Below are 57,671 nucleotides of genomic sequence, written 5' to 3' on the forward strand. Positions count from 1 at the left end.
TTTAAGCTTGTACACTTAAAACTACCTTACACTTGTAATCAAAATCTTGTTCAGTTTTCAAAGATCTACTCTTACTGATCGCCGTTTTGTTTTACCTCAACACCGCACATATTAATATACCATGTGGTTAATTTATTGTCAATAGAAAAGTCTGACTAATTTTAACCAAATTGTTTTGGCGGACTTAACGACAAGAACTACTATACCAAGTAAATAAAATTCCGTCAAGACTTTTTTATAAAAAAAGCATTTAGATTTTCATCTAAATGCTTAAATTGCCTACTTAAGCTCTGGCGCATCAGTATGATACATAGGAACAGTCGATTTTCCTCCATGCTGATCAATCAGATCTGTCTTATGTTCTTTATCGGCTTTATCCAATTGTTCCATCGCATTCTTAGGTTTATAGTTATAATCTTTTCGATTTACTGGCTTGAATCCCTTTGGATGATAAAAACGAAGCAAATCGCCATAAATAACTCGGTCCGACAATGATAGGTCACTCGTTACATAATTTTGAATATCATCAACCTGTTGCTGTTGTTCTTTATTCAGTTTGAGATCTTGCCCAGTCTTAGAATCATAAACTGTTCCACCAATCTTAGTGTATTGTGGTGTAACAAAATCTCCATCCCGAAATGGAACAATTTGGTTAGGATTATTCCCTAACAAATCATGTCCAAACTGAATCATATTATTATTCTTAATGCCTAATAGATGGAGTAAGGTTGGCAAAACATCTATTTCCCCACCATAAGTATGATCAACATGCCCATCCAAATTATCAGCATGAATCATAAATGGCACTTTCTGGAAGTTAGCTAAATCATAATTATTAACTGACTTTTTATTTAATAGTTTGGCAATTGCTGGTCGATGATTATTAGAAATACCATAGTGATCACCATATAACACAATTACACTATTTTTCATTAAGCCACTCTTATTCAAATAGTCCTCAAATTCACCAAAAGACTGGTCCAAATAGTGAGCCGTCTGAACATACGGATCGACAGTGCTATCCCCTGTTTTAAGTGCAGGGAATGATACATTCTGCTTATCTAGTTCATATGGATAATGGTTAGTAAGAGTAATCATTTTAGCATAAAATGGTTGCGGTAATTTTTCCAAGTATGGAATAGAATCTCTAAACAAGATCTTATCTTTCATACCATATCCAACGTTGTATGAAGCCTTCTTCTTATAATAATTACTGTCGAAGAAGTACTGGTATCCCCATGACTTATAGGTATTGTCCCGATTCCAAAAGCTAGGAACATCTCCGTGAAAGACAGCCGTTGAATAACCCTTCTGGTCTAATATTGCAGGAGCCGCCTGGAAAGTGTTCTGTGAGCCATATGTAACCATGGCAGATCCCTGTGGCAAACCATACAACGAATTTTCCAGCATCATTTCAGCGTCTGAAGTTTTACCTTGAGCCACTTGATGATAGAAATTATCAAACGAAATCGTGTGTTGATCACTGTAAAACTTATTAATATTAGGAGTTACTTCTTGTCCATTAACCTTATAATTAATCAAAAATTGTTGAAAACTCTCCAAATGAATAATGAAGACGTTCTTTCCCTTTTCCTTTCCAAAGTATTTAACACTTGGATAGGTTTGATGTTGGTTAATAAACTTCTTCACACTATTTAGATCAGAAGCCTTAGCTTTTGCTCTAGTAGAACTTTCTTGATGGGTCTGATAGGCATTAAAGGCCGCATATTCATTTAACCCTAAATACTTAACAATATAGTTATTATCAAAAGTCCTCGTCAAAAGGCCACTTCGATCTGAATTAGCAAGTGAATATTCTCCACCCATTAACAAAATGGACAATAAAGTTATCCCAATCGCATAACGATACTTAAACGGACGATAATCAATCTTAATGATTTTAAAAACCAGTAATAAAATCAAGACCAAAACATCTAGATAAATCAAAAAGTCAGCTGGATGCAAAATCTCCATCATACTTTTTCCTAGGTTATTCTGGACATCACCAGTTCCTTTAATAATTCCAATTGATAAAAAATCGGAGAATTCCCTATAATACAAAACGTTGGCAAAGAGCCAAGTTGATTGAAGAAAATCAATTATTAACATTAACCAATAAGAAAGTTTCCCACGAAAGTACAGGGCAATCCCAAATAACAATAGTCCTGAAGGAATCGGATTAACGATGAGCAAAAACGTTTGCATGCCACCTTTGACACCCAAACTAAAATCAACGTTATAAACAACCAATGTGGTTATCCAGTACAGAATGATTACCAGCACAAAAAAACCAATAGTGGTATTAAAAAAATTACGAATGCTTTTTAATATTCGAGACATTCTAGCTTCCTCCAAAACTCTTATGACTTTTGCCCTTTAATATCCTTCTACTCTTTTGTGCCTTCTCACTTGGTTTCATTACAAGCGCAAATACTCCAAGAATTAAGCCAAGGTAATACGTAAGAATTCTCCACAAAATCATCGCTAGTACAAGTTTACTCCCATTAGTGATGTAACTTCGAAAGATCATCTCAAAACTATATTCTGCTCCCCCGGCTCCACCGGGAATTGGGAAAATCGAAATAATCATCACAATTAAAATATGAAGACTAGTAACCATTACTACATTAGCATTAGTATAACCCAACGCAAGCATAATGAAGTAAGGAATTAAGTAATAAAAAAGGAGCTGAAAGAAAGTGATGACAAATACTTTTACCATCAATTTACCTTGATGAGCAATTTTCACACTTTCCTTATAAAAGTTATCAATTTTTTGATTTAAGGTATTTACTAACTTATAAAATGTATCATCTTTAACAAACCATTTCACCGGTTTAATACAAATATTAACAAATTTTTTAGTAAATGAGTGCCAGTACATAATCATCAATAATGACACAATTACAAACATATGAATTGCAAATCCAAAGACAACAAACCACGCCAAAGCGTGCATTTTATCAATTACATAGTTAAATCCAATAATTAAAGCAATAAAGAAATTGATTACAATCATTGCTTGATAAACCACAAATTTCATCAGTAAAGCCGAGCTTGCTCGTCCCCCATCAACACCAGATTGAATCAAGACAAACAATTGAGCTGGCTGACCACCAGATGAAAATGGCGTTATTCCATTGAATAACTGTTCAACTAAGGGAACCCGAATCGCATCCCGAAACGTAAAGTTCGGATCACTGTTACGCACTAACATATAAGTAATTACTGATTCAAGGCCAAAGTAAAGCAAGATGCAGCCAAGTGCGATTAAAAGCCACAATGGATTAATATCAACAATGTCTCTTATAAGCACACTAAACTTGATGTCTCTTGCCGCATACCACGAAATTAAGAGCCCAAGGGCAATCATGATAAGTAGTGAAATTTTATTTCTTCTGGACATTCAATTACCCCTTCTTCGCCTGGTCAAAATAAAAATCATGCCAAATCTTGGCTAGATGATCCTCGGAATAATAATCTGATGCTTTAAGTGACTTTTCCGCATACTGTTTTAATAAGTTAGGGTCATTTAATAGCACCTTAAGCTTTTTATCCATTTCAACTTCATTATTTGCTGAAATATAATATCCGTCAATAATCTTTTTATATAAAGATAAATTTCTTAACATAACTGGAATTCCACACGAAAATGCCTCTAAAACTGACATTGGGAATAATTCATTATACGACGGTAAAAGAAATAAATCAGCCATATTATAATAATTAACTAATTCTTTACGATCAACAATCCCAGGGAAACTAAGATTTTGGGGTGGATTATCAACTAATTTTTTCAGTTCAGAATATCCATCCGTCATTTTGCCAAACGAAAAACCACCAGCCCAAATAAACTGAATATCAGGATTTTGCTTAGCCAACTTGCCGAAATCAATTACACCCTTCCGAGTTTGAACTTGGCCAGTTCCAAGAACGGTAAAACGATTCTCGTCATAACCGTATTGATCTCGTAGTTGCTTCTTTTGAGGTTTTGAGATCGGATAAAATTCCTTTTTACTAACAAAATTAGGAATATATGTAATTTTTTGCTTGTCAATCCCATATTTCTCCAGTTTAGGAATAAACATAGGATTTACAACTACAATGTGATCCATCCGCTTATAAAATGCCACTACATACTTATAAAAAATTTGTCGAAAAGGTGTTGGAATTTTTAAGCTTCCCTCGAGCGTTTCCGGCAAAAAATGAACATATCCAATCTTTCTTCCTCGCTTTTTTGAAAAGGTCGATAAATAAAAAGATGGATTAATGGTGTGGTAATGACTAATATCGGAACGATTAAATTTGTTAATTTCAATGTCAAAATCATTGGGAAAATGTTTTTTTAACATTGCAATCAATTCAACATAGGCACTCCCAACACCTTGGCCCTTTACTTTATCGGCCGTTGAAAACATGTCAATCTTTAACATCAACAAAACTCCTCAGTCAGATGTGTTAGTTTGTTTAGCTTTCGTTCGATCAAACTCTCGAATGGTATCCTCATAAAAGCTCAGCATTTGATCTACAAAATATTCTGCAGAGATCTCATGCAATTTTTGTTCTCGTACATTCTGATAATCTGGATATCGACCACGATTTTGCAAATAATCGACCGTCTCTTCCACAAACTTATCTTCAGATTCGAATGTCATCCCAATGGATTTATCATCAATTAAGTCATCTGTATATGGGCTTCGCGCCACAACTACTTTCGTACCAGCAGCCACCGCTTCAATATAGGTTAATCCCTGAGATTCAGAATTCGAGGTAGAAACAAAAACATCAGCCATTCGATAATAATCATTAACGTTATTGTTGTTAATCTCTCCCGTAAAAATAACGTGATCATTAAGTTTCATGTCACTCACTTGCTTCATTAAATCGTCTTCAGCAGGTCCCTCACCAACAATGACCAACATGGCATTAGGAACTTGTTTCAAGATTTTGGGCAAAGCATCGATCATTTCTGAAATGTTTTTCTCATATGCAACTCGACTGACAGATACCATTACCGGAGTATTGGAATTAAGGCCCAGCTTTTTTCTTATATCAACATGATCATTTTTTTCATAATGCTTCACATCAATCCCAGTTGGAATAATCCGAATGGGACTTTTCACTCCATAGTCCGTTAACTTATCCAAAACTCGCTTACTTGGCGCCACTACACCATCCATGTGATGACAAAAAGCCAACATCATTTCCTTTACATGGATGGGTTTCAATAGTTTACCGTTGGCAACGTAATGCAAATAATCTTCATACATAGTGTGATAAGTATGAATACACGGGATGTTTAAATTTTTAGCAACAAATTTACCGATGATTCCAAGCGAAAATTCAGTCTGAGTGTGAACAATATCTAATTTAAGTTGCTTAGCGATTTGATAAGCTTGAAAAATCCCTCTAACTGCAATTCTTCGCTCGGTAAAAGAAATAAAAGGAACACTTGAAAAACGATAAATATCTTTTTCACTATCATCGTTTTTTTCTACATTAGGATCAGTTGTTGTAAAAATGTATACGTGATTACCACGTCTTTCGAGCTCATCCTTTAATGTTTTGATTGATGTAGCAACTCCACTGACTTGCGGGAAGTAAGTATCTGTAAACAAACCAATATTCACGTAGTTTCCCCTTCTCTCTTTGACGTTAAACAAATGTAATTATATGGGTTTAAAACGTGGTTTGCAACTTTGTGTTCATCTGTTCAAGTCTCAATGATACGTTTATTCTGGCATTTTAGAAGTGAAGTCATGAATCATATTATTAACTTCACTAGTAGTGCCAGCGTTTAAAATAATATTATCTGCCAATTGACCTGCAGTTTGCGAATTGATTCTACTAATATAAGCTCTGGTTTTTAAAATTTGAGTGGGCGTCGTCGATAATTCATCCATTCCTAGTCCAATTAAAAACGGAATTACCTGAGGATCAGCAGCTACTTCTCCACAAATTCCCACGGTTTTTCCCGCCTTATGAACCGTCCTCACGATGTGACCAATTAGTCGTAGTACCGCAGGATCACAAGCTTGGTATAGATACGAAACTCGTTCATTCCCACGGTCAACGGCTACCGTATACTGGACTAAATCATTGGTCCCAATGCTGACAAAATCCACCTTAGAGATAATTTTATCAATCATAATTGCTGCAGCTGGTACCTCAATCATAGTTCCTAACTGAACTGAACCAACCGGAACACCCTCATTAATTAAATTTTGTCGTTCCTCATTATAAATTGAAAGTGCTTGGTCTAGTTCTGAAATTGTCGATATCATTGGAAACATAATTCGGATTGGTCCATAAGCAGAGGATCTGAGAAGCGCTCTGATCTGGGTACGAAAAATAGAGCTTTCCCCCAAACTATAACGAATGGCTCGATACCCCAGAAAGGGATTGGACTCTTTGTGCGCAATATTAGGTAAATAACTAACTAATTTATCGCCACCAATGTCCATCGTTCTAAAAGTTAGTTGCTTCCCATTAACTTTCGAGACGATGTTTTGGTAAATCGAAGCTTGCTCATCTTCACTCGGGAGATGATCAGAATTCATATAAATATACTCAGTCCGAAACAATCCCATTGAATCGGCGCCGAAATTTAGAGCGTTTTCAACCTCACTTTCACTACTAACGTTTGCCCCTAGTAAAAGCTTTTGACCATCAAGCGTCTTGGTAGGCTGGTTTATAAATTTAGTCCAAACTTTTCTTTGTTGTTTAAATCTTTCTGATCTTCTTTGGTAATTCTCAATTTCATGGTGATCAGGAGCAGTAACTACCTCGCCACTACTTCCGTCAACGATTAATTGTTCCCCATTTTTTATGTCACTTAGACGGGTTTGTAATCCTAACACAGCTGGAATATCCATGCTGCGAGAAATAATTGCAGCGTGGGAAGTCTTGGTTCCCACCGCTGTGACGATCCCAAGAATATTTTTCTTTTGAACTTGTGCGATTTGAGTTGGAGAAATGGAATTCGCAACGATTACTACGGGTTGGTCAATAAGCGAAAGATCAGGAGTATCAATATCAAGTAAACGCCCTAGAAGTTGGTCACGCATATCATTAATATCATGAACACGTTCCCTTAGATATTCGTCGTTCATTTTTAAAAAAATAGCTGCATATTGATTGAACACACGATTCAATGCAACTGCAGCATTCTTATTTTCTTCTGTTATGACCCGTTTAACTTCATTGATTAACTCTGGATCAGATAAAACTTCTAAATAAAAATCTAAAATATCAAGATACTTTTTAGCCATCTCGGCACTATTATGCTGTTTAATGTTCATAATAGTTGTTTTAGTATCTCGAAATGCTTTTTTAAGGCGTGCTTCTTCTTGTTCTATACCTAAAAAGGTATCTTTATCAAAAGTCAAATCTGGTTTAGCTAAACAATAAGCTTTACCGAATGCGATTCCATCACTAACACCGACACCTTTTAGGGTAGTCATATTAGTCGATCAATCCTTCATCCTTCATAGTCTTGGCAATTGCATCAAGAGCTTCCTTAGCATCGTCGCCATCTGCTGAAATTGTAATTTCAGCACCTTCGCCGACACCTAATGACATAACACCCATGATTGACTTTAAGTTAACAGATTTGTCTCCGTATTCAAGACTAATGTTTGAATCAAATTTACTTGCAGTTTGAACTAACAACGTTGCTGGACGAGCGTGAATGCCAGTTTCTGCAGTAATTTTGAATTGACGTTTCTCCATAATGAACGCACTCCTTTAATCGTTTATTTAACTCTATTTACAGTTTAAGAATATCAATTTATCATCTAAAAAACAAGTAATTATCATTAATCGCTTACATAATTGTCATAGCGCTAATTTTCAGATGAATAGTGATAGGTTAAAATACCCTTTTCACTGGCTTTGCCCACGATCCTTTTCCGGGTTGGAAAATTCATAAAAGCTTGTTGAAATTCGGGAAAATCTTTTGGATTAATTGTCAAATCTTTAATTTCACCATCTTTTAATTGATTTAATAATTTAGTAAAATCATCTTTATTTTTACTCATAACAACCTCCTAATTAACTTTAATCTTAACACATTTAAAACCATTCTTAGATCAGTCAAAATACTTGATTGAATATCATTAGTGCGTATAATATTCATGAATGGTCAATAAAGGTCAGACTTTTGTCTGACGATTTAGTTTAGCAAAAGGAGGCTTAAACTATGGAAGGACAAGGTTCATATGGATTTGGTAGTCTTGATGACTTTCTTCGCGCAATGCAAAATGGTCAAGTAAACGACTACCAAGTTCCACCACAAAGTGGACAAGGTAATGGTAGAAATGGTTCAAAATCAATTCTTTCTACCTATGGAACTGACTTAACTAAGAAAGCCAAAGCTGGAAAACTCGATCCAGTCATTGGACGTGATAAAGAAACCGCACGTGCCATTGAAGTCTTAAACCGTCGAGGTAAGAATAATCCCGTCTTAATTGGTGAAGCTGGAGTTGGAAAAACAGCGATTGTTGAGGGCTTAGCCCAAAAGATTGCTGATGGAACCGTTCCCCAAAAGCTACAAAACAAGCAAGTTATCCAATTAGACATGGTATCCATGGTTCAAGGTACTGGAGTTCGTGGTCAATTTGAAAAAAGAATGCAACAATTAATTAAGGAAGTTCAATCTAACCGAAACGTCATTTTATTCATTGATGAAATCCATGAAATCATGGGCGCTGGAAATGCTGAAGGTGGCATGGACGCTGGTAATGTTCTAAAGCCAGCCCTTGCACGTGGTGATTTTCAGTTAATTGGTGCAACCACCATGAAAGAGTATCGTGATATTGAAAAAGATTCAGCTCTTTCACGTCGATTACAACCCATCATGGTTAAAGAACCAACGGTCGATCAATCAATTAAAATTTTAAAGGGTTTGCAAAACCGGTATGAAAACTATCATTTAGTTAAATATACCGATAAAGCCGTCAAAGCGGCTGCTACCCTCTCCGATCGTTACATCAGTGATCGTTATCTTCCCGATAAGGCCATTGATTTATTGGACGAAACCGGATCAAGGAAGAACTTAACTTTAAACATTATCGATCCTAAAACAATTGATAAAGAAATTGATAGTGCCGAGCATGAAAAAGAAGTTGCTTTAGATAAGGAAGATTACGAACAAGCTGCTTACTATCGCGACAAGATCAAACGACTACACCAAAGTAAAGATAAAGGTGCTACAAGTGAAAAGCACAACACCGTTACCGAAAAAGATATGCAACAAGTTGTTGAAGAAATGACTAATATCCCAGTTGGTGAACTACAAACCAAGGAACAACAACAGTTAAAGGATTTGGCTCCAAACTTAAAGCAACATGTTATTGGACAAGACAAGGCTGTTGATTCGGTTGCTAAGGCAATCAAACGAAACCGAATTGGTTTTAATGGTAGTGGTCGTCCAATTGGTTCATTCTTATTCGTTGGATCAACTGGAATTGGTAAGACTGAAATGGCTAAACAACTTGCTAGAGAATTATTTGGATCTGAAGATTCAATGATCCGATTTGACATGTCAGAATATCGTGAACCACAATCAGTCGCAAAGTTGATTGGTTCACCACCTGGCTATGTTGGATACGATGAAGCTGGTCAGTTAACTGAAAAAGTTCGTCGTAATCCTTACAGCTTAATCTTATTGGATGAAGTTGAAAAAGCTCACCCTGATGTTCTGCACACATTCCTTCAAATCTTGGATGATGGTCGTTTAACTGATTCACAAGGTCGAACCGTTTCCTTCAAGGATACTGTCATTATCATGACTAGTAACGCTGGAAGTGACGCAGAAGCAAGCGTTGGATTTACCCCAGAATCAACTGGTAAGACTCATTCAGTAATGGATAAGCTTGGACTTTACTTCAAACCTGAATTCTTGAATCGTTTCGATGATATTGTTGAGTTCAATCAACTCACTAAGAACGATTTGAATCAAATCGTTGATTTAATGATTAAAGACATGAACAACATGCTTTCATCACGGAACGTTCATATTGCGGTTACTGATTCAGCTAAACAAAAAATTGTTGAATTAGGATACAATCCTTCAATGGGAGCTCGTCCACTTAGAAGAGTAATTCAAGAACAATTAGAAGATCAAACTGCTGATTACTTCTTGAATCACCCAGAAACTAACAATTTAGTTGCCGATACCGATAAAGACAACAATATTATTATTAACGCTAAGTAACTAAGTTAGACCCCGATTAGAATTCTAATCGGGGTCTTTTTTTGGTTCCAAAAATGGTAAAATCAATATAAATCATCAGTGGAGGAAAATTATGTTTAATTGGATGAAAAAAATTCTTTTGAGAACCGGTCATCATTATAAACACACCAAACATCGGGCCCATCAACCAAGCAAACAAACTAGCAACCCCACTCGAACCCCTTCGGTTCCTGATAACTCATTTAACCAGCCCATACATAAAAGTTCTACATCAGAGACTAAACGTCCCTCTTCTAAACAATCCGAAGCAAAAAAGCCAAGCACCGTCTTAATGGAGTTTGTTGATCAAGCCGGTAATCAACTCAAACCAACTGAAATCATTAGTGGTTCCATCGGTGACCCCATTAATTTCATCGTTCCGCAAATTAAAAACTACATTCTTGTCAATATCGATGGATTAACTAGAAAAATGAGAACGTCCAACCAGTTAATTAAATTCCATTACATGCCTAAACTTGGTCAGCCAGTTAGTGTTTATTGCTTCGATTTTGATACTTTCAGGCTTCTCCAGACCCCAATTATTGTGAACGGTTCCTTTCATCATCATTTCTCACTTCAGGCACCAGTCATATCAAATTACGACCTCCATCTTTCAATTGGAGATTTAAACGGTCAGTTTACTGAAAAGCCCCAGAACATCATCTTGTATTATCGCCGTTCTAATTGGAAAGTGGTTCAGTCAGTTAACTATCTCGTTAAAATGAAAATTCCAACGTCGGTGTATGATTCACCCCAGCAAAATCGCAAATACGATCAAATCTTACCAGCTGGATCGACATGGAAAGTTTTCACGGAGATTAAAACTAATCAGGGTGATTGGCTAAATCTTGGTGGTTCCCAATGGGTCAAAAAACATCAAACAATTCGAGTTAATAACTTTGACAAACGTTTAAACTAAAAAAGCCTACTCAAATGAGTAGGCTTTTTATTATAGATTTTTATCCATATTATAAGTTAATTTAGAAAGTGTAAGTCCCTTTTCCATCAGTTCATGCATAAACTGATAGGTTCGAGCTCGCATCTCTTTAACAAGCCGTTGGTTTTGATCCTTTAAAAACTCTGAGGCATCTGATTCACTCATATTCGATGCTTGATTAATAGTATCCGAAAGATGGCCTAAAAACAGTTCATTAGCAGACTTTTTAAAATCACGATCTTGTTGAATAAAATTACTGTAATGTGATTCAACAATCATTGATAACTTTCGGTACATCCAGTACGCACTCTTATCATCCATAGTTAATGGAGTATTTTCGTAACTAGGATCTGTCTCATTAACGTTCGCAAAGAAGGGAACATATGGACTAAAAGCAGGAACCCCAAAATTCAACCACATAATGGCAGAACATTTTTCACTGACATCGTTTCGAATCTGAAGAACATGTGAATTTTGAGTTCGGTTCATTGAAATCGGTCGAAATTGAGTGTTAGATTCCTGTGGATCCTTAGCTAAGGGATCATACTTAGTTTCGTTATAATGTGAACTCAAAATAAATTCAACATCACTAACTTCAATCTTACGATCGGCTTTTCTAATAAATGGTAAGTCATTGGAAGTAGGACTTTGTTCAATCTCAGGATTCAAGACTTTTTGTCCATACCAAACTCGTGGGGTATTGTAATGATGATCAAACTCATTGTGGGTACCAAAAATATGTCTGAAATTAAAACCAGCTTGATCAGGATTTAAGTGGTACTTTTCCACAAATTCTTGCAATCCATCAGAATACATAAAGTTTTCAGGATCATCAAAATCAACCTGTTGGATTGCTACTTCATTTGCCACTACGGCATAACTATCATCTGGGATCCGCTGGGCAACCCAATGGTGACCGGTAACAATTTCCATATACCAAACTTCATTTTTATCACTAAAGAGGACCCCATTACCCTCTGGAGAACCATAGTTTTTAATTAAGTTTCCTAGGTACTTAACCCCATCACGTGCAGAATTAATGTAAGGTAACACCATTGATTGTAATGAGTCTTCAGCTAATCCATGTTCAACTAATGGGTCATGAGCTAAAGCATGTTCATTTCCATAAACGCTCTCAGTAGCACTCATAGCAACATTTTTCTCGTTAAAACCACTTTCAGCGTAAACCCCTTCTTTTTTAACATCAGCGTTAGGAGTCATTAAAATCCGATAACCTGATTTTGGCATCTGAGCCGTAAAACCATTTTGATTGGATTTCCAAACTTTATCCTCATTTTGATATGCGGGCTGAACGTAGAAACGTTGCGGCGTCAATGGCAAAAAAGTATCATCATTACGCGAAATCATCGTTGAACCATCAACACTAGCATCTTTTCCAACCATTACACTCGTACAAGCACTTAGTTTTTTCATAATTCACATCTACCTCTCATAAATGCCAGTTTAAAACTAATATTGTGTTAATTCAATCCTAAAGCTTGGCAGTTAACTTAACGTCAGGATACTTATCTTTAAACCATCGTTCAGCAAATTCGTTTTCAAATAGGAACAATGGATCTCCCTTCTGATCACGCACCAAAATGTTTCGGGATGAAGACATTTTCTCATCCAGTTGATCAGGATCAATCCAACGAGCAATCTTATGACCCATCGGCTCCATCACAACGTCAGAATTGTATTCATTTTTCATTCTAAACTGAAATACTTCAAACTGAAGTTGCCCAACTGCCCCTAAAATGTACTGACCAGTACTGTAATTAGTGTAAAGCTGAATGGCACCTTCTTGAACGAGTTGTTTAATTCCCTTGTGAAATGACTTTTGTTTCATAACATTTTTAGCTGAAACTCGCATAAATAGTTCCGGGGTAAACTGTGGTAGCTTTTCGAACGCAATTGGTTTCTTTCCCGTATAAATCGTATCACCAATCTGGAAATTACCCGTATCATAAAGGCCAATGATGTCGCCAGCAACGGCCGTCTGCACGTTTTCTCGAGTATTAGCCATAAACTCAGTTACGTTAGATAAACGAATGGATTTTTGGGTCCGATCAAGCGTAACATCCATCCCCTTCTGAAATTCACCGGAACAAATTCGTACAAACGCAATTCGATCACGATGACGCGGATTCATATTAGCCTGAATCTTAAACACAAAACCCGAAAATTCTGGCGAAGTGGGCTCAACTTCATTTCCTTGCAACGTTTTGTGATGACCAGGAGCCGGGGAAAGCTTCAAGTAAGCATCCAAAAATGTTTTTACCCCAAAATTAACCAAGGCAGATCCAAAGAAGACGGGCGTCTGATCACCATTAGCAATCTTTGTTTTGCTAAATTGGTTCCCCGCTTCAGAAATTAGATCCATCTCGCTTCTTGCGTCTTGGTAAATACTGTCATCTTTTAACGGACTATCGCCAACAATATTGCCGTCATCATCTAACTTAATAAAACTTTCACCCTTGGCTTCCGTCTTATATAATTCAATTCGTCGATTATAACGGTCGTATAAGCCCTTTAAAATTCTTCCTGATCCAATCGGCCAATTCATCGGATAAGCTTCAATACCAAGTACATTTTCAAGTTGATCAATTAATTCCATTGGATCTTTACTGTCACGGTCCAACTTATTCATAAAAGTAAAAATTGGAATTCCCCGCATTTTACAGATCTTAAACAGTTTCTTAGTTTGTGGTTCAATCCCCTTGGCAGCGTCAATAACCATGACGGCAGAATCAACCGCCATGAGAGTTCGATAAGTGTCTTCTGAAAAATCCTCATGACCAGGAGTATCCAAAATATTAATTCGTTTCCCTTGGTAATCAAATTGCATCACGGAACTAGTGACGGAAATTCCACGTTTCTGCTCAATCTCCATCCAATCTGATTTAGCAAAATTGCCACTTTTCTTAGCTTTTACGGTTCCGGCTTCTCGAACAATTCCACCAAAAAGTAACAACTGCTCGGTAATCGTTGTTTTCCCGGCATCCGGATGAGAAATAATGGCAAAAGTTCTCCGTTTATCAACTTCTTTTTCTAGGTCTGCTTTTTTCATCTTTACTTCCTTTCTTTATAGACTGATTGTATACCATAAAACAAAAAATCCGGAAATTCCGGATTACTTTTAACGAATTTGCTGCATTACATAATCAATTACTTTAATTGAACTTAATCCATCATTAATTCTACAGAACCGATTATAAAAATCCATAAATTTAGGATCGTGTTCAACGTCACCATTCTTTAAGGCACTTTCAATCCCATTCATTAGTTGCTCAGGATCATAAACAATTTCCCCAGGCAAATCACGTTCATAGTTAAGATAAAATCCACGTAGTTCATCCTTATAAGTATGGTAATCATAAGGATAAAACAAGATGGGACGCTTAAGATAAGCATAATCAAAAAAGACTGAGGAATAATCCGTAATTAATAAGTCAGAAATCAGATACAAGTCAGAAATATTTGAATAATTTGATAGGTCATAAACGTACCCATGATAGTCAGAAACGTCTAGCACGTTTGAAATCAAATAATGCATCCGTAAAATCAAGACGGTATCTTCCCCAAAACGTTGTTTAAACTCATCTAAACTAAACGGTAGCTTAAAGGTATACTTCCCCTTACTTTCAAACTGATTATCACGATAAGTGGGTGCATACAGCACCACTTTCTTATTCCGTGGGATGCCAAGTTTATCCTTAATCTTATTAATTTCGGTTGGGTAATTGTCGTTGATCAGTTCATCATTTCGTGGGTAACCAACTTTTAAAATTTGATTTTCATAACCAAACGCACTTCTAAAGACCTTTGTCGAAAACTCATTGGGGGAAATCAAAGCATCCCACCGATTGGCCTCTTTTACAAAGTTATCATGATACTTATTGGTCGTGGTCCCAGGCATTGAAACGCGTTCAATATCCAATCCTAATTTCTTAAGTGGGGTGCCATGCCACGTTTGAACGTAGGTTACGTAATCAGGTTTAATGACCCAGGCTGGAAAACGAGCGTTACTGATCCATACCTTAGCTTTCCCCATGATTCGAACCCAACGCCCAGTATTTTTGATCACGTAATTTATATTATGATCCTTACAAAACTGCTTTTGTGATTTTTGAATTGACCACACAAAATTAAGTTTAGGATATAATTTCTTAAAAACTTGATAAATGGCATACGGACTGTCACTAACCTGGCGTCCCCCAAAGCTTTCAAAAACAATTGTCGTAGTAGCAAACGGTGTATGACCGCGCTTAAATAATTTTCTCAGTCGTAAACGATTAACTTTACCAGCTAGAATCTTAAACGATTTCCACAAGTGGGTTAACTTGTGCCGAAATTTAGCAATTCGCTTTGATGCATCCGGCTGTTTTCTTGCAACGACCCGTAATTGACCCTTATGGCCCTCTTTTAAGACCAATTCGTGATGATTAGCCAGTTTGGCAATGGTTCTAAATGAACTCAACGAGGTATCCATTACTAATCTTTGGCGCAAATGTTTTTCCTGATAATCATATTCAATGTAAAGACGATATGTATCCTCGTCATCAAGTTGTTCTAAGGGAATGGTGATTTCAAAAATCCCTTTGAAGGGACGCTTATGCACTGGGTAGGTTTGTTCACTTTGATCGCTCGCCCTTCTAAGAATAATGGCCATTTTATTAAGTTTTTGGTCATTAATTTGATCAAAACCAGTTAAACGCAACTTACCATTTCCAAATAAATTAGCTGAGTTCATTACAAATTGTTTGACAGTCCGATTAGTTCGGACATAAAAAACTGCCATTCCTGATGGATCAATATCGTACTGATAATAAGCTTTAAAGCCAATTCGATGAATGGCACTGACGTACTCACCCTCAACTTGGATAAGTGTGCGATGCTCTGTATTTCCGCAAGAGTAATAAAGCTGCCACTGAAATTCATCCTGTCCAATCAAATCAAATTGAAATTTAGTTGGATCAATTGTAATAGTCGCCGTATTACCATTAACATTTTGAGCAGGCACGGGAACGGTAATCGAAGCTAAACTTTCTTTCTCAATCAGGGTAACAGTTGCATCCTCATTTGCATAACTAGGATTAACCAACTCAAATTCAATTTTCAGCTTTGATTGTTCTTCAGTAACGTTAGAAAGTATTACTCGCATTGTTTCTCCTTAGTAGTTGAAAATTACGTTTCTATTGAGATATTTCGAAAAATTGATCATGTCATCCAGATCAATAAAAACAGTGGTCTCACTGTTACCGCCGTACTGATTGATCAAAGAAACATTAAAAGCAGCCAAGTCACTGTATCGACTCGCATTACCATAATCTGAAATCACGTAGGAAGAAACCGCCGAATCCTTCATCACGTATTTTACGTTCCCAGTATTTTCATCATCAACTAGATTACTAACTGGCTTAGAAAGCTTTACACTCTTTTCAGGCGATTGGATAATGGAAGTCTTGCTTAAATAGTACTGTTGCATGGGTCCTCCGAATAATTGATCAACACAACATGAAATGGCCTCATTTTGATTTAAAAATTTAGTTGTCCAATGATTACTATTGACTTGACTAGTTACAGCAACGGGTTTTTTTTGTTCATTATAATAAATCACTTTAGAAACGTTCGATCCCTTATAGCAATTTAATTTGTACAAACCAGATTGGGGTAGAACTTCATAGAGCTCAGCCCGAACTAATCCATTATCATCACTATAAACTTTGATATGATGATTTTTAACCACTTTTTTTTGCACATTTAATGAAGCAAGATCAACATCTGTTTCATTATCTGGATCTTTCATTCCCTGTTGTTTATAGAAGATATCAAATAATTGCAGAATTTCAACTTGCTTATGATTTCGAAATGAACTTGCTAGCTCATTAATAAGAGCGGCCACGTATTGTGATTCGTCGTAGTTAAAAATAGAAATTATAACTTTAATTTCATTCCCATCATCAACCATTCTTCTAAGTCTATCTTTAAAATTAGCTTTTTGAGCTCCGTGAACTGAAGTTACCAAAAAAAGTGCCTGTGCCATTTTTCTCCCTTTAGACGCCAAAATATCCTAGCAATTAAACTAGGGTATCCGTGTACAAAATCTATTCTTCCCAATCACTTTTACTTGTAACACCTAAATCAGACTTGATTTTAGAGGTTGAAATCCCCTGAGTTCGTGGAAGATAAATTACCTTGCAGTAATCTTTAAGAAAGTCAAACTTCCCCTTCCAATCATCACCCATTACAAAAATATCAATATTGTGATTTTTAATATCAGAGATTTTCTGATTCCAGCCTTTTTCAGGAATTACTTCATCAACATATCGAATGGCATCCAAGATATACTTTCGATCTTCGTAAGAATTGTAAGCTCGTTTTCCTTTTACGGCGTTAAACTCGTCTGTCGAAAGACCAACCGTCAACGAGTCACCTAATTCACGAGCACGTTTTAATAAACGTACATGACCCTTATGAAGTAGATCAAAAGTGCCATATGTAATTACTTTTGTCATAATATCTCCTGTAGAGGTTAACTTATCTTTAATTCATAATTAAATGTTAGCATATCTTCCATTACCGTCAATCAAATTAATTATTCCATTAAAAAATTTTAACTTGGTGCATCGTCCTTAGGGGTAGTATTGGAATTATCATGTTGTACTAGCCAAATATTATAACAATACTCGATAATTACTTTAGCAATCGCATAAACCGGAATGGCTAAAATCATCCCAAATAATCCCGCAATGTGTCCCGCTGCCAGTAAAATAATAATAATGGTAAGAGGATGAATTTTGAGTGACTTACCGATTACATTTGGATAAACCAGATTGCCATCGATTTGTTGCACGATAATAACCACCACAATTACCCAAATAACTTGCATAATATTATCTGAAAAGGCAACGAAAAGCGATGGAATAATTCCAATGTAAGGACCAACGTAAGGAATGATGTTACATAACCCGGCAAATACCCCTAACAGAAGTGCATACTTTTGACCAATCAAAACGTAGCCTAACGAGGTAAACGTTCCAACAAACAGACACTCAATCACTTGACCTCCAATGTATCGTGAAAGCGTGTGATTCATCTTCTTTAGTAATGTAACGGTCTGTTTCTGATGATGTTTTGATAGAGCGGGCATTAGTTTCTCAATACTTGGTAATAACTTATTTCCATCTTTTAACATGTAAAATAAGATTACTGGAACCGTAATTGCTGTTACCACTACGTTAGTAGCCATTGAAATGATGGATCCGACACTACTAGTTAAGTTTGCCAGAACCGTCTTTAGATACGACGAATAGGAAGATTGTAGTTTATCAACAATGGGACGCCAGTCCACCTTTTTTAAAAATCCATAACGAGTAACCTTAGTTAATAATTCTTGACCTTGTTTAGCGAACTCGGGTGCGGCCCCCACCATATTTGCTACCTGTGTAATTAATCGGGGAACAAACGAAAAGACCATGTAAACAATGACGCCAATCACAATCAAGAACACAATGGCAGTTGCCCACGTTCGATTGATTTTCTTCGTTTTGGTAATTTTTATTTTCATCAGTAAATTAACGATCGGATTAAGCATATAGTACAAGAATCCCGCCAGTAGCAGAGGAACAAAGATGGTTGATACAAAAATGACAATTGGTGAAAAGATAAAACCAACTTTGGAACACAAATAAACAATTCCTACCGCAATTAGGATCTCAATCGTCCAAAAAAATAAAGCTGAATTCTTAAATCTGTTCATTTAATTCACTCCAATTAATTTTCTTTTGTGTCCAGAAATTGATCAATGTCATCCAGATCAAAACCCTTCCGATAAAGTGACTGTTTTGATTTCTGACGTTGTTTGGCGTCATCATAATTTCGATATTTGTGCCAGACTTTGTTACCCTCTTTATTTAGTAACTCATCTTGCTGTTCAGCGTCACCCTGAAAGTTCATCTCGCTAATAATGGTGTCAATATCATCAAATGAGTAGCCCTTCCGGTATAGGGAAGTTTTTGTCTTTTGAATCCGCTTGTTAAATGGAAAACGCTGGTTATGCGCAAAAACCTTTTTTGCTTGATTTTCCCCATTTCTTAGTACCGCTTCTTCTGGATAATTATTTTCAATCGCAATGTTAATGGATTCATCCGCAATTCCCTTCTGTTTTAAATAACGTGAAACAGCCATGGGACCCTTGTTTTGCTGTTCAACAACTCCCTTTAAATATGTATCAGCATAGTGCTCATCGTTAAGCAGATTGATCTGTTCCAGTTGTTCAACTGCCTTATCAATTGCTTCCAGATTATCTGAAAATGACTTTAATTTGTCCCTAACTTCCTTTTTTGAGCGTGTCTGATATGAAATAAAATTGATAGCCTTATTATATAACTTTGAAACATCATCTGCTGCTTTAATTTGATTGATCTGATTCTGATCTAGCTCTGAATCCTTAAAAATGCCAAATTGGATCATCACTTCTTCACTAACTGGGAAGGCATAGTGATCATTAATGTACACATTATATCTTCCGGGTCTTTTTTGAGTGACGATCTTAGTCACTTTTAATTTTTTTGCCGATTGTTTGTCCAACAACGTCAACTCCCATCAAATTAACAAGTTAAAACTATTCTGATATACTTATTTGCAAATACTATAAAGGAAGTGGATTCACTCATGCCAAAAGCACACGTGATTTATGCCACCATTACCGGAAATAACGAAGATGTTGCTGACATCGTGACCGAGGGGTTAGAAGACCTTGGTGTCGACGTTGAAGAAACCGAAATTTCTCAAACCGATGCTGATGAACTTAAAGATACCGATATTATTGTGATATGTCCTTATACGTACGATGAAGGGGCTCTCCCCGAAGAGGGAATGGACTTTTTCGAAGATCTTGATTCCCTTAATTTAGAGGGCAAAATCTTTGGAGTGGCAGGATCTGGAGACGTCTTTTACCAGGAATACTATAATGTTGCTGTTGATGAATTCACCAAGGCTCTTAAAGCAACCAACGCTACTCAAGGGGCTAAAAGTGTCAAAATCAACCTTGAACCAGATGAAAATGACATTAAAGATCTCGATGAATTTTCACGCCAATTAGTCGAAGCAAGTCGCAAGTAATCAAGCAATAAAACGCCACCACTTAATTTTTGGTGGTGTTTTTCTTTTCAGAACGAAATTTACGAGCATTGGTAATAATTGAGCGAACCGATCCCCTCGTCGATTCAATACTTCCAGTATAATATTCTTGAACGCTTGCATTAATGACAGCTCCAAACATCAAAACGAGTCCAATAAAATATAACCACAACATAATTACGATAAAGGTTCCTAATGTTTTGTAAGCAGTAATATTCCTAAAAAAGTACTCAATGATCAACGAAAATGCTTGAGACAAAATCATTAGTCCGATTACTGAGATACCTGAACCAAAAATAGTATAACGAATCTTGGTTTTAACGCTGGGAACAAAATAATAAAGAAGCATCACAATTATAAATGATACTGCGATGATAAAGGGAATTCGGATCACTGCCACAACTTTAGTTGCAACGGTGGAAAGATGCAAAATGGGTCTTAAATGCATAATAATCCCTTGACCAAATCCTTGGAGAATCATCAAAATGATCAATAAAAGTACCAATAAAAGCATCCATACAAACGAAATTAAGCGATTCATAATCGGATTTTGATCATCAGCCACGCCATACGTTCGATTAACCGTTCTTTGAAAGGCTGCCATTGCTTGACTAGCAGACCAAATTACCAGTAGCAGTCCAATCGATAAACTTCCCCCACTATTATTATTATCAAAGGCCGATTTAATCATGGGAAGGAGCATCGTATAGATTGACGGCGGAACCGCTGTTTTGATGTACGTTAAAATATCATTTGGATCTCCGTGTAGTAACTTAATGATACTACCAAGCATAATTAAAATGGGAAATAGAGATAGCAAAGCGTAGTATGCCAAGACAATGGCAGAATCAGACACATTCCCCATCTTAAAATGCTTCATTACCAATTTAATGAAAGAAACAAATTTTTGGTTTATTTTCAATTCCACAAGCTAGGACTCCTTTTTAAAAGTTGCCTCAATTGCAGATAAAATTTTCTGAGATGCTGTTCCATCTCCGTATGGATTATGTGCATCAGCCATTTTTTGGTATTCAACTGGATGATCTAAAAGATCTTCCATAGCTTTTCGAATTGTCTGAGGATCAGTCCCTACTAACTTTAAAGTACCAGCCTTAACTCCTTCAGGTCGCTCTGTTGACGTTCTAAGTACCAAAACTGGTTTACCAAGGGATGGCGCTTCTTCTTGAACTCCACCAGAATCAGTCATAATAAAGTAACTTCGAGCAGCCATATTATGAAAATCAACCACGTCTAATGGCTCAATTAAATGAATGCGAGGATCATCTTTGAAAATTTGACGAGCCATTTGTTGTACAACCGGATTCAAATGAACGGGATAAACCACATCAACATCCAAATGATGATCGACCACTTCTTTAATGGTTTCAAACGTTCGTTTCATCGGTTCGCCCAGATTTTCACGACGATGCATGGTAAGTAAAATAATCCGATGTTTAGGATTAATCTTATCCAAAATGGAATGATGATAATGATCACTAACCGTTTGATGAAGCGCATCGATGGCAGTATTACCGGTCACAAAAATGTGAGATTCCGGATGATTTTCTTTCAATAAGTTCTTTTTACTTAACTCCGTTGGCGCAAAATACAAATCAGCTAGAACATCGGTTAGTTGCCGATTCATTTCTTCCGGATAGGGAGAATATTTATCATGTGTTCGTAACCCTGCTTCAACGTGGCCAAGCATTTTTTTATGATAAAAAGTGGCCACTGATGCGGCAAATGTACTAGTGGTATCACCATGAACCAAAACAATATCAGGATTAGTCTTAGCAATAATCGGATTTAACTGGGCAATCACGGAAACTGTGATATCGCTAAGTGTTTGTGCTTTTTTCATAATATTCAAATTGTAGTCTGGGATGATCTTGAAAATATCTAGCACCTGTTGCAACATCTCGCGATGCTGTCCAGTGACAACGGTAATGGGAGTAAATTGATCACGATGACGGTTCATTTCTAAAATAATTGGAGCCATTTTAATGGCTTCTGGCCGAGTTCCAAAAACGGTCATAACTTTAATTGGTTTTCCCATCTTTAACACCTCCGCTGTCTAGTACCTTAATTATATCAAAAGATTTGTCTAATTCCGATGCCAAACTATCCTAATTAATGATAAAATGATAATAATCAATCTGTAAATAATTGGTAGCATTTCTTTGTAAAAGTTTTAATTGCCAAGTACTAAGGAGTAATTAATTTTGGAAAAAATTAGTCTAATTGTTCCTTGTTATAACGAACAAGAATCAATTGAACTTTTCTACAAAACGGTAGAAAAAGTTTTTGCACAAATGAATAAAAATGAAAAGAAGTATGAACCTGACTACCTTTTCGTAAATGACGGCTCGAGTGATGATACTTTTAAGATCATTAAGAACCTCCACGAGCAGCATCCCGATACGGTTCACTTCATCTCCTTTTCAAGAAACTTTGGAAAAGAAGCTGGGATGGCTGCTGGACTTAGAAATGCCAAGGGTGACTACGTTGCTCTTATGGATGTTGATCTTCAGGATCCGCCGGCCCTACTTCCCAAAATGCTCCATATTATCCAAACAGAGGATTATGACTGTGTTGGCTGTATCCAAACTAGTAGAAAACAAAACCCGGTAAGAGCGTTTTGTTCCTCAATGTTCTACAAAGTAATTGATAAAATGTCGGACGTTCAGATTAAGCCAAATGTTCGTGATTACCGTCTAATGTCACGTCGTTATGTAGACGCCGTTAACGAACTAACAGAATATAATCGTTTCTCAAAAGGCATTTTTGCTTGGGTTGGTTTTAACACCAAGTACTTAAAATACCAAGGTGTTCCTCGGGCAGCTGGAGAAACCCACTGGTCTTTTTCCCAGTTAGTAGAATACTCCATGGAAGGAATTATCGATTTTTCTGATGCTCCCCTCACGTTTGCGACCTATGTAGGTGTAATCTCATTTTTGATTTCATTAATCGGAATTGCCTTTGTAGTTATTAGGGCATTATTCTTCGGTGGTGCCGTTGCTGGGTGGCCTTCACTTGTTTCAATCATTCTTTTAATCGGTGGTATCCAACTTTTCTGTCTAGGAATTTTAGGAAAATACATCGGAAAGATTTACTTAGAAACCAAACACCGTCCGCAATACATTATTAAAGACGAAGCTTAACTAAAAATCTGAGACCGTTTATTGCGATCTCAGTTTTTTTGACTCAAAATATCAAAAAAGCACTTCACATTCAGTGAAGTGCTTTTAGTTATTTAATTATGATCAGAATAACCCTAGAATGGCATTCAAAATTAGAACCATTATCAGTCCCACAATCGAAATCAGTGTTTCTAGAACCGTCCATATTGAGAAAGTTTGTTTCATGGTTAAATCAAAGTACTCTTTGAACATCCAGAATCCAGCATCATTAACGTGTGATGCGGCAAGTGAACCGGCACCAATGGCTAATGCCATCATTACTGGATTAACGTTCAAAGAAGCCATTAGTGGCATAACTAGTCCAGCGGCAGTCATTCCGGCAACGGTAGCTGATCCTAGTGAAACTCGAAGGATAACAGCTACTAACCAACCAAGGATGATTGGAGATAATGAGGAGTGCATCATGATGTTCTTAACAGCATCACCAACGCCACCATCAATTAAGACTTGTTTGAAGGCTCCACCACCACCAATAACTAATAGAAGCATTGCAATGGATTTAACGGAAGCTTCAATACTCTTAGAAACATCACTCATTTTCTTACCACGATGGAAGCCCATTGACCAAATGGCAAATACTAAAGCAATTACCATGGCAATCATTGGGTTACCTAACATCGAGATCACAGCGTCAAATCCAGATGGCTTGGCAACGGCCTTTCCACCATGGAAAATCAACTGATAAATAGTGTTAACAGCCATGAAAATAGCTGGTAACAATGAAGTTAATACAGAAAGACCGAAACTAGGAGTTTCGTCTAATTTGTATTCCTTAACTTCACCAAATGCTGGCAAACTCTTCTTAACTACGAAAGCACTAGGAACGAACTTCTTGGCAAATTTCGTAAATAAAGGACCAGCAATTAAAACAGCTGGAATGGCAACAATGATACCAAAGAGCAATACCTCACCAATGTTAGCACCTAAGGCTGTTGCAACAGCAGTTGGAGCAGGTTGTGGTGGTAAGAATCCTTGAGTTGCTGATAAAGCAGCAGCCATTGGAATTCCTAAGTAAACAAATGGTACGTCGGCTTCAAGTGCAACCGCGAAGACGATTGGGGTTAATAGCACCAATCCAACTTCGAAGAACAATGACATTCCGATAATGAACGAAGCAATTACGATGGCAATCTGTAATCGCTTCTTACCGAACTTATCGATCAGTGTCTTAGCAATTCGATAAGAACCACCAGAGTCAGAAACCAAACGACCGATCATTGCACCAAATCCGAAGACAATGGCCAATTCACCTAACGTACTTCCGATACCAGTCTTAATGGCATCAGCAATTGATGCTGGGTTCATTCCTAATCCAAGCGCAACCAAAATAGCTGTGATGATCAAAGAAACAAAAGTGTTTAACTTGAGTTTGATGATCATGAAAAGGAGAAGTGCGATTCCTAGAATCAACACTATGAAGGGCATGTATGACATTTCTTTTCCTCTTTCCAATTATTAAATTAAAACAATGATATAAGTTAATTGTATACGTTTTCATAGCAGGTTTCAATACTTTCTTTTAAAAGTGAACATAAAAAAAGAGCTCCACGAGCCCTTTTATTTAATAAAACTAGTAATCACTCCACCAATAATGACACAAATCATTCCGATGGTAATGTAAACAAGTTCTTTTTTCGTCTTACGTTCATGAAGAAAGATAATGCCACCAAAGGTTGAAATTACCACACACATCTGTGAAATAGTAAATCCAGTTGCGACACCATTTAATTCAGTGGAAATCAAATAGGTTAAGGCACCAAAGCCAAATAAAAACCCACTTACAATGTTTTTGTAAGTTGCCGCTTGTTTAAAGGGATTCACTTTTGTCCTGAATGAGGTGAAGGCTACAAAGACGGTTCCCATAATAACCATCCCAATGGTTTGAGGTAAGAAAGCCGACCAACCGTTGGTGTTAGCTAACTTCGGAAATGATGAATAACCCATATAACCAAAAGTTCCAATTACTAACACCAAAATTCCCCTTCGAATACTTGCCCTTTGTTGCTCTGCTTGAGTCTGAGGTTCAGATGTCCCATCTTTTTTAGTGGTTAATAACACCCCAATGATAATCAAAAGAATGGAACCAAACCCAGCTATCTTCGGGATTAATCCAGCCCACTCACCAAAGACAATGACACCAACTATAGAATTACCAATCAGTTGCAAGCCCGTTGAGACCGGCATGGTTAGTGATACTCCCATCATTGCAAAAGCTGTATACTGAGTGAATTGTCCAAGTGCCCAAGCCATTCCTGACAGCAAACACAACCAAAACACTTTTGAAGTGATCGTCGGTTGCTTAATGAGATAAACAACAACCGCGATTATAATGGCTCCATATGTAGTTCCCATTAACTGGTTAATGGGTTTCCCACCCATTTTTCCAGTTGAAATTGGCAGAACTCCCCAAGCAATTGCAGGCAGCAATGCAATTAAAATATTCAAACCTGATTCCTCCATTTAATAAAGATTTTTATCACAAACTGCAATACATTCAGTGTACTATTTCATCAATTAATTGAATACCATCATTAGCAAAATAAAAAGAGACATTTAAAATGTCTCTTTTTATTTGTGATCTTTAATTTAAGCAAAACTAGTAATGATACCACCAAGAATGACACAAATCATTCCAAGGGTAACAAAGACCAATTCCTTCTTTGTCTTACGTTCATGGAGAATCACAATGCCACCAAAGGTTGAAATTACCACACACATCTGTGAAATGGTAAATCCAGTTGCGACTCCGTTTAATTCAGTTGAAATTAAGTAGAAGAAAGCACCAAATCCGAATAAGAAACCAGTAATGATGTTTTTGTAAGAAACGGCTTGCTTAAAGGGATTAACCTTTGTTTTGTATGCACTAATAATAACAAAGATGGTACCCATAATAACCATCCCAATGGTCTGGGGTAAAAATGCTGACCAACCGTTAGTATTGGCAACCCTTGGAAAGTCCGAGTAACCAATGTATCCAAACATCCCAATTACCAAAAGAATTAGTCCGTTACGGGTGTGCTGAGCGGCATTTTCTTCCGCTGTCTTCGGTTCATTATTGCCATTATCTTTTAAGGTTGTAAGTAAAACACCAACAATAATTAGAATAATGGATCCAAACCCAGCCAACTTTGGAATCAATCCGGCCCATTCACCAAAGAAGATTACTCCGGTAACTGAAGTACCAACCAACTGCAAACCAGTTGAGATCGGCATGGTTCTCGATACCCCAATTTGAGTAAAGGCCATGTACTGAGTCATTTGACCCACAGCCCAAGCCATTCCAGAAAGTAAACACCACCAAAAGTCTTGCATGGTAATAACCGGTTGCTTAAAAATAAACACAAGTATGGCAATAATTAATGCACCATATGTAGTTCCCATCAATTGATTGATTGGCTTTCCACCAATTAAGCCAGTCGCAATAGGAAGAAACCCCCAACCTAGCGCTGGGAGTAAAGCAATCAAAATATTCAACGTAAATTCCCCCTAAATGTAAGTTTCTTTAACACACATATTATAATCGTGTATGAATGCAAAAATCAATCAATTAATTGTCACAATAGGAATTATGCCAACAAAAAACACTTCATCATACAATGAAGTGTCAAATAAGTGACCCCACTCAGACTCGAACTGAGATCGACCGCTTAGGAGGCGGTTGCCCTATCCAGTTGTGCTATGGGGCCAAAACCATCTATTATTCTCTCACTAATAAAATATTTAGTAAAGAAGCAACTAATGATGGTTTTTATGATTACTTGGTTTTCCCTTATTTTTTTGTTTTCGTTTGCGATGCTTATTCTTTTTGGGCTTCAGTTGGCTTTTTGCACTAATCTGCTTTTTTTTGATTTCCGACTGCTGCTTAATTTCTTTTTGATGGGCTAACTGCGAATCATCAATGTGATCAACAATTTCCCCATTAAAATAATAAATGGGTTTTAAATCATACTCACTATCTTCCAAAACATGTTTCAAATCCCGCAGATCATGGTCATCCCCAAAATTAATTACTAAGCCAGGTTCACCCATCCGTCCGGTTCGTCCCACTCGATGAATATAAACGTTCTTTTCGCTAGGCAAATCGTAATTAATGACCGCTGGCAATTTAGCAATATCAAGACCACGAGCCGCCACATCAGTCGTTAACAAGAGCTTAATTCGACCTAATCGAAAATCATCTAAAGCCTTTTTTCGACTCTGTTTATTTTCACCAGAGGTTAACTTTTGAACCCTAGAATTGCCTTCATGCTTAAAAAAGTTATAAGCCCGATTAAGGGTTTCCGTCTGGTTAAAAAATACCAAAGCTTTAAAACCCTGCATTTTAGAAAGACGATTCAACATTTCATTTCGCTTGGCACGTGAGATCTGAAATAGTCCGTGGGTTACTTTTCCCCTCGTCTTATCAACATCTCGGACATCAATAATATCGGCATCCTTGCCCATTTTTTCCTTTAGATGATACAAAACATCGGTAGCTGTAGCGGAAAAGTATGCTACTTGAGCATCCCTTGGAACTGAGGCAACAATGTTTTTGACCTGCTCCAGTGAAGTATCATTTAACAAGTCGTCGGCTTCATCAATAACTACTGTGTCAACCTCACTTACCTTTAATTTTCGTTCGTTAATCAAACTGAGAATCCGTCCAGGTGTTCCAACCACAATCTCAGGATGCTTTTTCAGCTGTTCTTGCTGCCGTTTTACGTTTGCTCCACCAATTAGTGGCAATATTTTAACTTTAAAAGCGACTGCCCAGTCTCGAATTACGTTTGCAACTTGCATCGCTAATTCTTGGGTGGGCTCAATTACTATTACCTGAGTTCCACTACCAGGCATTGAATTGGCTAAGATTGGCATCGTAAAAGCTACGGTCTTTCCAGATCCAGTTGGAGAAAGAGCAACGATGTCATTTTCTCCCTCAATCATTGGTTGGTAAACTGCCTTCTGAATCGGAGTTTGTTCCTGATATCCTAATTTTTCAAAACGTTTTACAAATTGTTCCAGCACGTTACTCTCCTATTTTAAGTATTCAATTCCAGCACTATCAGCAAGTCGACCCATTAAAGCATTAACTTTTTGCATGACGTTCAATCCATCGACATACTGGTCCTCATAAACTGGATTCCCTGGATGATTAATTATCTCAGCGAAATCATTTGCTTCAGGAATCATGGGATTATCGGTATATGCTGGTGCAATTTGACTTTCTCTTCCCTCGTTCATCAATTTGGCCTCAGTAAAATCACCAGCACTATCAATTAAGATGGTTTGTCTTCCACAATAGATCTCTGATTGCTGATAGGAAGTCGTCACTTTACTAAAGTTAAGGGTGACGTTAAAGGTGCCATAGTTCAATACCGCAACTCCACCACCATCTGCTCCAGTGGAAATAAACTTAGGATAATACATTTGGGTGCGTGGCAAACCAAACAATGCCACCGTGTCATAAACAGGATACACACCCAAGTCTTCGAGTGCTCCACCACCAAATTTCAGGTTGAAAACATTTGGAATTTCACCATTTAGAACCTTATCATACCGTGATGAATACTTACTGTAAGTGAATTCTGCCCCGTCAATTTCAATATCATCAATTTGATCTTGAACGGCTTTAAAAGCTGGCATATGAACATTGCGAGCAGCTTCCATCAAACGTGCCTTGGGATGCTTCTTTAAAGTATCCATTGCAGATTGAAATTGATAAGGTCCAATAAAGGCTGGCTTCTCTACGATGACATTTTTATCATGTTTAAGTGCCGCGATTACCTGCTGATAATGAATGGCATTCGGTGAAGCAATATAAACCGTATCAAATTTATTTGATTCAAAAAAAACTTGAAGATCATCAAATAAGTTATCACAGTCATTCGGCTGAGCAAACTGACGTGCTGTATCTAATTTTCTTGAATAAACGGCATTTAACTTATATTTTCCCGTGCTAGCCGCAGCATCAATAAATTTTTGGGTGATCCAATTGGTTCCAATTACTCCTAAATTAATCATTAAAGTTCTCCCATTGCATTTCTTCGTTATTCATTATATTTACCTGACCAAGGTACTGATTCCATTGCTTTTGATTCCCATTAAAAGCCACTGAATCAAAACTGCCCCTTTGGCCATCAATCGTTAAATGATCAGATGAATCCATGTTAACAAACCGGACATGTGCATCCTTTGAATCGTCCTCACTATTTAACCAAAAAGCTGTATGGGGAATGGACTTAAATTCCTGGTACATCCCCTCATTAGTATTAATAATAACAGGTCGACTGTATCTTCGGTACAAAAATTGCACTAACTCATTAATTCGCTGTTTTTGTTGCTTGAAATTGACGTTCTTTTCACTGTACGGATAATAATACTGGACTTGAATCACGATGGGTAAAGTCCCCGTATTGTCCTTAACTTGGGTTACGAAGTTATTTTCTTGGTCTTTAATACTACTTTTAAATCCATAAGTATGATAGACACCGATTTTTAAACCCGATCCTTGACTCCGATTGTAGTTATTATCAAAGTTATCATCTGCAAAGCTAGCTCCCTGAGTTGAGCGAATGTATACGAACTTCTGGTCCTTTTGTTTCAGGGCAGTAAAATCAACGTAACCATCATCTTGATCAATCATGACACCTTGAACGGGATATCTCCTTAACAACATCTCACGGTTATGATTCTTATTGATGAAGTACATCCCAACGGAGAGAATGATAACTAACACCAAAGTGATCCCCAGTCCAATTAAACCCCATTTGGTTAACTTCTCTTTTCTTATTTTTTTTCGAAGGTCAGCCCGATTAATCTCAGCCATTTGTACTCCCAGATCAATTCTTATGATTAGTATAATTACAGTTTAATATTATCACTATTTACCGATATTCGCTTGAATTCAAACGTTGATTTCAATATAATGAAAGCGTTATAGGTAGTATAATTTTTTTACTCGATCACTTGATAAAGTTGGCACAGAATCCGCCACAAAGTGTATCAACTAGCATGGAAGGGAAAGATTATAATGGAAAACGTAATTGGTGTCGACATTGGAACTACAAGTGTCAAGACCGTCTTATACGATGAGAAAGGTAAAGTTAAGGGTTATTCAAACGACGGATATACTTTGTATCAAGATACTGCAGATATGGCCGAAGAAGATCCCGAGGAAATTTTTTCTGCGATGATTCAAGGTTTACAGAATGTCCTCAAAAAAGTTGATCCTAAAAAGGACACACTAAAAGGGATTTCGTACTCATGTGCAATGCATAGTTTAATTTTATTGGATGAAAATCACAAACCATTAACTCGTGCAATTACCTGGGCCGATAATCGTGCCGTTGATTATTCAGAGGAATTAAAAAAGAATGGCATTGGGATGGAATTATATAAAAAGACTGGTGTTCCCACTCATCCAATGAGTCCACTCGTTAAATCCATCTGGCTCAGAAATGAAAAGCCTGAATTATTCAAGAAAGCTCGTTATTTTGTTGGTGTTAAAGAATACATCAACTACAAGTTATTTGGTGTTTTAAAGGAAGACTATTCAATTGCTAACGCAACTGGATTATTTAATATTTTTGACATGGACTGGGACGATGAAGCTTTAAAGGTCGCAGGAATCAAACGTGACCAACTCCCAGAATTAGTTGATACCACCTACCAACTTAAGGGCCTCAACGAAAAATACGCTCAAATGATTGGGATCGATAAAGATACTCCATTTGTAATTGGAGCTTCCGATGGTCCATTAGCTAACTTAGGTGTTGATGCTATCAAACCTGGAGTTGTTGCCGTCACCATTGGTACATCTGGTGCCGTTCGGGTTGTCACTGATAAGCCAAGAATTGATCCTAAAGGAAGAGTCTTTTGTTACTACCTTGCTAAGAACATGTGGGTAGTTGGCGGACCCGTTAATAACGGTGGAATTGTCTTCCGTTGGGTTCGTGATCAGTTGTGCTTACCAGAAAAAGTTACTGCTGAACAAATGAACATTGACGCTTACGATCTTTTGACTGAAATTGCTTCTAAGATTCCAGCCGGATCAGAAGGATTAATCTTCTTACCATTCTTAGGTGGTGAAAGAGCCCCAATTTGGGATGCTGATGCACGTGGAACCTACTTTGGCTTGACCAGAAAACACACCCGCGCTCATATGATTAGAGCAGCTCTTGAAGGGATTGTTTACAACCTCTACACGGTTATGTTGGCCCTTGAAGAAGTGGTTGGTGAGCCAAAGAGTATTCAAGCAACTGGTGGATTTGCTCGTTCAGAGTTATGGCGTCAAATGTTAGCTGACATCTTTGAACAAGATGTTAACATTCCCGAAAGTTTTGAAGGGACTGCCCTTGGTGCCGCTACCCTTGGAATGTACAGTCTTGGCATGATTAACAGTCTTTATGATGTTAGCCAATTTGTTGGTGTTACTAACACTCACAAGCCAAATCCAAAGAATTACAAAGCTTACCGTGAATTAATTCCAATTTACATTCGATTAAGTCGTCACCTTCAACCAGAATACAAGAACATCGCTAACTATCAGCGTGAACATGAAAATGATTGGAAAACTGGTCCTAAAGACGAAGACTAATTAAAAATTATTGAAGCATCCTTTTTGGATGCTTTTTTATTTCTCTTTATGTACTGACTTCAATATAACTGCATGATATAATTAATCATTACGCAAAAAGGAGTGAAGCATATGCCTCAGAGCAACTTAAAGAAAAACATTGGAATTGGTGCAGCTCTCTCAACCGTCATGGGAACCGTAATTGGAGCAGGAGTCTTCTTCAAAACCGCTAGTGTAGTAGCGAATACTCATTCAGTCACTCTCACAATTCTAGCTTGGATCATTGGTGGACTATTAACCATTTGTGGTGGACTAACCGTTTCAGAGTTAGCCGCTGCCATTCCCAAAACTGGTGGAACCATTCAATACTTAAAGTACACTTATGGGCCTCTAACCGGTTTCTTACTAGGATGGGCCGAAATGCTAGTCTATTTTCCAGCCAACCTAGCTGCCCTCTCGATTGTCTTTTCCACCCAACTCATTAATCTGTTTCACCTATCAGCTTCTTTATCAATTACCATTGCAATCATTTGTGCTTTGAGCATTACGGTAATTAACCTCTTAGGTTCTAAAATAGCGGGAAGTGTTCAATCGCTAACTCTAATTGTTAAATTGATTCCGATTTTCATCATTGTAATTGCCGGTTTACTCCTACCTGGCCACGTTGATGTCTCATTCTGGCCGCCAATGCCAAGCAATGGATCTGGCAATTTACTAACCGCGTTTGGTGGTGGACTACTAGCTACCATGTTTGCTTATGATGGTTGGATCAACATCGGAAGTATCGCCGGAGAAATGAAAAATCCCCAAAAAGATCTACCTAAAGCAATCATTTTGGGACTAACGTTCATCATGATTATCTACGTTTTAGTTAACTGGGTCTTTTTGAAAAATATGCCTTTGAATCAAATTGCTGGTAACCAAAACACCGCTTATGAAGTTGCCATGAAATTATTTGGTGGAATTGGTGGAAAATTAGTTACAATTGGAATTTTAATTTCTGTTTATGGTGCCATGAACGGCTACATTCTAACGGGAATTCGAGTCCCATACGCAATGGCAAAAGACGATCAACTCCCATTTAGTAAGTACTTTGCTCGACTATCTAAGCACACGGCAGCACCATATGTCTCAGGATTATTCATGTTTGCTGTGGCGGTAGTCATGATTTTCATGGGCAGTTTCGACATGCTAACCGATATGTTAGTGTTCGTGATGTGGATCTTTAATTGCCTCTTGTTCGTCGCTTTGTTTATCCTCAGAAAACGAGAACCTGAATTAGTTCGTCCATACAAAGTTCCCTGGTATCCAGTGGTCCCAATTATCGCTCTTGTTGGTGGTGTATTTATCTTAATCTCAACGATTCTTACCCAAACCACTTTAGCCATTATTGGAATTATTGCTACTCTGATAGGTATTCCCATCTATTATGGACACAAGATGATGAAAAAAACTTCAACTGAAAAGTAAAAAAAATAATCTAGGAAAAATTTTCCTAGATTATTTTTTATTTACCTCGTTCTAATACAGTCACGCTTTCAACGTGAGGTGTCTGTGGAAACTGATCAACTGGTTGAACGGGTTGTTTAATCTCATAACCACCATCGATCAATGCCTGACAGTCTCTTACCAGAGTAGCAGGATTACACGATACGTAAACCAGTCGCTCTGGCTTCATTTCTAAGACGCTTTCGATAAAAGTAGGGTCAATTCCCTTGCGTGGAGGATCAACTACTACAACGTTTGGTCTAATCCCCTCGTCAGCCCACTTCTTCATTTGATCTTCTGCCTTAGCAATCACAAAGGTAGCATTATCAATCTGATTCAATTTAGCATTCTTTCTAGCATCCTCGATTGCCTCAGAAACAACGTCTACCCCATAAACATGCTTCACCTTAGGTGCCATGGCCAAGGAAATGGTTCCAATCCCACAATAAGCATCAACAACTACGTCATCTTTTGATAACTGGGCTTTGTCAATGGCTAATGAGTAGAGCTTTTCGGTTTGAATTGGATTAACTTGATAAAATGACATTGGTGAAATCAAGAATTTGGTATCTAATAATTCATCTTCAATGTAAGCTTTTCCTGCCAACAAAACATTCTTATCCCCCATCAAACGATTTCCGTGGGAATCATTAACGTTCTGGATTAGGCTATCCAAGTCTGGTAGTTTGCTTTGAATTGCTTTAATAATGTCTTCTTTATGAGGAAGGTTCTTACCATTAGTAACTAAAACGACCATCATTTCATGAGTAGCTCGTCCATAGCGAACCATGATATTTCGAATGCAGCCCTTATGAGTAACTTCATTGTACGCACTGACATGATAATCTCTTAAAATATCACGAACTTTAATAATGGCCTCATCGATATGCGGATCCTGAATGTAAAAGTCCTCAATTGGAATTAAATCATGACTATGGCGGCGATAGAAACCAGTTTCCAACTTACCATTAATTTTTCGAACCGGGATCTGAGCCTTATTACGATACTTCGATGGATTATCCATTCCAATCGTTGGAGACACTTGAACGTCCAGATGAGCCTTGTTAAATAACTCTTTAATCTGATGTTGTTTAAACTCTAACTGTTTAGGATAAGCAAGATGTTGTAATGGCGCAATCCCAGACTGTGTAAAGCGTCGATCAATTGCCTGAACTCGATCTGGACTAGCTTTAATGATCTTTTCCAATTTTCCAAAGGCAAAATTTTTCTTAACTTTAAGAACCTTCACTTGGACTCTTTCCCCTGGTAGAGCATCTTCAATAAAAATAGGAAAATCAGAAACCTTAGCGACTCCCATCCCTTGATAAGTTAGATCGATCACATCGACTTCTAATTCCTCATTTTTCTGTACTGGTGCTTCCTTTTTAATCCTCATCTGTTCTCCTTAATAAAAAGTTTTGCCGAATCCCGGCAAAACTTATTTTTCACTATCTGATGGAAGTTCATCAACCTTTTTGACAAACTTCTTTTCAGCATTTTTTACCTGAGGAGCCACACTAGATGACTCACTAATGTCGTCCGTCTTAAGATTAGAGTAAATACTAATCCGTTGCTTTAAATCAACAAACTTCATCGGTGCATCTCCACCATACTCTCCATCAAGGTTAATCTGAAGACGACTTTCATCTTCAGGAAATGCTTCAAACGTATTGGTCTTCTTGTATATGATTCTTGGATCATCAATGTGCCGACCACCATTAAAAGCTTTCGCAATTAGTTGTAACATCTCAACTAAATTACCAGTTTTAACAATGATCATGGTAAATTTACCATCATCCATGGCAGCATTGGGGACAATTTGTTCGAAACCGCCCACTGAATTAGTCATAGCTAAAAAAAACATTGATGCTTTTCCACGATATTCTCCACCATCGTACTTTAAATGCATTGGAACTGGTTTAACGTTAGGCAGCATTTCTGCTCCCTTTACCAAGTATGCTAAATAACCAAAAATGGTTTTTAAATCAGACGGAACGTTATAAGTGAGTTCTGTCATAAAGCCACCAGCCGCAATGTTAATGAAATAATTAGTAATCTCATCATTGTAGGCCTTGCCAACATCCATTTTTGAAACGTTACCCTTAGTGATCACCCGAGCTGCTTCCACATAATCATCTCTTGGAATGTGTAATGCCCGTGCAAAATCATTGGTGGTTCCAGCTGGAATAATCCCTAATTCTGGTCGATAGTCAAGGGGAGCAATTCCATTAATTACTTCGTTAATGGTGCCATCTCCACCAGCCGCTACGATGAGGTCAAATCCTTCCTTTGAAGCACGGGTCGCTTCATCTCGAGCTGAATGTGGTTTTGGCGTAGTCGCAAAAGCACTGGCTTCATATCCACCATTTTCCAAAACATTTAAAATATTAACCAACTGCGGTTTTAACATTTCACGTCCAGACGTTGGATTGTAGATTACTCGTGCTTTTTTGACCATTCTTACCTCACCTTATTTATCTAAAGAACCTTTCAATAATTTGTTTACAACTTGCGGATTAGCTTGTCCATGCGTTTGCTTCATAATTTGTCCAACCAAGTACCCTACGGCACGATCCTTACCATTATGATAGTCATCAACAGATTGTTGATTATCATTTAAGACACCATCGATAATTGGTTGCAACTTTTTCGGATCAGATAATTGAACCAATCCCTTTTCTTCAACGAATTGCTTAGGGTCTTTCCCCTTCGTAACCGCCTTGAAAACTTTTTTGGCCATTTTACTTGAGATGGTATCATCCATGATCATTTTGATCATTGTTGCCATTGCTTCAGGAGTAATTTTAGTGTCTTCCAAATTAGTCTGATTATCATTTAAGTAAGCATTAACGTTATCCTGAAGGTAGTTAGCTGCTAACTTTGGATCAGCACCCAATTCAACCATTTTATCATAAAAATCAGACATTTCTTTCGTCTGAGTGATAACCATCGCATCGTAGTCAGTAATGCCAAGTTGATTAACGTAACGATCACGACGTTTGGCTGGCATCTCTGGCATTGAATCTTTTAATTCATCAATCCATTCATCCGAAATACTTAAAGTTGGTAAATCCGGTTCTGGGAAGTAACGATAATCATCTTTACCTTCCTTAACTCGCATTAACTCTGTTTTACCATTTGTTTCATCAAATCGTCTGGTCTCAGAATTAATCTCACCGCCAGCCATTAGAACCTGTTGTTGTCGTTGTTCTTCGTATTCAAGTGCTTTCTTTACGTAATTAAACGAATTCAGGTTCTTTAATTCGACTTTTTGACCTAATTTCTTACTTCCAATGGGACGAATTGAAACGTTAACGTCAACCCGCATTGATCCTTCTTCCATTTTCACATCAGAAATTCCCGTGAATTGGATTCGTTGTCTTAATCCTTCCAGATAATCATATGCTTGTTGGGGAGTAGACATATCTGGTTTTGAAACAATTTCAATTAAGGGAGTTCCCTGACGGTTCAGATCAACGTAAGAATATTTTTGTTCATGAGTATTCTTACCGGCATCTTCCTCAATGTGCATTTCTTCAATCCCAATTTTCTTCTTCCCATTCTTGGTATCAACCTCAATCCAACCATCTCTGGCAGTAGGCGTATCATTTTGAGTTACCTGGTAACCCTTGGGGTTATCGGGATAGAAGTAGTTTTTTCGATCAAAATGGGGATGTCTTTCAATCTTCGCATGTAAAGCCAAGGCTGCCGTAATTCCATCGGCAACCACTTGCTTGTTAACAACTGGAAGAGTTCCAGGGTAACCCCAATCAATCACGTTCGTATTACTATTTGGTTCATCCCCAAATTGGGCAGCTGATGGACTATAAATTTTTGAATTAGTTTTAAGTTCAATATGAACTTCTAGACCAATGGTAGTTTCAAAATTCATAATTATTTACCTCCCATCTTAGGTGTCTGTTTATGGAAATCAGTATTTTGTTCAAAAGCATATCCAGCTTTATAAATAGTACTTTCATCAAAGGGTTTCCCCATTAATTGCATTCCAATTGGTAAACTATTACTAAAACCAGCAATTTGTGACATCGCTGGAACCCCAGCCATGTTAGCAGGAATAGTTAAAATATCATTCATGTACATTTCAATTGGATCCTGATCTTCAACCCCAATGGTAAAGGCGGTAACTCGTGATGTTGGACTTAAAATTAAGTCATGGTCGGCAAAAACCTTTTTAAAATCATTAATGATCAAAGTCCGGATCTTAGCAGCTTGTTTGTAATACTTGTCAACGTTGTCGTATGAAAGAGATAGTGTACCTAGCATGATTCGACGCTTAACCTCATCGCCAAAACCTTCAGATCGGGATTTGATGTATAACTCATCTAATGTTTTTGCATCAGAAGCTCGATATCCATAACGGATTCCATCAAATCGCTCTAAGTTAGATGAAGCTTCGGCGGTCTGTAAAGCATTATATGCGGTAACCCCATACTTTGAATTAGGCATTGAGACCCAATCAACCTGAGCACCTAACTTTTTAAAGGTTTCAGCCGCATTTTGAATTGCCTCAGAAACATCTGGAGCTAGTTTATTGACGTATTCTTTAGGAATCCCGATTTTCATTCCCTTTACACCATCTTGAATGTGTTCGGTAAAATCAGGAACTTCCTTTTCAGAACTGGTAGAATCATGATCATCATGTCCCGAAATTGCATTTAACACTAACGCATTATCAAAAACATTTTTAGTTAAAGGACCAATTTGATCAAAACTAGATGCCATTGCGATCAATCCCCAACGAGAAACACGACCGTAAGTTGGCTTCATTCCTACAATCCCCGTGAAGGAAGCAGGTTGTCTGATTGAACCACCGGTATCCGATCCAAGTGCAACTGGAACCTCTCCAGAAGCAACCGCTGCAGCTGAGCCACCAGATGAACCACCGGGCACCTTACTGTAATCCCATGGATTATGGGTAGTTTTAAAAGCGGAGTTTTCGGTTGAACTTCCCATTGCAAACTCATCCATGTTGGTTTTCCCAACGTTAATTGATCCTAGGTCTGAAAGTTTTTTAGCTACCGTAGCATCATAAATTGAGGTGAAATTTTTCAACATGTTTGATGAAGCAGTGGTTGGCAGTTCTTTAGTAACGATGTTGTCCTTTAAAGCTAATGGAATTCCATCAAGGATATTATTAGCATCGATCCCACGTGCATCAACTGCTTTAGCATCTTCTACAGCCCGATCATTTAAGTTATTAAAAGCGTCAATCTCTTGATCGGTATCCTTAATGTTACTCAGAGTGCCCTTAACTAGATCAACAGCTGAAATTTCTTTGTTTACCAACATTTGATGAAGTGAGTTGAGGTCCTTGTTTAAATAATTCATTATTCATCCTCACTTTCATCAATAATTGCAGGAACTTTAATTAAACCATCAGAAGTATCAGGTGCATTCTTCAATAATGCATCTCGCTCGCCCCAATCCTCTGCGATATCTTTTCTAGTAACGTTAATTTGATCCGTTACGGTGTAGGTTGGCTCCACTCCAGTTGTATCCACCTTTTCCAGTGTATCCAACATTTTCAACAGATCATTTAATTGTTGGGTGAATTCAGGTAATTCTGCTTGCTTTAACTCAAGTTTAGCTAACCCAGCAATGTGTTGAGTTTGCTCTTCGGTAATTTTATCAGCCATTTTATCCCCTCTTTTACTAAATTTTAATAACTATTAAATACGTGCGAACTAAAGGTCTTCCCACCAGAGTTTCGATTCAAGAAGCTTTGGATTCCATCCGTTGATTTAACGGTAATATCAATTGGCACGTTAGCAGGTAAATACTTCTGTGCCGCATTCTGTAGGTACTGAGTAAAGCTAATGATCTCAGTCTGACTATAGAATTGGGTCGTAATGTTAATGTGCATCCCTTGTAATTGCTTCCCCTTATACTGAGCTTGAGCCGTAATTCCACTTAAGTTAGGGAAAAAGTTTTGAATTTGGGATTTAAATTGATTAAACGCCGATAAATCATTGGTATTAGGACCCTTTGAACCATCTGCAATTGGGAAAACGTACGATTTTTCATTAATGGGTTTCCATGAATTGACAGAGGTGGTGCCAGAATTATTAACAGACGAAGCAAAGAAATTACCACCCGTTAAACTATCATTGGGTGCTTGCTTGTATAAAGCAATGACGATGGGAATATTCTTTAACTCTTTATTCTGTCTCAAACGTTTAAGAATGGTATTAGCCATTTCTTTTCCTTGTTTTTCAACCACATCGTCTGGAATCTTTTGCTGATACTGACTCCCATATTTTTGTTTCGTGTAATAATAAACTGAATTAATTCCCAGTCCAATTGTCATGCCTTTCATGGTTGTTTTATTGCCATCAGGAACTAAAAAATCTTGTTCGTCAATCTGTTGAAGATACATTGGGGTAACTTTTCCCTTTTGCTGACTGGGATTAAGCCCCTCCGGATTTTGTTTCGACTTTCTATCAAGCCACTTTTCAGTCGTATCAGTAGAGATATACTGACCCTCTTGAAAAACATATTTATTCGTCGAAAAATTTTGTTTAGAAATCCCAAGTAACCCATTCTGGAATCCCTTTAAATTAAATTGATTATCATTTTGTTGAATATCAACTCCACGTGATTTGCTGGTCTGATAATGACCATCTTTAATGACACCCTGGTAGTTCTTACCGCCGGCTTGACCGGTCAGCTGTGTATTCTTATTACTTGTAGTACCAGCGCTTTTATTATTACTGCTGCCACACGCTACTAGCAACAATGCACTGGCTGCCACCATTAAAATTACTTTTAAGCGTTTCAACTTAAACTCCTCCGCCTTCTTAACGATCTTTTTGCATTTCATCTTTAAAATGAGTTTCATCCCATACTGGAACCGAAAGAGACTGAGCTTTTGTTAACTTACTACCAGCATCCTCTCCTGCAATTACCAGGTCGGTATTTTTAGAAACACTACTCGTGACATCTGCTCCATGGTTCTCAAGCCATTCACTGGCTTGCCCTCTAGTCAAATCAACCATTTTTCCAGTTAATACAACTCGTTTACCATTGAAAAAGTTATCAGTTTGTACTGTGTCTTCATTATTTACATAGTCCATATTAACACCAACGCCAACAAGTTCGCCAATTAATTCTTTGCTAGCAGGATTTTCAAAATAAGTGTGCACACTATCAGCAATTACTTGACCAATGGTACCAATTGCTGCAATTTCATCAACGCTTGCATTCATTAAAGCATCCATCGTTTTAAAATGCGCTGCCATCAATCGGGCTGCTTTTGCTCCAACGTGTCTGATCCCTAATCCAAAGAGTAATCTTTCTAGTGAATTACTCCGGCTAGCATCAATTGATGAAAGCAAGTTATTAGCCGACTTATCACCAAACTTATCAAGCGTTAGAAGTTCATCATAGTTTAAACGATACAGGCTAGCTACGTCTGAAACCATCTTTTTATCAAACAACTGTTTTACAATTTTTGGACCCAGACCATCAATATCCATGGCGTTTCTAGAAGCAAAATGATTAATCTGTTCAACTAGCTGAGCCGGACACTTAGGATTAATGCAACGCAAAGCAACTTCTCCATCTAAGTGGACCAGCTTAGCGCCACAAGAGGGACACCGCTCTGGGATAACATATGGCTTAGAATCCTTGGGTCGTAAATCGGGCAGATACCGCTCAACTTCAGGAATAATGTCTCCTGCTTTATATAAGACAACCGTGTCGCCAACCCGTAAGTCCTTTTTCTCAATATAATCAGGATTATGAAGCGAAGCTCTGGCAACGGTCGTTCCTGCTAACTGCACTGGATTCATAATTGCCGTTGGAGTCACAACTCCGGTTCTCCCAACCGTCCATTCGATACGCAAAATTTTCGTATGAACTTCCTCTGGTGGGAACTTATAAGCGATGGCCCACTTAGGAACTTTAACCGTATGGCCAATCTCCATTTGGAGTGGAAGAGAATTGGTTTTAATCACAATTCCATCAATTCCAAAGGTTAAGTTATCCCTAGAAGCAGAATACTTTTTAATGTAATCATCAATTTGGTCCATGTTATCAGCCACTTGGTAATGCTCATTAATGGTAAAACCGAGTTCTTTCAATTCCTCTAAGAGGCCACTTTGAGTATCAGCCTTTAAATCGTCGTAATTAGCAACGTTGTACATAAAAGTACTTAAATGACGCTCTTTAGTAACTTTTGGATCTAGCTGCCTAAGACTACCTGCGGCCGCATTTCTCGGATTAGCAAAAGTGGGTTTCCCATCGGCTTGACGTCGCTCGTTTAGCTTCAAGAAGGCTTCTTTTCCCATATAACATTCGCCCCGAACTTCGATATCAATTGGTCGACTTAGTTTTTTAGGAATTGAAGGAATGGTTTTCAGGTTTTCAGTGATATCTTCACCAATTTGTCCATTACCACGGGTTGATCCTTGAACAAAAACTCCGTGTTCATATCGCAAGGAGATGGCTAATCCATCAATTTTTAATTCACAATTGTACTGCTTGTCTTCTGGATAATTTTGTTTAAGGCGAATGACAAAATCCTTTAATTCCTGGGGTGAGAAAACATCTCCAAGGGAAAGCATTGGAATCTCATGATTAACCTTCGTAAATTCATTTGAGGTTGCACCCCCAACGTGCTGGGTAGGTGAATCAGGAGTGACAATTGCGGGAAACTTAGACTCAAGATCCTGCAAACGAGCATAGTTTCGGTCATACTCAGCATCCTCTACGGTCGGCTGATCTTGTTCGTAGTATTGCTTTCCCCATTTAATTAACTTAGGTCTTAACTCAGCAGCTTCCTTTTTTGCTTCATCTTCATTCACTTGATCCATTGGAATCTTAAACAATTTAACCACTCCCTTACTCATTTATTAAATTTTTGATATTGGTGCAAAGGCCGCTAACAAACGCTTGATGCCTTTTTCTGGGAAGGCAATATCAAGTTCCATGTCTTCACCAGTTCCATTAATTTTGACAACTGTTCCAGTTCCCCATGCTTTATGCTTAACCTTATCGCCAATGTTCCAAACTTTCTTATCAGCTCCAGTTCCCTTAGGCTTCTCAACTCGCTGAGTCGGACGATGATAAGGTTCGCTGAAAGCCCGATTAGTTCTTCGATTATATTCACTACTCTTATCAAACGGCGTTTTCGGTCCAGTGGGGATGGAACTTTCATTATCGAGCACACTCGAATCAATCTCATCCATAAAGCGAGATTCAGGATTGTTTTGCATCCTACCATACAACATTCGTGAATACGCATTGGTCATATAGAGCTTCTTTTGCGCCCGAGTAATGCCAACATATGCTAATCGCCGTTCTTCCTCTAATTCATCTTCTTTTTCGGTTGCTCGACTCAGCGGGAAAATTCCCTCTTCCATCCCGACCATGAAAACAACCGGAAATTCCAGTCCCTTAGCGGCATGAAGGGTCATTAAGGTAACCTGTTTAGTTGACTCATCAACATCATCTTGTGCTGACACAAGCGCTAAATCAGCTAAAAAATCAGTCAACCGACTGTCACTACTACCCGTGTCCTCATCATACTTAATATCGGCATCCTTAGTAACCGAAAGAAACTCTTCGATATTCTCAATTCGAGTCTGTGATTCTAACGAATTGGTTTTTTTAAGGTCGGCCATATAGCCTGACTGATCTAAGATCGTCTGGGTAATTTCGGTCACCGACATATCTTTTTGCTTTAATTGAACATTTGCAATCACGTTTGCAAAGCTGGCAATGGCGTTTCTGGCACGACTAGGAAGATTGTTAGCTAAATTAACGTTTTTAGCAGCCTCTAACAGACTCCATCCATTATCCCTGGCAAAATCTCTTAACTTTTCAACACTAGAACTACCAATTCCACGCTTAGGGACATTGATAACCCGTTCAAAGCTAAGGGAGTCGCTTGGATTAGCCACTAAAGTTAGGTAAGAAAGAATGTCACGAATTTCCTTTCGGTCATAGAATTTATGACCACCAACCATCGTATAAGGAATGTTTGATTTCAAAAACGTCTCTTCAATCACCCGCGACTGCGCGTTAGTTCGATACAAAACGGCAAAATCATTATAAGAATAATGATTCTTCTGAACTTCTTCTTTAATCTTAGAAACCACATAGTGAGCTTCGCTAGCCTCGCTTTGAGCTCGATAGTATGTAACCTTATCGCCAATTTCATTTTCGGTCCAAAGATTCTTATCCTTTCGCTCAGCATTGTTTTGAATAACGTCGTTTGCCGCACTCAAAATATTCTTAGTTGATCGATAATTTTGTTCCAATTTGACAACATGGGCATTTTTATAATCGTTCTCAAAATCCAAAATATTATTCATGTTAGCTCCACGCCATCCATAAATACTTTGATCAGCATCACCCACTACACATAGATTCTGGTACTTTTGTGCAAGCATTGATACTAATTTGTACTGGGCCTCGTTAGTATCCTGATATTCATCAACGTGAATATAATGAAATTTATCCTGATAATAGTTCAAAATATCTGGGTACTGTTCAAATAATCTAATGGTTAACATGATTAGATCATCAAAATCAACTGCTTGATTTTCTTGAAGCCGCTTCTGGTACTCTGCATAGACGTTGCCTACTACCTCTTCAAAGGGATTACTAGTAGAATGAGTCTTCTTGTAATCTCGAGGAGTCTGAAGGTTATTTTTAGCGTTTGAAATTGCTCCCAAGATAGCTCTTGGATCATTCTTCTTGGGATCTAAATCAAGGTCCTTTAAGATTCGTTTCACAAGTGTTTTTTGTTCTCCAGAATCCGTAATTGAAAAAGCTCGATTGTACCCAAGCTTATCGATGTCTCTTCTTAGAATTCGCACTCCTAGAGCATGGAACGTTGAAACCCAAACGTCATCGCCGCCTACACCAAGTAACTTACTAACTCGTTCTTTCATTTCACGAGCAGCCTTATTGGTAAAGGTAATTGCCAAAATATTCCATGGCATTACCCCCTTTTCTTCAATCAGGTACGCAATTCGATGAGTCAAGACTCGCGTTTTTCCACTGCCTGCTCCTGCCATAATCAAAAGCGGACCTTCCGTTTGCTCTACAGCTTCTTGTTGCTTATCATTCATCGTTTTTAATAGGTCTGTTTTTGACACTTCAACCAATCCTCTCGCTTAATAAATCCATAATTAATTATATCAAAATAGAGCCGACAAAATTGTCGACTCCCTCAATTTTTAATATCATTTAATTCTTAGTCCAAATCCCAGTATTTACAATTCGATGAAATGCTTCTTCAACCGAATCTGTCGGAATTAAGATGACCCCAACGACGTCATTATCTCTTGCATTATTGTGATAATTAAAATAAAACTGCCAATTGGGCTGCAAAATTCGTTGCCTTAAAACCTGTTCATACTGTTTCTTGGTAAATGATCGAGAAACCACATCACTAATTTTCTTAATCTTAGCAAGTGGTAGTCCTGAAATGGCCCGAAGGTGCTGATCATATTCACTAATTTCGGTAGCAAGATTAAATAAGAAACCAGTGTTATTGACGGTTGGATCAATGTTAGTAACATAAATATTGTGATCAGCGGTAACACCAAAAGAAACTTCAAACGAACCCACGTACTTCACGTTTTTACCAATTTGGTTAACGATTCTTATCATTTCTTCAATGACCTTTTGATCAACCTTAGAAATATCAGTACTAGCAGTCTGAAGTACATTCCCTAAATAACTGGTTTTAACAGCGGGAAACTGCTGCAAATTGTCTTTGACCGATTTGGTGGCAATAATTGAGTATTCAGATCGATACGGAACATATGATTCCAAAATATATGGTCCCCGTTTTAACATATCAGAAGCCAGAGCAATGTCATTTGATTCATTAATAACTAACTGTTGGTTATTAACCATGTGTCTTTGAATGGGCTTCAAGATTGCCGGATAGCCAATTGAATCAATCGCTTGATAAATATCTTCTAGATTAATAATCGTAACGTAGGGAGAGGTATTAACGTTAATCTGGTCAAAGAAGGCTCTTTCCATCACCCGATCCTGACTAATCTCTAAAAGAGATTCTCCCTGAGGAACATAAGTATACTTTTCAATTTCACTAATAACCTGGGGATCGATATCATTTGAAACGTAGGTAACCAGATCGCACTTCTCCGCAAATTCCCTTAAGGTATCAACGTCGTTCATATCACCAGTAAAGGCATAATCTGATTGACGAGCAATCTCACTATCTGAATTGGAACTATAGGTGGCAATCTTTAGCCCAGCATCACGGGCCACATTGACTAATTGGGTGCTGCTAAAATAGTCACCAATAATTCCAATTGTGCTTCCTGGGTAGAGTAATACTGAATCCATAGTTTAACCTCCATAAATCTTTTGATATCTTATTGTTTATCATATTGATTTAGATGATACTTCTTGATAATTTTAATGATTTTTTCAGCGTACGCCGGATCAGTAGCGTACCCGTCAGTACTAAGCGCTTTAGCTGAATCAACGTAGTTATCAGCATCCACCACTTCTTTATATTGCATGGGATTCCAATCCGTTCCGTGGGCGAGCAAAAAAGCGTGGGCTTCAATTGACTCATCCCAATTATCGTAAACCCGAAACTTTCCATGTACCATAACCGGAGATCCACTTGTATACTCCGTTGTATCTAAAGTAACACTTTTCTGACCTGGACCAGCTTTAACTCCAAAAAGATTGTTATATTTTGCGGCTAACCGACTTTGTCCCCAATCCGATTCAAGGATCGCTTGGGCAATCGTAATACTGGTCAAAATTTTGTATTTTCGTTGCATTTCAACAGACTTTGGCAAAATTTTATTAATAAATTTCTTGTGCTGAGCACTGACGTTACTTTGTTCATAACTAGGATTAAAGTGATAATTACCTAAAATCATCACAGCGCCCACAAACATGACCAATAAGATTAGCGTGGTGAGGACATAAGCAGCTAACTTATTTTGCTTTCGCTTTTTTTTCCGCGCCAAACTAACCCTCCTTACGAATAATTTTACTGATTAAATTGTACTACAAAAACGATAAAAATTGACAAATGTTAATTATTCGTTTATATTTCATTAGTTGAATACAATTTGGAGGTGGTCAGCTTGGCAAAGAAGCATGATGAACAAACAGAGACCGAAAAATCACCCTTTGAAGTTGGTGATGAGGTCGAATTTAAGCTTGAAAAAAATGACTTCACTGGTTACATTGATAAAGCTTACAATAACGCCTTTTTAATTACATTTGAATCAAATGATCCAGAAATAATTGATAAGTATCATAATAAGACCGTTGTTAATCACAAGGATCTTAAAATGATTAAGCAAGCTCCACGAATTCAAAAGGATCCTGATGAGGGATCGGATGATGATTCGAAAAAAGATGATGATCAAAAGTCATCAGATACAACCAAGTAATCAAAAGCAGATCTTAATTGATCTGCTTTTTATTTTTGGATAACTTTATTTAACGAAACGATTATTAAGGGACAAATAATGGCTGTAATGACCATTTCCACTAGCCCGTTGGTACCAACAATTCCTAGTAATGCATAAATAATCTTGTCGACACTAACGTGATACAAAATAGGAGCTTGTTTACGATTAAAGATATAGATAAATAACAACACTAAGATGGTATTGGTCATCGATCCTAGGGCACAAGCAACTATTAATGATATTCTGTGATTCATAATTTTTTTCAACCACTTGTAGGCAAAATATGCCACTACGGGGATAAGTGCTCGCGGCAGAATGGCTGTTATGGGGTTTTCAAAAACTAAAGGTGCAATCGGACTTGTCGGCCACGTAAAAGCCCTTATAAAAACAATCGCACCCCACAATGTTCCTAAGATGACCCCATCCTTTAACCCGAGAACTAGAGCGGCCACAATAACAGTAATCGGAATCAAAGTAATGCTTAGTGGTCCAACTGGAATGTATCCCAAGATTGGAACAAAATTTTGAATCAAAATAATAGCAATAAAAACTGACAAAATAGCGATATGGTAATTTCGTGTTTTTTTCATTTTAAATTCACCCGTTAAATAAAAAGACACCCATGCGGACATGAGCGCCAAAATATAATCTTCTGATTAACGTTTTGAGAATTGACCAGCCTTACGAGCTTTCTTAAGACCTGGCTTCTTACGTTCCTTCATACGAGGGTCACGTGTTAATAAACCAGCCTTCTTAAGTGATTCTCTAAAGTCTGGATCAACTTCGAGTAAAGCACGTGCAATTCCTAAACGAACGGCACCAGCTTGACCTGAATATCCACCACCATTAACGTTAGCTAATGTGTCATAGTTACCAAGAGTCTCAGTAACATTGTATGGTTGTAAAATGATTTCTCTTAAATTAGGAAATGGGATGTAGTCTTCAACGTCTTTGTCGTTGATTACAACTTTTCCAGTACCTGGTACTAAGCGTACACGAGCAACTGAATCTTTACGGCGACCTGTGCCGGTATATTGTACTTTAGCCAATTATGTTTCCTCCTTAAATTAGGTTCTTAATATCAAGAACTTCTGGTTTTTGAGCTTCATGTGTGTGATCTTCACCTGCATAAACGTGAAGTTTCTTAGCGATTTGACGACCTAATGTACCGTGAGGAAGCATACCCTTAACTGATGTTTCAATAAGTCGGTCAGGCTTTTCTGCTCTCATTTGACCAGCAGTAATTGACTTAAGTCCACCAATGTAAGATGTGTGATGGTAATAAATTTTGCCACTAGCTTTCTTACCAGACAGCGCAACTTTAGCTGCATTGATTACAATAACATTGTCACCTGTATCTACGTTTGGTGTAAATGTAGGTTTGTTTTTTCCGCGTAAAATAGAAGCAACGACACTTGAAAGACGTCCTAGTTCAACGCCATCTGCGTCAATAACGTACCACTTGCGTTCTACTTCGCCGGGTTTAGCCATATATGTTGTATGCACTTTTAATTCCTCCATGTTTCCGTGTTTGTTCGACACCTAATAAGTTTCCGGGGCTTATCGTGGGGCAAACAATACCAGTTACAATAGTACTAACATTTCCCTCGAAAGTCAAACTCAATTTTGATCATCGAGGTGATGTTTTCTAACAGAATGCTTAGGATCATCACCCGGATAAAAGACCCTTTTTAAGTAGAGTCCATTGGCTGGCATTGTTAAGCGTGCTTCATTACGATCTCTTACTTTAATTAAGCGCTTAATGTCATGAATTGGTCGCTTTCCTTGACCAATTTCCATTAAAACACCTACCATAATTCGAATTTGATTATACATAAATCCGTCGCCATAAAATTCCAACTGAATTTCGTTCGCATCCTTATCCCAATTTGCCTTCACAGAAAAAACGGTTCGAACCCGACTGCCATCCTTTGCACCAGAAGCCACAAAAGAAGAAAAGTCGTGTGTCCCTACGTAATCTTGAATTGCTAACTTAATCCGTCCAAAATCAACTGGAAATCGCCAATGAGCAGTATAGTTTCTTTTAAAGGGATCGGTAAATTGACCTAAATCCAAGCGGTATAAGTATTTTTTCCCGGTTACATCGTAACGAGCATGAAAATCGTCATTAACTCGTTGGACCTTTAATATTTCAATATCTAGTGGACACATACTATTTAATCCCTTAAGCATACTTTCCTCACTTAATTCATAGGGAAAGTCGAAGTGAGCCACCTGTCCAAGCGCATGAACTCCCGCATCAGTTCGTCCTGATCCATATATCGCAATCTGGCGTCCGCTTTTCTGTGCCATTTTATTAACAATATGAGTCAAAGTACCCTCAACGGTCCGTTGCTTAGGTTGCTTCTGAAATCCAGCAAATTTAGTTCCATCGTACGCAAAGGTAATTTTATATCGATTATTCATTTAACTCCTCACTAAAACAACGACCACCGTTAAAAGAATCATAAACAATAGTGCAATCCAATCCAGTTTAGTCCACGCGACAAGTTGATAATGACTTCTTTTAACCTCATCTGAGTATCCACGTGCCTCCATTGCATCTGCTAAATGCTCGGCATGGCGAAAAGAAGAGATAAATAAAGGAATGATCAACGATACTAAACTCTGAGCACGTTTTATTAACTTTCCCTTACCAAAATCTACTCCTCGAGCTCTTTGAGCGTTCATAATATCATCCAATTCATCAATTAGAGTTGGAATAAATTGAAGTGCAATTGATACCATCATCCCAATTGTCTCAGTCGGAACCTTAATCCACTTTAAGGGAACTAAAATCGTCTCCACACCTAAGGCAATCATCGATGGACTGGTTGTAATCGTTAAAATGGTGGCAATGATAATGATCAATAGTAAACGAACAAATATCATCATGGCATTAATAATTCCCAATGAAGTAATGGAAATAAACCACAGGTGAAAATAAACCGTTCCTCCGTGACCAAAAAGAATCTGAATTAGAACAGTAAAAATAATTAACCATAGAATGGGCTTCACACCACGTAGAAGCATTTTTATTCGTGAGTGGGATAAGTATACCAATGTCAATGTTATAACCGTCATACACCCATAGCTGGCCCAATTATTACACATCAAAATTAACGTAATCAGAACAATTGATCCTAAGATTTTAAATGCAGGATTCAATTGATGGATGAATGAGTTGCCAGGAAAATATTTTCCAAACACAAATTGATCGATTCTACTTCACTCCACTTCGTTTTTGCGTTATTTGTTCAACAACCTCATTTGCAGTTAACGGAATCTGAGATAATTGAATACCATCATGAACTAAATCATAGTATATCTGGACTGAATCTGGAAGTGCGAGTGAATTATTAGCGATTAATTCAGGATTGGCAAATAATTCTCGAGGAGTTGAATCTGAACTGACACGCCCCTTATTCATCACCACAACACGGTTAGCATTTTGGGCAACCACATCCATGTCATGAGTGACCATAATAATGGTGACTCCCTTTTCATTTAACTGATGAATGATTTTTAAGATCTCATTTTTACCGTTAGGATCTAAACCAACGGTTGGTTCATCAAGAATCAGAATTTGAGGTTCACACGCGATCGTCCCAGCAATTGCCACCCGTCGCATTTGTCCACCTGAAAGTTCGAAAGGAGAGCGATCATACAATTTTTTAGAAACACCAACGATCGAGAGTGCTTTAATCGCTTTAGTCTTAGCGGTTGGTTCATCGTCACCAAAATTAATGGGACCAAAGGCAACATCCTTTAAAACGGTGTCTTCAAACAACTGTTTTTCTGGAAACTGGAATATCATCCCAACTTTCTGCCTTAATTCACTCAAATTATGATTATTAGTCTGATTATTGATTTTAATATCACCAACCGTGACCTCTCCTAAAGTTGGCTTTAAGAGACCATTAATCATTTGGACCAATGTTGATTTACCACTTCCCGTTTTACCAACGATCGCCATAAATTCACCGTTTTCGATCTCCAAACTAACATTAGTTAAAGCCTGTTTTTCAGAGGGTAAATCTGGCTGATAGATGAAATCAACGTTTTTTAAAATAATTTGCTTATCCATTGACTAATCTCCTCATCATCCATGTACTGATCAGAAATATCATATCCCGTATCAATAAATTTCTGCCTTAATTTCTCACTAAATGGAAGTTCTAGATCCATGTTCGCAATTAATTCATGCTTTTGAAAAAAGACACTTGGTTTACCATCAAATATAATCTTACTATCATTTAATGCCAAAATCCGATCAGATTTAGCCGTCACGTTAATATCATGCGTGATGGAAAGAATTGTCATGTTTTGCTTTTGATTTAATTTGTTTACAACTTCATGGATTTGTTTCGTTGCTAACGGATCCAACATGCTCGTTGCTTCGTCAAGAATCAAAATCTGAGGATCTAAAACAATGGCTCCCGCAATGGCTACCCTTTGTTTTTGTCCCCCAGAAAGGCTACTTGGCATCTCATTTCGAAAGTCCCACATGCCAACCTTCTTAAGGGCCACCTCAACTTTTGATTTCATTATTTCTCTCGGAACAGCACGATTTTCAAGACCAAAGGCCACGTCACTAGCTACGGTAGCACCCACAAATTGATCGTCCGGATTTTGAAATACTAATCCAATCGACTTTCGCATCTCTCGGTCATTTTCATGAGAACTTAACCCAATGTCATTAATCTTAATTGTTCCAGTTTGTGGAGCTAAAAGCCCATCAATTAATTTAGCAATGGTACTTTTACCGCTACCGTTTTTCCCAATCAAAGAAACATATTCACCCTTTTCACACTGAAAAGAAATGTCATCTAATATTTTAGAAGCATCTTCATCATCATATTGAAATGAAAGATTTGAAACCTTAATGATTGGATCCATTTGGCAACCCTCCGTTTAAAATTATGTATAAAAAAATCACTAAAAGATTAAGGCGCATGGAATTAACCACATTCAAGCTAGACTTGGAAAATCCATCATCATAACACTTTATACCTTTAATCTTAGTGATTCCTATAGTGAAATATTATTATTTCTTATCAAATATCGAAATTATTCGACAAATTGTAAGATTACCATTGGTGCACCGTCACCACGACGAGGCATTGTCTTAAGAATGCGAGTGTAACCACCATTACGGTCAGCATACTTAGGTGCAACTTCGTCAAACAACTTTTGCAATGCACTAGTTACTTTGATACTATCGCCGTCTTCCTTTACATCAGCAATGGTATTTTGTAAGTAAGCTGCAGCTTGACGACGTGCGTTCAAGTCACCCTTCTTACCTAAGGTAACCATCTTGTCGGCTAATGATCTAACATCCTTAGCGCGAGCTTCTGTTGTTTTAATTTGACCTTTAACAATTAAGTCAGTGGTTAAATTACGAAGTAAAGCACGACGTTGAGCACTCGTACGTTGTAGTTTGCGATAACTCATAACCGGATATCCTCCTTTTTAGTCTTCTTTACGTAAAGATAGTCCTAATGCTGCTAGTTTTTCTTTGACTTCATCAAGTGACTTCCGGCCTAGATTTCTAACCTTCATCATGTCAGCTTCAGACTTATCAGTTAATTCTTGCACAGTATTGATTCCAGCACGTTTCAAACAATTGTATGAACGAACCGAAAGATCTAATTCTTCAATTGACATTTCAAGCATTTTTTCCTTATGGCTTTCTTCCTTCTCAACCATAACGTTTGCATTCTTGGCTCTGTCAGTTAAATCAATAAACAATTGGAAATGTTGATTTAAAATCTTAGCTGCCAAACTAATTGCATCGGAAGGAGTAATTGAACCATTGGTCCAAACGTCTAATGTCAACTTGTCGTAATCATCACGTTGACCAACACGTGCATCTTCTACTTGATAATTAACACGTTCGATTGGGGTATAAATAGAATCAACTGGTAGAACACCAATTGGCATACCATCGTTTTTAGCTTTGTTTTCTTCAGCAGAAACATAGCCACGACCTTTATTGGCAGTCATGTTCATATGGAATGTAGCTCCATCGGCAACCGTTGCAATGTGTAAGTCAGGATTTAAAATTTCAACATCACTGTCAGTTACAATATCACCTGCGGTTACGTCGGCTGGTCCCGTTACATTAATACTCATTGACTTTGTTTCATTGTCATCTGAGTTGATTTTCAAATTAATCTTTTTAACATTCAAGATAATTTGAGTAACGTCTTCAACTACACCCTTTACAGTTGAAAATTCGTGTAGGACACCGTCGATTTGAATACTGGTTACCGCAGCACCTGGTAATGATGCTAACAAAACACGTCGCAGTGAATTGCCAAGCGTTGTACCATATCCTCTTTCGAGTGGTTCTACAACTATTTCACCATAGTTGTCTGTTTCTTCAATTTTGTGAATGTTTGGCTTTTCAAATTCAATCATTGTAGTCTCTACCCCTTTCAAAACGCATTGAGTAATTTAAAACTTTAACGTTCATTAAATATTAAACTCTACGACGTTTTGGAGGACGAGAACCATTATGTGGAACTGGAGTTACATCTCGAATTGCAGCAACTTCCAAACCAGTACTTTGTAAAGCACGAATAGCTGATTCACGACCTGAACCAGGACCTTTAACAGCAACTTCTACTGATTTCATTCCATGTTCCATTGCAGTCTTAGCAGCTGCTTCAGCAGCCATTTGAGCAGCAAATGGAGTAGATTTACGACTTCCACGGAATCCTAATGCACCAGCTGATGACCATGCAATAGCATTTCCTTGAACATCGGTAATCATAACCAAAGTGTTATTAAAAGTTGAGTGAATATGTGCTACACCAGACTCAACGTTTTTTCTTGCTTTACGCTTACGAGTATTTTTAGTTTTAGCCATAGAAACTGATAGCCTCCTTCTTTATTATTTTTTACCAGTGATTGTGGTTTTCTTACCTTTTCTTGTACGTGCGTTATTCTTCGTATGTTGACCTCTAACAGGTAAACCACGACGATGACGCATTCCACGATATGAACCGATTTCTTGAAGAGTCTTGATGCTCATAGTAACTTCTCTACGTAAGTCACCTTCGATTGTGTAACCATCGAGAGCTTCTCTGATCTTATCTTCTTGATCAGGTGTTAAATCACGTACACGAACGTCTTCTGATACTCCAGCTTTTTTCAAAACTTGTTGAGCAGTTGTGTTTCCAACACCATAAATGTATGTTAAAGCAATAACGATTCGCTTATCACGTGGTAAATCAACTCCGGCAATACGAGCCATTAAATCCACCTCCTATAATTCTAATTTAATTATTTTCCTTGTCTTTGCTTGTGCTTAGGGTTTACAGGGCAAACCACCATCACACGGCCTTTTCTCTTAATAATCTTACAATGTTCACACATTTTTTTTACTGATGGACGTACTTTCATTTTAATAACCTCCTATATGAAGGGCTTACTTAAATCGATAAGTAATTCGACCCTTTGTTAAATCATACGGTGACATTTCAACGGTTACACGATCTCCTGGCAGGATACGAATGTAATGCATTCTGATCTTACCAGAAACGTGTGCCAAAATTTCATGACCATTTTCAAGCTCGACCTTAAACATTGCATTAGGTAAAGTTTCAGAAACTTTACCCTCAACTTCAATTACATTATTTTTAGACACGAATAATCCTCCAAAATTACTAAACTCGTAAGTATTACTTACAAATAGACATACAAACTATAATATACCACATTACTGCTATTCCAGCAATTAAACGACAGTTTGCTAATTTAAGTTGCTAAGAATTTTATCAATGTCTTTACTAACGTCTGCAATGTCCCGATCACCGTCAACTGAATGTAAAATACCGCGATCTTTATAAAAATCAATTAGAGGAGCATTACTCTTCTCATTAACTTTTAGACGATTTTTAACAGTTTCAGGTTTATCATCACTTCTTTGGTAAAACACATGAGCACCGCAAACATCACAAGTACCATCAACTATAGGCTTCTTATATAATTTATGATAAGTTGCGCCACAGTTTTTACAGATGAACCGACCCGATAAACGATCAACTAAGACCTTAGGGTCAACCTCAATGTTAATAACTGCATCTAACTCTTTGCCCATTTTCCTAGTCATATCTTCCAGACTTTTAGCCTGATCAATGTTTCTAGGAAAACCGTCTAACAAATATCCTTTGTCTGTGTCAGGCTGTTTGAGACGATCCTCAACAATCCCACAGGTAACATCATCAGGAACAAGTTCTCCCTTATCGATATACTGTTGAGCTTTTACACCCATGGGGGTTTTATTTTTCATTGCTGCTCGAAATATGTCCCCAGTTGAAATATGTGGGATGCCATATTTTTGAACAATGAATTCAGCTTGAGTACCTTTTCCGGCTCCTGGGAGACCCATTAATAATAAATTCATTGACATTTAAATTCCTCCACTACTTGTTGTCATCTGGAGTGCTTTGAATAAATCCAACGTACTCTTTTCTCATCATTAAACCTCGAATTTGTTGAATGGTTTCAATTGCCACTCCAACAATAATCAACAGATTTGTACCACCTAATCCAATGGATTGATTTAGATTCCATACGTTTTGGGCAACTAACGGAATTAAAGAAACGATTCCTAAAAACAAAGCACCGACAGTACTTAGTCTCATAAGTAAACGAGAGATGTACAACTGCGTTTCATGGCCAGGCCATACACCTGGGATATAGCTACCCTGCTTTTGCAAATTCTCTGATAATTTTTGTGGGTTAACTTGAACAAACGCATAGAAGAAAGTAAATACAACAATTAAGAAAGTGTAAAATGCCGCTCCAAGTGGAGTTTGCATATTAAACAACTTACTTAGAAATTCATACCAACCAGCTCCCTGAAAGTTTTTGGTGAAAAACATCAAAATCGTTTGAGGAGTGGAAATAAATGCACTTGCGAAAATAACTGGAATAACTCCAGCAACATTAACCTTCAAAGGAAGGTAACTGCTGTCAGGCGAACCTGATGTTCTTCTAGTATATTGAATTGGAATCCTACGTTCAGCTTGCTGTACCCAAGTAACAAAGGTCACGATGATTAAAATTACAATGATCAACGCAATGATAAACAAGGCTGGTTTCCACATTTGATTCATTGGGGTGCCTTCGACATATTGACGATAAACACTCATGATCCCAGTTGGCATTTCGGCAACAATTCCGGCAAAGATGATCATGGAAACTCCTTGACCAATTCCTTTATCAGTAATCATATCACCCATCCAAGTAGTAAGCATTGTTCCACCGGTTAAGATCAAACCAATACTAATGTAGGTCCCCATTCCTGGGTTTTTAACCAAGTGCAAACTACTTAATGCGTTAAATCCAGCAGTAATACCAATTGATTGAACGAAAGCTAATACAATCGTCAACCATCTAGTTACTTGATCCAGTTTTTGTCTTCCAACTTCACCTTGCTTCCCCCATTCAACGAATCGAGGAACAATATCCATTTGAAGTAACTGAACAACAATTTGTGCAGTAATGTATGGAGAAACACCCATTGCAAACAATGAATAATTAGTTAATCCACCACCACTAAACATATTTAATACATTAACTAAACCCGAAGATGCTACGCTTTGTAGAGCTTCGGCATTGATTCCAGGTACCGTAATATATGCACCTAAACGAAAGACTGCCAATACAAAAAGGGTAAATAAAATCCTTTTTCTAATATCTTTTTCTTCAAACGCATTCTTTAAGGTAGTGAACATTAAATCACCTCAGCTTTACCGCCGGCATCTTCAATTGCTTTTTCAGCACTCTTTGAGAATTTGTTAGCTTTAACAGTGAGCTTCTTAGTTAGCTTGCCATCTGCAAGAACTTTAACGCCATCGTTTGAGCCTTTGATCATTCCAGCTTGAATCAAAACATCTGGAGTTACTTCTGAGCCATCATCAAAATTATCTAAATCAGCCAAGTTAACAATAGCTAATACTTTTCTGTTGAAGTTGGTAAATCCACGTTTTGGAATTTGACGGTATAAAGGCATTTGGCCACCTTCAAAACCAATCCGTGTCTTTCCACGAGCTTTTTGGCCTTTTTGGCCACGACCTGAAGTCTTACCTTTACTACCAAGTCCACGACCTAAACGAGTTCTTGATGAACGTGAACCCTTAGCAGCTTTTAATTCATTTAACTTCATTGAGTTGCACCTCCTTATCTTTTAAAGAATATTAATCGATTTGTTCAACCTTGATTAAATGAGCAATCTTGAATAGAGCTCCACGAGTTGCTTCATTGTCAGGTTTAATAACACTACTATTTACTCGTCCCAATCCAAGGGCCTTAACAATCTTACGTTGTTTAGGGAGACGGTGAGCAGCACTATGAACTAAAGTAATCTTTAATTGAGCCATCTTCTAACCCCTCCTTATTATTCAGCTAAGTGATCTGATGATACACCACGTAATGATGAAATTTCTTCAGCATCCTTAAGATCTTTAAGACCTTCAAAAGTTGCACGAATTACGTTAACAGGTGTATCAGAGCCTAAACGCTTACTAGTAACATCATTCACACCAGCTAATTCCATAACTGATCGAACAGCACCACCAGCAGCAACTCCAGAACCTTCTTCAGCAGGCTTCAACATGATCTTTCCACCGCCATAACGACCGATAACTTCGTGAGG

At 37.7% G+C, this 57,671-nt stretch carries 57 protein-coding genes and 1 tRNA gene (1 of these 58 running past the window's edge); 7 read left to right on the forward strand and 51 right to left on the reverse strand.

Translation table 11 applies throughout. From position 1 onward, the window contains the following. Window positions 1–279: 279 nt before the first annotated feature. The 7 genes from LfDm3_RS04850 to LfDm3_RS04880 all read right to left on the reverse strand — a co-directional run bounded on the left by LfDm3_RS04850 (window position 280) and on the right by LfDm3_RS04880 (window position 8,039). Complete coding sequence (locus LfDm3_RS04850) at window positions 280–2,340, reverse strand: LTA synthase family protein (RefSeq protein WP_039144680.1); 2,061 nt, start codon at window positions 2,338–2,340, stop codon at window positions 280–282. A 1-nt stretch (window position 2,341) separates the two neighbouring features. Further along, window positions 2,342–3,406, reverse strand: a complete 1,065-nt coding sequence (locus tag LfDm3_RS04855; RefSeq protein WP_010022810.1) for a lysylphosphatidylglycerol synthase transmembrane domain-containing protein — start codon at window positions 3,404–3,406, stop codon at window positions 2,342–2,344. A gap of 4 nt (window positions 3,407–3,410) precedes the next feature. Further along, window positions 3,411–4,433, reverse strand: a complete 1,023-nt coding sequence (locus LfDm3_RS04860; protein ID WP_039144683.1) for a glycosyltransferase family 4 protein — start codon at window positions 4,431–4,433, stop codon at window positions 3,411–3,413. Window positions 4,434–4,445: 12 nt separating this feature from the next. Next, window positions 4,446–5,630, reverse strand: coding sequence for a glycosyltransferase family 4 protein (locus LfDm3_RS04865; protein WP_156112358.1), 1,185 nt, complete (start codon window positions 5,628–5,630; stop codon window positions 4,446–4,448). Window positions 5,631–5,732: 102 nt separating this feature from the next. Further along, window positions 5,733–7,463 carry a phosphoenolpyruvate--protein phosphotransferase gene (ptsP, locus tag LfDm3_RS04870; protein WP_039144689.1) on the reverse strand — a complete coding sequence of 577 codons (1,731 nt, stop codon included), beginning with the start codon at window positions 7,461–7,463 and terminating at the stop codon, window positions 5,733–5,735. Window position 7,464: 1 nt separating this feature from the next. Continuing rightward, window positions 7,465–7,731, reverse strand: a complete 267-nt coding sequence (locus tag LfDm3_RS04875; RefSeq protein ID WP_039144692.1) for a phosphocarrier protein HPr — start codon at window positions 7,729–7,731, stop codon at window positions 7,465–7,467. Window positions 7,732–7,844: 113 nt separating this feature from the next. Beyond that, entirely contained in the window at window positions 7,845–8,039 is a 195-nt protein-coding gene (locus tag LfDm3_RS04880; RefSeq protein WP_010022803.1) for a hypothetical protein, read from the reverse strand. Between the two features lie 161 nt (window positions 8,040–8,200). Here LfDm3_RS04880 and LfDm3_RS04885 point away from each other — a divergent pair, with 161 nt between their 5' ends. Next, complete coding sequence (locus tag LfDm3_RS04885; protein WP_039144694.1) at window positions 8,201–10,216, forward strand: ATP-dependent Clp protease ATP-binding subunit; 2,016 nt, start codon at window positions 8,201–8,203, stop codon at window positions 10,214–10,216. A gap of 91 nt (window positions 10,217–10,307) precedes the next feature. After that, a complete protein-coding gene (locus LfDm3_RS04890; protein WP_039144696.1) occupies window positions 10,308–11,153 on the forward strand; it encodes a MucBP domain-containing protein in 846 nt (281 codons plus the stop codon). Between the two features lie 30 nt (window positions 11,154–11,183). On the opposite strand, the gene LfDm3_RS04895 is transcribed toward LfDm3_RS04890, so the two are convergent. The 7 genes from LfDm3_RS04895 to recX form a co-directional block, all read right to left on the reverse strand. After that, window positions 11,184–12,605, reverse strand: coding sequence for a C69 family dipeptidase (locus tag LfDm3_RS04895; RefSeq protein WP_039144699.1), 1,422 nt, complete (start codon window positions 12,603–12,605; stop codon window positions 11,184–11,186). 58 nt (window positions 12,606–12,663) lie between these two features. Further along, window positions 12,664–14,241: a peptide chain release factor 3 gene (locus tag LfDm3_RS04900; RefSeq protein ID WP_039144700.1), complete on the reverse strand. Its 1,578-nt coding sequence runs from the start codon at window positions 14,239–14,241 to the stop codon at window positions 12,664–12,666. A 69-nt stretch (window positions 14,242–14,310) separates the two neighbouring features. Beyond that, on the reverse strand, window positions 14,311–16,335 hold the full coding sequence (locus tag LfDm3_RS04905; protein ID WP_039144704.1) for a CDP-glycerol glycerophosphotransferase family protein: 2,025 nt from the start codon (window positions 16,333–16,335) through the stop codon (window positions 14,311–14,313). Between the two features lie 9 nt (window positions 16,336–16,344). After that, window positions 16,345–17,217, reverse strand: coding sequence for a hypothetical protein (locus LfDm3_RS04910; protein WP_039144706.1), 873 nt, complete (start codon window positions 17,215–17,217; stop codon window positions 16,345–16,347). A 61-nt stretch (window positions 17,218–17,278) separates the two neighbouring features. Then, window positions 17,279–17,689, reverse strand: coding sequence for a glycerol-3-phosphate cytidylyltransferase (gene tagD, locus LfDm3_RS04915; protein WP_010022794.1), 411 nt, complete (start codon window positions 17,687–17,689; stop codon window positions 17,279–17,281). A gap of 98 nt (window positions 17,690–17,787) precedes the next feature. After that, window positions 17,788–18,933 carry an AI-2E family transporter gene (locus LfDm3_RS04920; RefSeq protein ID WP_039144710.1) on the reverse strand — a complete coding sequence of 382 codons (1,146 nt, stop codon included), beginning with the start codon at window positions 18,931–18,933 and terminating at the stop codon, window positions 17,788–17,790. Window positions 18,934–18,947: 14 nt separating this feature from the next. After that, window positions 18,948–19,766, reverse strand: coding sequence for a recombination regulator RecX (recX, locus tag LfDm3_RS04925; protein WP_225349323.1), 819 nt, complete (start codon window positions 19,764–19,766; stop codon window positions 18,948–18,950). An 81-nt stretch (window positions 19,767–19,847) separates the two neighbouring features. Here recX and LfDm3_RS04930 point away from each other — a divergent pair, with 81 nt between their 5' ends. Then, on the forward strand, window positions 19,848–20,297 hold the full coding sequence (locus LfDm3_RS04930; RefSeq protein WP_039144714.1) for a flavodoxin: 450 nt from the start codon (window positions 19,848–19,850) through the stop codon (window positions 20,295–20,297). A 22-nt stretch (window positions 20,298–20,319) separates the two neighbouring features. On the opposite strand, the gene LfDm3_RS04935 is transcribed toward LfDm3_RS04930, so the two are convergent. Both LfDm3_RS04935 and wecB read right to left on the reverse strand, forming a co-directional pair. Beyond that, the gene (locus LfDm3_RS04935) at window positions 20,320–21,243 is read right to left on the reverse strand and encodes a YihY/virulence factor BrkB family protein (RefSeq protein WP_052236619.1); all 924 of its coding nucleotides are present in this window, start codon (window positions 21,241–21,243) and stop codon (window positions 20,320–20,322) included. Window positions 21,244–21,246: 3 nt separating this feature from the next. Further along, entirely contained in the window at window positions 21,247–22,371 is a 1,125-nt protein-coding gene (wecB, locus tag LfDm3_RS04940; protein WP_039144716.1) for a non-hydrolyzing UDP-N-acetylglucosamine 2-epimerase, read from the reverse strand. A gap of 166 nt (window positions 22,372–22,537) precedes the next feature. On the opposite strand from wecB, the gene LfDm3_RS04945 reads away from it, so the two are divergent. Then, a complete protein-coding gene (locus tag LfDm3_RS04945) occupies window positions 22,538–23,476 on the forward strand; it encodes a glycosyltransferase family 2 protein (protein ID WP_039144717.1) in 939 nt (312 codons plus the stop codon). A gap of 102 nt (window positions 23,477–23,578) precedes the next feature. Here LfDm3_RS04945 and LfDm3_RS04950 read toward each other — a convergent pair whose 3' ends face one another. The 7 genes from LfDm3_RS04950 to LfDm3_RS04980 all read right to left on the reverse strand — a co-directional run bounded on the left by LfDm3_RS04950 (window position 23,579) and on the right by LfDm3_RS04980 (window position 30,320). Beyond that, complete coding sequence (locus tag LfDm3_RS04950) at window positions 23,579–24,940, reverse strand: gluconate:H+ symporter (RefSeq protein WP_039144801.1); 1,362 nt, start codon at window positions 24,938–24,940, stop codon at window positions 23,579–23,581. A 132-nt stretch (window positions 24,941–25,072) separates the two neighbouring features. Continuing rightward, the gene (locus LfDm3_RS04955) at window positions 25,073–25,960 is read right to left on the reverse strand and encodes a GRP family sugar transporter (protein ID WP_039144720.1); all 888 of its coding nucleotides are present in this window, start codon (window positions 25,958–25,960) and stop codon (window positions 25,073–25,075) included. Between the two features lie 141 nt (window positions 25,961–26,101). Further along, window positions 26,102–26,989 (reverse strand): GRP family sugar transporter, encoded by an 888-nt coding sequence (locus LfDm3_RS04960; protein WP_039144723.1) that lies wholly within the window; start codon window positions 26,987–26,989, stop codon window positions 26,102–26,104. 139 nt (window positions 26,990–27,128) lie between these two features. Next, window positions 27,129–27,201, reverse strand: a tRNA-Arg gene (locus LfDm3_RS04965). Between the two features lie 49 nt (window positions 27,202–27,250). Continuing rightward, a complete protein-coding gene (locus tag LfDm3_RS04970; protein ID WP_039144727.1) occupies window positions 27,251–28,519 on the reverse strand; it encodes a DEAD/DEAH box helicase in 1,269 nt (422 codons plus the stop codon). A 9-nt stretch (window positions 28,520–28,528) separates the two neighbouring features. Continuing rightward, on the reverse strand, window positions 28,529–29,515 hold the full coding sequence (locus tag LfDm3_RS04975; protein WP_039144730.1) for a Gfo/Idh/MocA family protein: 987 nt from the start codon (window positions 29,513–29,515) through the stop codon (window positions 28,529–28,531). Continuing rightward, on the reverse strand, window positions 29,508–30,320 hold the full coding sequence (locus tag LfDm3_RS04980; protein WP_052236620.1) for a GH25 family lysozyme: 813 nt from the start codon (window positions 30,318–30,320) through the stop codon (window positions 29,508–29,510). Before LfDm3_RS04980 ends, LfDm3_RS04975 begins: the two co-directional genes overlap by 8 nt. A gap of 204 nt (window positions 30,321–30,524) precedes the next feature. Here LfDm3_RS04980 and gntK point away from each other — a divergent pair, with 204 nt between their 5' ends. After that, window positions 30,525–32,090: a gluconokinase gene (gene gntK / locus LfDm3_RS04985; RefSeq protein ID WP_039144732.1), complete on the forward strand. Its 1,566-nt coding sequence runs from the start codon at window positions 30,525–30,527 to the stop codon at window positions 32,088–32,090. A 111-nt stretch (window positions 32,091–32,201) separates the two neighbouring features. Further along, window positions 32,202–33,539, forward strand: a complete 1,338-nt coding sequence (locus LfDm3_RS04990; RefSeq protein ID WP_039144734.1) for an APC family permease — start codon at window positions 32,202–32,204, stop codon at window positions 33,537–33,539. A 37-nt stretch (window positions 33,540–33,576) separates the two neighbouring features. On the opposite strand, the gene rlmD is transcribed toward LfDm3_RS04990, so the two are convergent. The 10 genes from rlmD to LfDm3_RS05040 form a co-directional block, all read right to left on the reverse strand. Further along, a complete protein-coding gene (rlmD, locus tag LfDm3_RS04995; RefSeq protein ID WP_191978925.1) occupies window positions 33,577–34,953 on the reverse strand; it encodes a 23S rRNA (uracil(1939)-C(5))-methyltransferase RlmD in 1,377 nt (458 codons plus the stop codon). Between the two features lie 42 nt (window positions 34,954–34,995). Then, window positions 34,996–36,015 (reverse strand): diacylglycerol kinase, encoded by a 1,020-nt coding sequence (locus LfDm3_RS05000; RefSeq protein ID WP_010022773.1) that lies wholly within the window; start codon window positions 36,013–36,015, stop codon window positions 34,996–34,998. A gap of 12 nt (window positions 36,016–36,027) precedes the next feature. After that, the gene (gene gatB / locus LfDm3_RS05005; RefSeq protein ID WP_039144738.1) at window positions 36,028–37,449 is read right to left on the reverse strand and encodes an Asp-tRNA(Asn)/Glu-tRNA(Gln) amidotransferase subunit GatB; all 1,422 of its coding nucleotides are present in this window, start codon (window positions 37,447–37,449) and stop codon (window positions 36,028–36,030) included. 2 nt (window positions 37,450–37,451) lie between these two features. Then, window positions 37,452–38,906 carry an Asp-tRNA(Asn)/Glu-tRNA(Gln) amidotransferase subunit GatA gene (gatA, locus tag LfDm3_RS05010; protein WP_039144741.1) on the reverse strand — a complete coding sequence of 485 codons (1,455 nt, stop codon included), beginning with the start codon at window positions 38,904–38,906 and terminating at the stop codon, window positions 37,452–37,454. Next, the gene (gene gatC / locus LfDm3_RS05015) at window positions 38,906–39,214 is read right to left on the reverse strand and encodes an Asp-tRNA(Asn)/Glu-tRNA(Gln) amidotransferase subunit GatC (protein WP_010022769.1); all 309 of its coding nucleotides are present in this window, start codon (window positions 39,212–39,214) and stop codon (window positions 38,906–38,908) included. Before gatC ends, gatA begins: the two co-directional genes overlap by 1 nt. A gap of 23 nt (window positions 39,215–39,237) precedes the next feature. Then, window positions 39,238–40,398 (reverse strand): CamS family sex pheromone protein, encoded by a 1,161-nt coding sequence (locus LfDm3_RS05020; RefSeq protein ID WP_039144742.1) that lies wholly within the window; start codon window positions 40,396–40,398, stop codon window positions 39,238–39,240. Further along, window positions 40,376–42,391 (reverse strand): NAD-dependent DNA ligase LigA, encoded by a 2,016-nt coding sequence (gene ligA, locus LfDm3_RS05025; protein WP_039144807.1) that lies wholly within the window; start codon window positions 42,389–42,391, stop codon window positions 40,376–40,378. Before ligA ends, LfDm3_RS05020 begins: the two co-directional genes overlap by 23 nt. A gap of 39 nt (window positions 42,392–42,430) precedes the next feature. Beyond that, entirely contained in the window at window positions 42,431–44,683 is a 2,253-nt protein-coding gene (gene pcrA / locus LfDm3_RS05030) for a DNA helicase PcrA (RefSeq protein ID WP_039144744.1), read from the reverse strand. A 91-nt stretch (window positions 44,684–44,774) separates the two neighbouring features. Then, window positions 44,775–45,908 carry an ATP-grasp domain-containing protein gene (locus LfDm3_RS05035; RefSeq protein ID WP_039144747.1) on the reverse strand — a complete coding sequence of 378 codons (1,134 nt, stop codon included), beginning with the start codon at window positions 45,906–45,908 and terminating at the stop codon, window positions 44,775–44,777. 29 nt (window positions 45,909–45,937) lie between these two features. Further along, window positions 45,938–46,549: a glycoside hydrolase family 73 protein gene (locus tag LfDm3_RS05040; protein ID WP_039144749.1), complete on the reverse strand. Its 612-nt coding sequence runs from the start codon at window positions 46,547–46,549 to the stop codon at window positions 45,938–45,940. A 120-nt stretch (window positions 46,550–46,669) separates the two neighbouring features. Between LfDm3_RS05040 and LfDm3_RS05045 the strand changes: the two genes are divergently transcribed. Next, the gene (locus tag LfDm3_RS05045) at window positions 46,670–46,981 is read left to right on the forward strand and encodes a DUF2187 family protein (RefSeq protein WP_010022762.1); all 312 of its coding nucleotides are present in this window, start codon (window positions 46,670–46,672) and stop codon (window positions 46,979–46,981) included. A gap of 29 nt (window positions 46,982–47,010) precedes the next feature. On the opposite strand, the gene LfDm3_RS05050 is transcribed toward LfDm3_RS05045, so the two are convergent. From LfDm3_RS05050 to rpsE, 18 genes are all read right to left on the reverse strand, one after another. Beyond that, window positions 47,011–47,592: an ECF transporter S component gene (locus tag LfDm3_RS05050; RefSeq protein WP_039144810.1), complete on the reverse strand. Its 582-nt coding sequence runs from the start codon at window positions 47,590–47,592 to the stop codon at window positions 47,011–47,013. A gap of 66 nt (window positions 47,593–47,658) precedes the next feature. Beyond that, a complete protein-coding gene (gene rpsI / locus LfDm3_RS05055; protein WP_010022758.1) occupies window positions 47,659–48,051 on the reverse strand; it encodes a 30S ribosomal protein S9 in 393 nt (130 codons plus the stop codon). Window positions 48,052–48,064: 13 nt separating this feature from the next. Beyond that, the gene (gene rplM, locus LfDm3_RS05060; protein WP_010022757.1) at window positions 48,065–48,508 is read right to left on the reverse strand and encodes a 50S ribosomal protein L13; all 444 of its coding nucleotides are present in this window, start codon (window positions 48,506–48,508) and stop codon (window positions 48,065–48,067) included. Between the two features lie 114 nt (window positions 48,509–48,622). Further along, a complete protein-coding gene (gene truA / locus LfDm3_RS05065; protein ID WP_039144751.1) occupies window positions 48,623–49,429 on the reverse strand; it encodes a tRNA pseudouridine(38-40) synthase TruA in 807 nt (268 codons plus the stop codon). Beyond that, window positions 49,430–50,212 carry an energy-coupling factor transporter transmembrane component T family protein gene (locus LfDm3_RS05070; protein ID WP_052236621.1) on the reverse strand — a complete coding sequence of 261 codons (783 nt, stop codon included), beginning with the start codon at window positions 50,210–50,212 and terminating at the stop codon, window positions 49,430–49,432. 13 nt (window positions 50,213–50,225) lie between these two features. After that, window positions 50,226–51,089, reverse strand: a complete 864-nt coding sequence (locus tag LfDm3_RS05075; protein ID WP_039144757.1) for an energy-coupling factor transporter ATPase — start codon at window positions 51,087–51,089, stop codon at window positions 50,226–50,228. Next, window positions 51,068–51,901: an energy-coupling factor transporter ATPase gene (locus LfDm3_RS05080; RefSeq protein WP_039144762.1), complete on the reverse strand. Its 834-nt coding sequence runs from the start codon at window positions 51,899–51,901 to the stop codon at window positions 51,068–51,070. Before LfDm3_RS05080 ends, LfDm3_RS05075 begins: the two co-directional genes overlap by 22 nt. Window positions 51,902–52,072: 171 nt before the next feature. Further along, the gene (gene rplQ, locus LfDm3_RS05085) at window positions 52,073–52,456 is read right to left on the reverse strand and encodes a 50S ribosomal protein L17 (RefSeq protein WP_010022749.1); all 384 of its coding nucleotides are present in this window, start codon (window positions 52,454–52,456) and stop codon (window positions 52,073–52,075) included. A gap of 18 nt (window positions 52,457–52,474) precedes the next feature. Further along, complete coding sequence (locus tag LfDm3_RS05090; protein ID WP_010022747.1) at window positions 52,475–53,425, reverse strand: DNA-directed RNA polymerase subunit alpha; 951 nt, start codon at window positions 53,423–53,425, stop codon at window positions 52,475–52,477. A gap of 61 nt (window positions 53,426–53,486) precedes the next feature. Then, window positions 53,487–53,876 (reverse strand): 30S ribosomal protein S11, encoded by a 390-nt coding sequence (rpsK, locus tag LfDm3_RS05095; RefSeq protein WP_010022745.1) that lies wholly within the window; start codon window positions 53,874–53,876, stop codon window positions 53,487–53,489. Between the two features lie 24 nt (window positions 53,877–53,900). After that, window positions 53,901–54,263: a 30S ribosomal protein S13 gene (rpsM, locus tag LfDm3_RS05100; protein WP_010022744.1), complete on the reverse strand. Its 363-nt coding sequence runs from the start codon at window positions 54,261–54,263 to the stop codon at window positions 53,901–53,903. A 29-nt stretch (window positions 54,264–54,292) separates the two neighbouring features. After that, complete coding sequence (gene rpmJ / locus LfDm3_RS05105; protein ID WP_010022743.1) at window positions 54,293–54,412, reverse strand: 50S ribosomal protein L36; 120 nt, start codon at window positions 54,410–54,412, stop codon at window positions 54,293–54,295. Between the two features lie 25 nt (window positions 54,413–54,437). Further along, entirely contained in the window at window positions 54,438–54,656 is a 219-nt protein-coding gene (gene infA / locus LfDm3_RS05110; protein WP_010022742.1) for a translation initiation factor IF-1, read from the reverse strand. Window positions 54,657–54,761: 105 nt separating this feature from the next. Then, window positions 54,762–55,421 carry an adenylate kinase gene (locus LfDm3_RS05115; protein WP_039144765.1) on the reverse strand — a complete coding sequence of 220 codons (660 nt, stop codon included), beginning with the start codon at window positions 55,419–55,421 and terminating at the stop codon, window positions 54,762–54,764. A gap of 13 nt (window positions 55,422–55,434) precedes the next feature. Then, window positions 55,435–56,751, reverse strand: coding sequence for a preprotein translocase subunit SecY (secY, locus tag LfDm3_RS05120; protein ID WP_039144768.1), 1,317 nt, complete (start codon window positions 56,749–56,751; stop codon window positions 55,435–55,437). Next, window positions 56,751–57,182, reverse strand: coding sequence for a 50S ribosomal protein L15 (rplO, locus tag LfDm3_RS05125; RefSeq protein ID WP_010022738.1), 432 nt, complete (start codon window positions 57,180–57,182; stop codon window positions 56,751–56,753). The genes secY and rplO overlap by 1 nt, the downstream gene beginning before the upstream one ends. A gap of 31 nt (window positions 57,183–57,213) precedes the next feature. Then, on the reverse strand, window positions 57,214–57,396 hold the full coding sequence (gene rpmD / locus LfDm3_RS05130) for a 50S ribosomal protein L30 (RefSeq protein ID WP_010022736.1): 183 nt from the start codon (window positions 57,394–57,396) through the stop codon (window positions 57,214–57,216). A 17-nt stretch (window positions 57,397–57,413) separates the two neighbouring features. Further along, window positions 57,414–57,671: the 3' portion of a 30S ribosomal protein S5 gene (gene rpsE / locus LfDm3_RS05135; protein ID WP_039144772.1), read on the reverse strand. Its footprint extends 246 nt past the window's final position; 258 of the gene's 504 nt are visible here — the last part of the coding sequence; the start codon falls outside the window, past its right edge — the gene reads right to left on this strand; the stop codon is at window positions 57,414–57,416.

It is taken from the genome of Fructilactobacillus fructivorans, assembly GCF_000814735.1.
GTDB classification, from domain to species: Bacteria; Bacillota; Bacilli; order Lactobacillales; family Lactobacillaceae; genus Fructilactobacillus; species Fructilactobacillus fructivorans.

Excerpts from the sequence above, each read along its gene's own strand:
- LfDm3_RS04900 (WP_039144700.1), bottom strand. The coding sequence starts at position 14,241 with ATGAAAAAAGCAGACCTAGAAAAAGAAGTTGATAAACGGAGAACTTTT.
- rplO (WP_010022738.1), bottom strand. The coding sequence starts at position 57,182 with ATGAAGTTAAATGAATTAAAAGCTGCTAAGGGTTCACGTTCATCAAGA.
- LfDm3_RS04860 (WP_039144683.1), bottom strand. The coding sequence starts at position 4,433 with ATGTTAAAGATTGACATGTTTTCAACGGCCGATAAAGTAAAGGGCCAA.
- gatB (WP_039144738.1), bottom strand. The coding sequence starts at position 37,449 with ATGAATTTTGAAACTACCATTGGTCTAGAAGTTCATATTGAACTTAAA.
- LfDm3_RS04885 (WP_039144694.1), top strand. The coding sequence starts at position 8,201 with ATGGAAGGACAAGGTTCATATGGATTTGGTAGTCTTGATGACTTTCTT.
- LfDm3_RS05115 (WP_039144765.1), bottom strand. The coding sequence starts at position 55,421 with ATGTCAATGAATTTATTATTAATGGGTCTCCCAGGAGCCGGAAAAGGT.
- LfDm3_RS04880 (WP_010022803.1), bottom strand. The coding sequence starts at position 8,039 with ATGAGTAAAAATAAAGATGATTTTACTAAATTATTAAATCAATTAAAA.
- LfDm3_RS05080 (WP_039144762.1), bottom strand. The coding sequence starts at position 51,901 with ATGGATCCAATCATTAAGGTTTCAAATCTTTCATTTCAATATGATGAT.
- LfDm3_RS04990 (WP_039144734.1), top strand. The coding sequence starts at position 32,202 with ATGCCTCAGAGCAACTTAAAGAAAAACATTGGAATTGGTGCAGCTCTC.
- gatC (WP_010022769.1), bottom strand. The coding sequence starts at position 39,214 with ATGGCTGATAAAATTACCGAAGAGCAAACTCAACACATTGCTGGGTTA.
- wecB (WP_039144716.1), bottom strand. The coding sequence starts at position 22,371 with ATGGGAAAACCAATTAAAGTTATGACCGTTTTTGGAACTCGGCCAGAA.
- LfDm3_RS04905 (WP_039144704.1), bottom strand. The coding sequence starts at position 16,335 with ATGCGAGTAATACTTTCTAACGTTACTGAAGAACAATCAAAGCTGAAA.
- LfDm3_RS04850 (WP_039144680.1), bottom strand. The coding sequence starts at position 2,340 with ATGTCTCGAATATTAAAAAGCATTCGTAATTTTTTTAATACCACTATT.
- LfDm3_RS05000 (WP_010022773.1), bottom strand. The coding sequence starts at position 36,015 with ATGGTCAAAAAAGCACGAGTAATCTACAATCCAACGTCTGGACGTGAA.
- rpsK (WP_010022745.1), bottom strand. The coding sequence starts at position 53,876 with ATGGCTAAAACTAAAAATACTCGTAAGCGTAAAGCAAGAAAAAACGTT.
- LfDm3_RS05020 (WP_039144742.1), bottom strand. The coding sequence starts at position 40,398 with ATGAAATGCAAAAAGATCGTTAAGAAGGCGGAGGAGTTTAAGTTGAAA.
- LfDm3_RS05050 (WP_039144810.1), bottom strand. The coding sequence starts at position 47,592 with ATGAAAAAAACACGAAATTACCATATCGCTATTTTGTCAGTTTTTATT.
- LfDm3_RS05035 (WP_039144747.1), bottom strand. The coding sequence starts at position 45,908 with ATGGATTCAGTATTACTCTACCCAGGAAGCACAATTGGAATTATTGGT.
- LfDm3_RS04890 (WP_039144696.1), top strand. The coding sequence starts at position 10,308 with ATGTTTAATTGGATGAAAAAAATTCTTTTGAGAACCGGTCATCATTAT.
- LfDm3_RS05075 (WP_039144757.1), bottom strand. The coding sequence starts at position 51,089 with ATGGATAAGCAAATTATTTTAAAAAACGTTGATTTCATCTATCAGCCA.
- LfDm3_RS04910 (WP_039144706.1), bottom strand. The coding sequence starts at position 17,217 with ATGGCACAGGCACTTTTTTTGGTAACTTCAGTTCACGGAGCTCAAAAA.
- gntK (WP_039144732.1), top strand. The coding sequence starts at position 30,525 with ATGGAAAACGTAATTGGTGTCGACATTGGAACTACAAGTGTCAAGACC.
- truA (WP_039144751.1), bottom strand. The coding sequence starts at position 49,429 with ATGAATAATCGATATAAAATTACCTTTGCGTACGATGGAACTAAATTT.
- secY (WP_039144768.1), bottom strand. The coding sequence starts at position 56,751 with ATGTTCACTACCTTAAAGAATGCGTTTGAAGAAAAAGATATTAGAAAA.
- ptsP (WP_039144689.1), bottom strand. The coding sequence starts at position 7,463 with ATGACTACCCTAAAAGGTGTCGGTGTTAGTGATGGAATCGCATTCGGT.
- rpsM (WP_010022744.1), bottom strand. The coding sequence starts at position 54,263 with ATGGCTCGTATTGCCGGAGTTGATTTACCACGTGATAAGCGAATCGTT.
- LfDm3_RS04950 (WP_039144801.1), bottom strand. The coding sequence starts at position 24,940 with ATGCCCTTCATAGTGTTGATTCTAGGAATCGCACTTCTCCTTTTCATG.
- ligA (WP_039144807.1), bottom strand. The coding sequence starts at position 42,391 with ATGGATCAAGTGAATGAAGATGAAGCAAAAAAGGAAGCTGCTGAGTTA.
- rplQ (WP_010022749.1), bottom strand. The coding sequence starts at position 52,456 with ATGAGTTATCGCAAACTACAACGTACGAGTGCTCAACGTCGTGCTTTA.
- gatA (WP_039144741.1), bottom strand. The coding sequence starts at position 38,906 with ATGAATTATTTAAACAAGGACCTCAACTCACTTCATCAAATGTTGGTA.
- LfDm3_RS04895 (WP_039144699.1), bottom strand. The coding sequence starts at position 12,605 with ATGAAAAAACTAAGTGCTTGTACGAGTGTAATGGTTGGAAAAGATGCT.
- LfDm3_RS04975 (WP_039144730.1), bottom strand. The coding sequence starts at position 29,515 with ATGATTAATTTAGGAGTAATTGGAACCAATTGGATCACCCAAAAATTT.
- LfDm3_RS04920 (WP_039144710.1), bottom strand. The coding sequence starts at position 18,933 with ATGAACAGATTTAAGAATTCAGCTTTATTTTTTTGGACGATTGAGATC.
- LfDm3_RS04930 (WP_039144714.1), top strand. The coding sequence starts at position 19,848 with ATGCCAAAAGCACACGTGATTTATGCCACCATTACCGGAAATAACGAA.
- LfDm3_RS04855 (WP_010022810.1), bottom strand. The coding sequence starts at position 3,406 with ATGTCCAGAAGAAATAAAATTTCACTACTTATCATGATTGCCCTTGGG.
- rpmD (WP_010022736.1), bottom strand. The coding sequence starts at position 57,396 with ATGGCTCAATTAAAGATTACTTTAGTTCATAGTGCTGCTCACCGTCTC.
- rpmJ (WP_010022743.1), bottom strand. The coding sequence starts at position 54,412 with ATGAAAGTACGTCCATCAGTAAAAAAAATGTGTGAACATTGTAAGATT.
- tagD (WP_010022794.1), bottom strand. The coding sequence starts at position 17,689 with ATGACAAAAGTAATTACATATGGCACTTTTGATCTACTTCATAAGGGT.
- LfDm3_RS04980 (WP_052236620.1), bottom strand. The coding sequence starts at position 30,320 with ATGGCTGAGATTAATCGGGCTGACCTTCGAAAAAAAATAAGAAAAGAG.
- LfDm3_RS04875 (WP_039144692.1), bottom strand. The coding sequence starts at position 7,731 with ATGGAGAAACGTCAATTCAAAATTACTGCAGAAACTGGCATTCACGCT.
- LfDm3_RS05090 (WP_010022747.1), bottom strand. The coding sequence starts at position 53,425 with ATGATTGAATTTGAAAAGCCAAACATTCACAAAATTGAAGAAACAGAC.
- rlmD (WP_191978925.1), bottom strand. The coding sequence starts at position 34,953 with ATGAGGATTAAAAAGGAAGCACCAGTACAGAAAAATGAGGAATTAGAA.